The sequence below is a fragment of the Zoogloea sp. genome (genome assembly GCF_030157465.1).
Taxonomy (GTDB): domain Bacteria; phylum Pseudomonadota; class Gammaproteobacteria; order Burkholderiales; family Rhodocyclaceae; genus Zoogloea.
This window is the reverse complement of record NZ_JAOAUU010000135.1, coordinates 1-56891: the sequence shown is the minus strand read 5'-3', so window position 1 is coordinate 56891 and position 56891 is coordinate 1. Positions and strand designations below refer to the sequence as shown.

The 56891-nt window shown below is 63.3% G+C and carries 54 protein-coding genes (1 of these 54 running past the window's edge); 18 read left to right on the top strand and 36 right to left on the bottom strand.

Translation table 11 applies throughout. The features are described 5' to 3' along the window. The 14 genes from Q1W26_RS16300 to Q1W26_RS16235 all read left to right on the top strand — a co-directional run. On the top strand, positions 1-350 hold the 3' portion of the coding sequence (locus Q1W26_RS16300) for a type II secretion system protein N (protein WP_300442389.1). Its footprint begins 268 nt before the window's first position; the window shows 350 of its 618 coding nt (coding positions 269-618); its start codon lies beyond the left edge, outside the window; its stop codon occupies positions 348-350. Then, entirely contained in the window at positions 347-2572 is a 2226-nt protein-coding gene (gene gspD, locus Q1W26_RS16295; protein ID WP_300442387.1) for a type II secretion system secretin GspD, read from the top strand. The genes Q1W26_RS16300 and gspD overlap by 4 nt, the downstream gene beginning before the upstream one ends. Continuing rightward, positions 2569-4035 (top strand): type II secretion system ATPase GspE, encoded by a 1467-nt coding sequence (gspE, locus tag Q1W26_RS16290; RefSeq protein ID WP_300442385.1) that lies wholly within the window; start codon positions 2569-2571, stop codon positions 4033-4035. Before gspD ends, gspE begins: the two co-directional genes overlap by 4 nt. 19 nt (positions 4036-4054) lie before the next feature. Next, positions 4055-5260 carry a type II secretion system inner membrane protein GspF gene (gspF, locus tag Q1W26_RS16285; protein ID WP_300442383.1) on the top strand — a complete coding sequence of 402 codons (1206 nt, stop codon included), beginning with the start codon at positions 4055-4057 and terminating at the stop codon, positions 5258-5260. A 9-nt stretch (positions 5261-5269) separates the two neighbouring features. Then, a complete protein-coding gene (gspG, locus tag Q1W26_RS16280) occupies positions 5270-5698 on the top strand; it encodes a type II secretion system major pseudopilin GspG (protein ID WP_300442381.1) in 429 nt (142 codons plus the stop codon). A gap of 14 nt (positions 5699-5712) precedes the next feature. Next, positions 5713-6273 carry a prepilin-type N-terminal cleavage/methylation domain-containing protein gene (locus Q1W26_RS16275; RefSeq protein ID WP_300442379.1) on the top strand — a complete coding sequence of 187 codons (561 nt, stop codon included), beginning with the start codon at positions 5713-5715 and terminating at the stop codon, positions 6271-6273. Beyond that, positions 6270-6647, top strand: a complete 378-nt coding sequence (gene gspI, locus Q1W26_RS16270; RefSeq protein WP_300442377.1) for a type II secretion system minor pseudopilin GspI — start codon at positions 6270-6272, stop codon at positions 6645-6647. The genes Q1W26_RS16275 and gspI overlap by 4 nt, the downstream gene beginning before the upstream one ends. After that, a complete protein-coding gene (gene gspJ / locus Q1W26_RS16265; RefSeq protein ID WP_300442375.1) occupies positions 6644-7231 on the top strand; it encodes a type II secretion system minor pseudopilin GspJ in 588 nt (195 codons plus the stop codon). Before gspI ends, gspJ begins: the two co-directional genes overlap by 4 nt. After that, the gene (gspK, locus tag Q1W26_RS16260; RefSeq protein ID WP_300442374.1) at positions 7231-8211 is read left to right on the top strand and encodes a type II secretion system minor pseudopilin GspK; all 981 of its coding nucleotides are present in this window, start codon (positions 7231-7233) and stop codon (positions 8209-8211) included. Before gspJ ends, gspK begins: the two co-directional genes overlap by 1 nt. A gap of 7 nt (positions 8212-8218) precedes the next feature. Next, entirely contained in the window at positions 8219-9439 is a 1221-nt protein-coding gene (gspL, locus tag Q1W26_RS16255; RefSeq protein ID WP_300442372.1) for a type II secretion system protein GspL, read from the top strand. After that, positions 9436-9954: a type II secretion system protein GspM gene (gspM, locus tag Q1W26_RS16250; RefSeq protein ID WP_300442370.1), complete on the top strand. Its 519-nt coding sequence runs from the start codon at positions 9436-9438 to the stop codon at positions 9952-9954. Before gspL ends, gspM begins: the two co-directional genes overlap by 4 nt. A gap of 69 nt (positions 9955-10023) precedes the next feature. After that, positions 10024-10773: a type II secretion system protein N gene (gene gspN / locus Q1W26_RS16245; protein ID WP_300442368.1), complete on the top strand. Its 750-nt coding sequence runs from the start codon at positions 10024-10026 to the stop codon at positions 10771-10773. An 82-nt stretch (positions 10774-10855) separates the two neighbouring features. Beyond that, entirely contained in the window at positions 10856-11935 is a 1080-nt protein-coding gene (tal, locus tag Q1W26_RS16240) for a transaldolase (RefSeq protein WP_300442366.1), read from the top strand. A 261-nt stretch (positions 11936-12196) separates the two neighbouring features. Continuing rightward, positions 12197-12814, top strand: a complete 618-nt coding sequence (locus Q1W26_RS16235) for a PEP-CTERM sorting domain-containing protein (protein ID WP_300442364.1) — start codon at positions 12197-12199, stop codon at positions 12812-12814. A 74-nt stretch (positions 12815-12888) separates the two neighbouring features. On the opposite strand, the gene Q1W26_RS16230 is transcribed toward Q1W26_RS16235, so the two are convergent. The 34 genes from Q1W26_RS16230 to Q1W26_RS16065 all read right to left on the bottom strand — a co-directional run bounded on the left by Q1W26_RS16230 (position 12889) and on the right by Q1W26_RS16065 (position 48935). After that, entirely contained in the window at positions 12889-14205 is a 1317-nt protein-coding gene (locus Q1W26_RS16230; protein ID WP_300442362.1) for an NAD(P)/FAD-dependent oxidoreductase, read from the bottom strand. Positions 14206-14393: 188 nt separating this feature from the next. Next, the gene (locus tag Q1W26_RS16225; RefSeq protein ID WP_366143688.1) at positions 14394-14864 is read right to left on the bottom strand and encodes a DUF192 domain-containing protein; all 471 of its coding nucleotides are present in this window, start codon (positions 14862-14864) and stop codon (positions 14394-14396) included. A gap of 107 nt (positions 14865-14971) precedes the next feature. Beyond that, positions 14972-15568: a pseudouridine synthase gene (locus tag Q1W26_RS16220; RefSeq protein WP_366143690.1), complete on the bottom strand. Its 597-nt coding sequence runs from the start codon at positions 15566-15568 to the stop codon at positions 14972-14974. A gap of 18 nt (positions 15569-15586) precedes the next feature. Continuing rightward, positions 15587-16759: a fatty acid desaturase gene (locus Q1W26_RS16215; protein ID WP_300442358.1), complete on the bottom strand. Its 1173-nt coding sequence runs from the start codon at positions 16757-16759 to the stop codon at positions 15587-15589. A gap of 187 nt (positions 16760-16946) precedes the next feature. Further along, positions 16947-18239 carry a mechanosensitive ion channel domain-containing protein gene (locus tag Q1W26_RS16210; protein WP_300442356.1) on the bottom strand — a complete coding sequence of 431 codons (1293 nt, stop codon included), beginning with the start codon at positions 18237-18239 and terminating at the stop codon, positions 16947-16949. After that, entirely contained in the window at positions 18205-18840 is a 636-nt protein-coding gene (locus tag Q1W26_RS16205; protein WP_300442354.1) for a phospholipase D family protein, read from the bottom strand. Before Q1W26_RS16205 ends, Q1W26_RS16210 begins: the two co-directional genes overlap by 35 nt. Then, positions 18840-20111 carry an RsmB/NOP family class I SAM-dependent RNA methyltransferase gene (locus tag Q1W26_RS16200; protein ID WP_300442352.1) on the bottom strand — a complete coding sequence of 424 codons (1272 nt, stop codon included), beginning with the start codon at positions 20109-20111 and terminating at the stop codon, positions 18840-18842. Before Q1W26_RS16200 ends, Q1W26_RS16205 begins: the two co-directional genes overlap by 1 nt. An 80-nt stretch (positions 20112-20191) precedes the next feature. Continuing rightward, on the bottom strand, positions 20192-21301 hold the full coding sequence (locus Q1W26_RS16195; protein WP_300442350.1) for a DUF3108 domain-containing protein: 1110 nt from the start codon (positions 21299-21301) through the stop codon (positions 20192-20194). A 7-nt stretch (positions 21302-21308) separates the two neighbouring features. Continuing rightward, a complete protein-coding gene (purN, locus tag Q1W26_RS16190) occupies positions 21309-21953 on the bottom strand; it encodes a phosphoribosylglycinamide formyltransferase (RefSeq protein ID WP_300442348.1) in 645 nt (214 codons plus the stop codon). Positions 21954-21963: 10 nt separating this feature from the next. Then, complete coding sequence (locus Q1W26_RS16185) at positions 21964-22611, bottom strand: DedA family protein (protein ID WP_300442346.1); 648 nt, start codon at positions 22609-22611, stop codon at positions 21964-21966. A gap of 113 nt (positions 22612-22724) precedes the next feature. Next, positions 22725-25412 (bottom strand): aminopeptidase N, encoded by a 2688-nt coding sequence (pepN, locus tag Q1W26_RS16180; protein WP_300442344.1) that lies wholly within the window; start codon positions 25410-25412, stop codon positions 22725-22727. Between the two features lie 103 nt (positions 25413-25515). Beyond that, the gene (locus Q1W26_RS16175; RefSeq protein ID WP_300442342.1) at positions 25516-26460 is read right to left on the bottom strand and encodes a glycosyltransferase family 2 protein; all 945 of its coding nucleotides are present in this window, start codon (positions 26458-26460) and stop codon (positions 25516-25518) included. A gap of 10 nt (positions 26461-26470) precedes the next feature. After that, the gene (locus Q1W26_RS16170; RefSeq protein ID WP_300442340.1) at positions 26471-26866 is read right to left on the bottom strand and encodes a GtrA family protein; all 396 of its coding nucleotides are present in this window, start codon (positions 26864-26866) and stop codon (positions 26471-26473) included. Beyond that, positions 26863-27813, bottom strand: a complete 951-nt coding sequence (locus Q1W26_RS16165) for an NAD-dependent epimerase/dehydratase family protein (protein ID WP_300442338.1) — start codon at positions 27811-27813, stop codon at positions 26863-26865. Before Q1W26_RS16165 ends, Q1W26_RS16170 begins: the two co-directional genes overlap by 4 nt. Positions 27814-27816: 3 nt before the next feature. After that, entirely contained in the window at positions 27817-28734 is a 918-nt protein-coding gene (locus tag Q1W26_RS16160; protein WP_300442336.1) for a transketolase C-terminal domain-containing protein, read from the bottom strand. Beyond that, on the bottom strand, positions 28734-29552 hold the full coding sequence (locus tag Q1W26_RS16155; protein WP_300442334.1) for a transketolase: 819 nt from the start codon (positions 29550-29552) through the stop codon (positions 28734-28736). Before Q1W26_RS16155 ends, Q1W26_RS16160 begins: the two co-directional genes overlap by 1 nt. Positions 29553-29564: 12 nt before the next feature. Then, entirely contained in the window at positions 29565-30896 is a 1332-nt protein-coding gene (gene rfbH, locus Q1W26_RS16150) for a lipopolysaccharide biosynthesis protein RfbH (protein ID WP_300442332.1), read from the bottom strand. Continuing rightward, on the bottom strand, positions 30896-31972 hold the full coding sequence (rfbG, locus tag Q1W26_RS16145) for a CDP-glucose 4,6-dehydratase (RefSeq protein ID WP_300442330.1): 1077 nt from the start codon (positions 31970-31972) through the stop codon (positions 30896-30898). The genes rfbH and rfbG overlap by 1 nt, the downstream gene beginning before the upstream one ends. Continuing rightward, positions 31969-32745 (bottom strand): glucose-1-phosphate cytidylyltransferase, encoded by a 777-nt coding sequence (gene rfbF / locus Q1W26_RS16140; RefSeq protein ID WP_300442328.1) that lies wholly within the window; start codon positions 32743-32745, stop codon positions 31969-31971. Before rfbF ends, rfbG begins: the two co-directional genes overlap by 4 nt. Before the next feature lie 154 nt (positions 32746-32899). After that, a complete protein-coding gene (locus Q1W26_RS16135; protein ID WP_300442326.1) occupies positions 32900-34234 on the bottom strand; it encodes a hypothetical protein in 1335 nt (444 codons plus the stop codon). Positions 34235-34327: 93 nt separating this feature from the next. Next, on the bottom strand, positions 34328-35782 hold the full coding sequence (locus Q1W26_RS16130) for a hypothetical protein (RefSeq protein ID WP_300442325.1): 1455 nt from the start codon (positions 35780-35782) through the stop codon (positions 34328-34330). Beyond that, positions 35779-36513: a phosphocholine cytidylyltransferase family protein gene (locus Q1W26_RS16125; protein ID WP_300442324.1), complete on the bottom strand. Its 735-nt coding sequence runs from the start codon at positions 36511-36513 to the stop codon at positions 35779-35781. Before Q1W26_RS16125 ends, Q1W26_RS16130 begins: the two co-directional genes overlap by 4 nt. Beyond that, positions 36510-37079 carry a gamma-glutamyl-gamma-aminobutyrate hydrolase family protein gene (locus tag Q1W26_RS16120; RefSeq protein WP_300442322.1) on the bottom strand — a complete coding sequence of 190 codons (570 nt, stop codon included), beginning with the start codon at positions 37077-37079 and terminating at the stop codon, positions 36510-36512. The genes Q1W26_RS16125 and Q1W26_RS16120 overlap by 4 nt, the downstream gene beginning before the upstream one ends. Before the next feature lie 22 nt (positions 37080-37101). Continuing rightward, positions 37102-39525, bottom strand: a complete 2424-nt coding sequence (locus tag Q1W26_RS16115; protein WP_300442320.1) for a PEP-utilizing enzyme — start codon at positions 39523-39525, stop codon at positions 37102-37104. Next, complete coding sequence (locus Q1W26_RS16110; protein ID WP_300442318.1) at positions 39522-40247, bottom strand: formyltransferase family protein; 726 nt, start codon at positions 40245-40247, stop codon at positions 39522-39524. The genes Q1W26_RS16115 and Q1W26_RS16110 overlap by 4 nt, the downstream gene beginning before the upstream one ends. Further along, the gene (locus Q1W26_RS16105) at positions 40237-40806 is read right to left on the bottom strand and encodes a hypothetical protein (RefSeq protein ID WP_300442316.1); all 570 of its coding nucleotides are present in this window, start codon (positions 40804-40806) and stop codon (positions 40237-40239) included. Before Q1W26_RS16105 ends, Q1W26_RS16110 begins: the two co-directional genes overlap by 11 nt. Further along, positions 40803-41324, bottom strand: a complete 522-nt coding sequence (locus tag Q1W26_RS16100; RefSeq protein WP_300442314.1) for an adenylyl-sulfate kinase — start codon at positions 41322-41324, stop codon at positions 40803-40805. Before Q1W26_RS16100 ends, Q1W26_RS16105 begins: the two co-directional genes overlap by 4 nt. A gap of 47 nt (positions 41325-41371) precedes the next feature. Further along, a complete protein-coding gene (locus tag Q1W26_RS16095) occupies positions 41372-43021 on the bottom strand; it encodes a CDP-glycerol glycerophosphotransferase family protein (RefSeq protein WP_300442312.1) in 1650 nt (549 codons plus the stop codon). Further along, positions 43008-44111 (bottom strand): DegT/DnrJ/EryC1/StrS family aminotransferase, encoded by a 1104-nt coding sequence (locus Q1W26_RS16090; RefSeq protein WP_300442310.1) that lies wholly within the window; start codon positions 44109-44111, stop codon positions 43008-43010. The genes Q1W26_RS16095 and Q1W26_RS16090 overlap by 14 nt, the downstream gene beginning before the upstream one ends. Continuing rightward, positions 44108-44524, bottom strand: coding sequence for an FdtA/QdtA family cupin domain-containing protein (locus Q1W26_RS16085; RefSeq protein ID WP_300442308.1), 417 nt, complete (start codon positions 44522-44524; stop codon positions 44108-44110). The genes Q1W26_RS16090 and Q1W26_RS16085 overlap by 4 nt, the downstream gene beginning before the upstream one ends. 60 nt (positions 44525-44584) lie before the next feature. Further along, positions 44585-45340, bottom strand: coding sequence for a hypothetical protein (locus Q1W26_RS16080; protein WP_300442307.1), 756 nt, complete (start codon positions 45338-45340; stop codon positions 44585-44587). A 69-nt stretch (positions 45341-45409) separates the two neighbouring features. After that, complete coding sequence (locus Q1W26_RS16075; RefSeq protein ID WP_300442306.1) at positions 45410-47404, bottom strand: glycosyltransferase family 61 protein; 1995 nt, start codon at positions 47402-47404, stop codon at positions 45410-45412. Further along, positions 47394-48140: an ABC transporter ATP-binding protein gene (locus Q1W26_RS16070; RefSeq protein WP_300442305.1), complete on the bottom strand. Its 747-nt coding sequence runs from the start codon at positions 48138-48140 to the stop codon at positions 47394-47396. The genes Q1W26_RS16075 and Q1W26_RS16070 overlap by 11 nt, the downstream gene beginning before the upstream one ends. 6 nt (positions 48141-48146) lie before the next feature. Further along, positions 48147-48935, bottom strand: a complete 789-nt coding sequence (locus Q1W26_RS16065) for an ABC transporter permease (protein ID WP_300442303.1) — start codon at positions 48933-48935, stop codon at positions 48147-48149. Between the two features lie 341 nt (positions 48936-49276). Between Q1W26_RS16065 and mnmC the strand changes: the two genes are divergently transcribed. The 3 genes from mnmC (at position 49277) to Q1W26_RS16050 (ending at position 53313) form a co-directional block, all read left to right on the top strand. Further along, positions 49277-50788, top strand: a complete 1512-nt coding sequence (gene mnmC / locus Q1W26_RS16060; protein WP_300442301.1) for an FAD-dependent 5-carboxymethylaminomethyl-2-thiouridine(34) oxidoreductase MnmC — start codon at positions 49277-49279, stop codon at positions 50786-50788. Positions 50789-51072: 284 nt separating this feature from the next. Continuing rightward, on the top strand, positions 51073-51861 hold the full coding sequence (locus Q1W26_RS16055; protein WP_300442300.1) for a glycine zipper 2TM domain-containing protein: 789 nt from the start codon (positions 51073-51075) through the stop codon (positions 51859-51861). Positions 51862-52047: 186 nt separating this feature from the next. Further along, positions 52048-53313, top strand: a complete 1266-nt coding sequence (locus Q1W26_RS16050; protein ID WP_300442298.1) for a hypothetical protein — start codon at positions 52048-52050, stop codon at positions 53311-53313. Positions 53314-53337: 24 nt separating this feature from the next. Here Q1W26_RS16050 and gltX read toward each other — a convergent pair whose 3' ends face one another. After that, a complete protein-coding gene (gltX, locus tag Q1W26_RS16045) occupies positions 53338-54735 on the bottom strand; it encodes a glutamate--tRNA ligase (RefSeq protein WP_300442297.1) in 1398 nt (465 codons plus the stop codon). 495 nt (positions 54736-55230) lie between these two features. Here gltX and Q1W26_RS16040 point away from each other — a divergent pair, with 495 nt between their 5' ends. Further along, positions 55231-56394, top strand: coding sequence for a hypothetical protein (locus Q1W26_RS16040; RefSeq protein ID WP_300442295.1), 1164 nt, complete (start codon positions 55231-55233; stop codon positions 56392-56394). A gap of 155 nt (positions 56395-56549) precedes the next feature. On the opposite strand, the gene Q1W26_RS16035 is transcribed toward Q1W26_RS16040, so the two are convergent. Next, complete coding sequence (locus tag Q1W26_RS16035; RefSeq protein WP_300442452.1) at positions 56550-56888, bottom strand: P-II family nitrogen regulator; 339 nt, start codon at positions 56886-56888, stop codon at positions 56550-56552. Between the last annotated feature and the right edge of the window lie 3 nt (positions 56889-56891).

Sequence of the window (56891 nt, the reverse complement as noted above, 5' to 3'; positions counted from 1 at the left end):
GTTATGCCCTGCAGGCCGTCGTAACCGGCTCGGGCAAACGCCCCGGCTGGGCCGTCATTTCTGTTGACGGCGGCGCCCAGCAAGGCATCGTCGAGGGGCAGGAAGTCCGCCCCGGCGTCACCCTCGCCCTCGTCAAGGGCGACTCGGTCGAACTCTCCATTGGCGGCGCACGCCAGACCATCCGCCTCGCCGAGCGCGCGGGCATCGATGGCAGCGCCCCGACACCCGTCCCGGCCAGCGCGGCCACGACGCAGAATCCGGGCAACGAGCCCGCCCCACATCCGTTTCCTGGTGGCTTCCCGGCGCAGAACCTGCCGGTCCATCCCACTCCAGACCCGTCCAACCAATGAAACCAACCCGCCGCAGCCCCGGGTTCGCCCGCCGCCTTCTCGCCTTCACGCTCGCCGCCAGCCTCGCGCTGCCGCTCACCCCGGCCCTTGCCACCGAGGCCGACAAGCCCGGCAACACCGAGCCGGTGTCGCTGAATTTCGTGAATGCCGACATCGGCGCCGTCATCCAGGCCATCTCCAAGATTTCCGGGCGCAACTTCGTCGTCGACCCGCGGGTCAAGGGCACGCTCAACATCGTCACGGCCCGCCCGGTGGCCCGCAACCTCACCTACTCGATCCTGCTGTCGGCGCTGCGCCTGCAGGGCTATACCGCCATCGAGGGCCAGGGCGTCACCAAGATCGTTCCCGAAGCCGACGCCAAGCTCCACGCGGTGCCGGTGGGCAAAGGCCAGGGGGCCGGCGGCGGCGACCGCCTGACCACCCAGGTCTTCAACCTCAAGCACGAATCGGCCACCCAGCTGGTGCCGGTGATCCGCCCGCTGGTGTCGCCCAACAACACCGTCACGGCCTACTCGGGCAACAACTCGCTGGTGGTAACCGATTACGCCGAGAACATCGGCCGCATCGCCCAGATCATCGACTCCATCGACGTTCCGCAAAGCGGCATGCGGGTCATGCCCCTCAAGCACGCCTCCGCCCTCGACCTCGCCCAAACACTCAACCGCCTGATGAACGACGCCGGCGGCGGTGCAGTCGGTGGCACGCCGGGCGTGGCGGGAGACGCCAGCCAGCGCATTTCGGTGATCGGCGACCCGCGCACCAACAGCCTCTTGGTGCGCTCCGACAACCCCTCAAAGCTCAACAGTGTGCGCCAGCTGGTCGCCAACCTCGACCAGCCCGGCGCCGCCGGCAACATCCACGTCGTTTACCTGAAGAACGCCGAAGCCGTGAAAGTTGCGCAAACCCTGCGCGCCGTGCTGTCCGGCGAAGCCGGCAACGCCGGCCAGACAGGCACCGGCACCGCCGGCAGCAGCAGCAGCACATCCAGCTTCGCCCCCAACACCACCGGCAGCACCGGCCAGAACACCACCACCGGCATGGGCAGCACCCCGTCCTTCGGCAACACCAGCGGCACCAACACCGCCGGCGGCACCGGCAGCGGCATGGTCCAGGCCGACCCGATGACCAACTCGCTGATCGTCACCGCACCGGACGCCATCTACAACAACATCCGCAAGGTCATCGACCAGCTCGACAAGCGCCGCGCTCAGGTTTACGTGGAAGCGCTGATCACCGAAGTCAGCACCGACAAGGCCGCCGAAATCGGCATCCAGTGGCAGGCCGGCAAGCTCGGCAGCACCACCGCCTTCGGCGGCACCAACTTCAGCACCGGCGGCAACAACGTGCTGAACCTGGCGGCGGGTCTGGCCAGCGGCAGTGCCAGCACCCTGCCCGGCAACGGCCTCAACCTGCTGCTTGGCAGCGGCACGATCACCGTCGGCGGCCGCGAGATCGCCAACCTCAACATGCTGGCGCGCCTGCTCGAATCCGACACCAAGGCCAACATCCTGTCCACGCCCAACCTGGTCACCCTCGACAACGAGGAAGCCAAGATCGTCGTCGGCCAGAACCTGCCCTTCGTCACCGGCTCCTACGCCACCACCGGCACGGCCACCACGACCAGCCCCTTCACCACCGTCGAGCGCAAGGACGTGGGCCTGACCCTCAAGGTCAAGCCCCAGATCTCCGAAGGCGGCACCGTGCGCCTGCAGATCTACCAGGAAGCCTCCACGGTCGTCGCCAACAGCGTCGGCAATGCCACCGGCCCCATCACCAACAAGCGCTCCATCGAATCCACCGTGCTGGTGGACGACGGTGCGGTGATCGCCCTTGGCGGCCTCGTCGAGGACACCTACAGCGGCGGCGTCGAAAAGGTGCCCGTCCTCGGCGACATCCCCTACCTCGGCGCCCTCTTCCGCTACGAATCCCGCAAGCGCGGCAAGACCAACCTGATCGTCTTCCTGCGCCCGGTCATCCTGCGCGACGCGGCCAGCGCCGAAAGCATCTCGGCCGACCGCTACAACTACATCATCGGCCAGCAGCGCGAGTTCGATTCGCCCGACCGCCTGATGCGCAAGGAGCCCAACCCGCCCGAACTGCCGCCGCCTGGCAGCCCGCCGCCGGCCGTGCCCTACAACCGCCCGCGGGAAATCCCCGCCGCCCCGGTCATGAGGCCGGCCCCGGCCGCCGCAGCGCCGTCGGCCTCCGCCTACAACCCATGAACGCCCCGGCCCTGCCCTACGCCTTCGCCAAGGCCCACGGCATTCTCGTCGCCGCGCAAGGCGCCGACCACGCCGAGCTGCTGCTGCGCGAAGGCGCCAGCCTCGAAGCCCTCGCCGAAGTCCGGCGCACCCTCGGCCAGCCGCTGCGCATCGAAAACATCAGCCGCGCCGCCTTCGAGGCACGCCTGTCCGAAGCCTATTCCGGCACCGACGGCAACGCCTCCGCCGTTGTCGACGACGTGGGCCAGGAAGTCGACCTCACCCAGCTCATGACCGAGCTGCCCACGGTCGAAGACCTCCTCGAAACCCAGGACGACGCGCCGATCATCCGCATGATCAACGCGCTGCTCACCCAGGCCGTGCGCCAGTCCGCCAGCGACATCCACATCGAACCCTACGAGAAGAACTCCGTCGTGCGCTTTCGCCGCGACGGCGTGCTCGTCGATGTCGCCCAGCCCCACCGCGCGCTGCACGCTGCCATGGCCTCGCGCATCAAGATCATGGCCAGCCTCGACATCGCCGAAAAGCGCCTGCCCCAGGACGGCCGCATTGCCCTGCGCCTCGCCGGCCGGCAGGTGGACGTGCGCGTCTCCACGCTGCCCACCACCCACGGCGAACGCATCGTGCTGCGCCTGCTCGACAAGGGCAGCGGCCAGCGCAGCCTGGACAGCCTCGGCATGGCGCCCGAAACGGTCAAGCCCTTCGCCAGGCTGCTGGAACAGCCCCACGGCATCCTCCTCGTCACCGGCCCCACCGGCTCCGGCAAAAGCACCACGCTCTACGCCGCGCTGCAGGGCATGGACGCCAAGAGCCGCAACATCGTCACCGTCGAAGACCCGGTCGAATACGATCTCCCCGGCGTCGGCCAGATCCCGGTCAATGCCAAGATCGACCTCACCTTCGCCCGGGCGCTCCGCGCCATCCTCCGGCAGGATCCGGACGTCATCATGATCGGCGAAATCCGCGATCTCGAAACCGCCCAGATCGCCGTTCAGGCCAGCCTCACCGGCCACCTCGTGCTGGCCACCCTGCACACCAACGACGCCGCCTCCGCCGTCACCCGCCTTGTAGACATGGGCGTCGAGCCATTCCTGCTCGCCTCCACCCTGCGCGGCGTGCTCGCCCAGCGCCTCGTGCGCCGCCTGTGCCCGGCCTGCCGCAGCGCCCAGCCGGCCACGGATGCCGACCGCCAGCTGCTCGGAGCCGGCACGCCGGCCCAGCTCTGGCACGCCCCCGGCTGCCCCCAGTGCAGCCGTACCGGCTACGCCGGCCGCACCGGCATCTACGAGCTGATGGTCACCGACGACGCCCTCCAGCGCCTCATCCACACCGCCGCCGACGAAGCCGAGCTGCGCGCCCACTCACGCCAGTGCGGCGGCCACAGCCTGCGCGACGACGGCCTGCGCCTCCTGGCCGAAGGCAGCACCTCGGCCGAAGAGCTGCTGCGGGTAACCCGCGACTGAACCGCTCGCCCCCCGCCCCATGACCGCCTTCCGCTACCGCGCCCTCGACACCGCAGGCAAGGAATCCGCCGGAGTCCTCGAAGCCGACACCGGCCGGGCCGCGCGCAGCCTGCTGCGCGAGCGCGGGCTGTTTCCCCTTGAAGTCGTCTCGGTCGCCCAGGGCGCCGGCGGCGGCAAGCCGATGCGCCGCAAGCTGCGCGACGCCGACCTCACCCTGCTCACCCGCCAGTGGGCCACGCTGCTCGCCTCCGGCCTCACCGTGGAGCAGGCGCTGGCCGCGCTCATCGAGCAGGCCGAAACCGAAGCCACCCGCCAGCTGCTGGCCGGCGTGCGCTCCGAAATCCTCTCCGGCTACAGCCTGCGCGCCGCGCTGGACCGCTACCCGCAGGCCTTCACGACGCTCTACCGCGCCTCGGTGGCCGCCGGCGAAAAATCCGGCGAACTGGCCAAGGTGATGACCCAGCTCGCCGACTACCTCGACCGCAGCCAGGCCCTGCGCACCAAAACCCTGCAGGCCCTGCTCTACCCGGCCATTGTCGCCAGCGTGGCCATGATGGTGATCATCGGCCTGATGACCTACGTGGTGCCCCAGGTGGTGTCGGTCTTCCAGCAAGGCAAGCAGACCCTGCCGCTGCTGACCCGCTCGCTCATCGTGGTCAGCGACCTGCTGCGCGCCTGGGGCTGGCTGGCTGCGCTGGCGCTCATCGGCGCGTTTTTTGCTGGCCGCGCGGCGCTCACCGACACCACCGTCAAACGCCGCTGGGATGCCTGGCTGCTCGGCCTGCCCTTTCTGGGCCGCCACCTGCGCACGCTGGATGCCACCCGTTTTGCCAGCACCCTGTCCATCCTTGCCGGCAGCGGCGTGCCGCTGCTCGCGGCGCTCGACGCAGGCCGCCAGGTGATCAGCCGCCTGCCGCTGGCCGACGCCGTCGGCATCGCCGCCGAGCGCGTCCGCGAAGGCCAGCCGCTCTCAAAAGCCCTGGGCGCCAGCCGCCAGTTTCCGCCGCTGCTGATCCACATGATCGCCAACGGCGAAGCCACCGGCCGCGTCGATGAACTCCTCGACCGCGCCGCCCGCCTGCAGCAAGCCGAACTTGAAAACCGCACCGCTACCCTCACCGCGCTGCTCGAACCCGTGCTGCTGCTGCTGATGGGCGGCTTCGTAATGCTGATCGTGATGGCGGTGATGCAGCCGATCATCGAAATCAACACCCTAATGAAATAAGGAAGCCCCATGCTCAAAACGCTCCGCCGCTCCCGCGGCTTCACCCTGATCGAAGTGATGGTGGTCATCGTCATCCTCGGCGTGCTCGCCGCGCTGGTGGTGCCCAAGGTCATGAGCCGCCCGGACGAAGCCCGCGCCGTGGCCGCCCGCCAGGACATCTCGGCGATCATGCAGGCCCTCAAGCTCTACAAGCTCGACAACCGCCGCTACCCCACCGGTGAACAAGGCCTTCAGGCCCTCGTCGCCAAACCCGCCACCGCGCCGGTGCCCGACAACTGGAAGTCCTACCTCGACAAGCTGCCGGTCGACCCGTGGGGCAAGCCCTACCAGTACGTGATGCCCGGCCTCAAGGGCGAAGTGGACGTGATGAGCTTTGGCGCCGACGGCCTGTCGGGCGGCGAAGGCTTCGACGCCGACATCGGCTCCTGGAGCCTGTGACAGCCCCCGCGACCGTGGCTTCGCCCCGGTCACGCCTCCCGCGGGGGGCCGATGCCTCCCCGGGTGTTGCAATCCCAAGACACCGGGCGGCCGAGCGCCCCCGCCATGCCGGCTTCACCCTGATCGAAATCATGGTGGTGCTGGTCATCATGGGCGTCATGGCCACCGGCATCAGCCTTGGCATCGACAGCCTGCGCGGCCGCGATACCGACCGGGCCCTCAAGCGCCTGCGCCTCGTGCTGGAAGCCACCGCCGACCGGGCCATGGTGCGCGGCCGGCCCATGGCCATCCAATTTTTGCCCGACGGCTATCGCTTCGAAGCCCTCGACCCCGACGACAACTGGCGCCCGCTGATCGACCCGCCGGTATTCACCGAACGCACCCTGCCCGGCGAACTCGGCTGGGCCGGCCTGCGCCTCGACGGCCAGCCCGACGCGACCAGCCTGCGCCTGCAGTTCGGCAGCCAGGCGCCCGAATACGAACTGCGCGTCAGCACACCAAGAGGCGAAGCCCGCTTCACGGGCAAGGCCAACGGCGATGTGACCCTTGCCATGCCGGGCCGCACGCGCTCATGAGCCCGCGCAGCAACCGCGGCTTCACGCTGCTCGAAACCCTCGTCGCGCTGGCCATTCTGGCCATTGCGCTGACCGCGGCCTTTCGCGCCATGGGCGTCACCGCACAAACCTCGGCCGACCTGCGCGAACGCCTGATTGGCGACTGGGTTGCCGAAAACCGCCTCGCCGAACTGCGCGCCACCCAGGCCTGGCCCCCCACCGGCACCAACGAAGGCACGGCCGACCAGGCCGGGCGCAGCTACCGCTGGCGCGAAGAAGTGAAATCCACCGCCAACCCGCTGTTCCGGCGGGTGGATGTGAGCGTCTTCGCGCCCGAATCCGGCGATCACGCCATCGCCCGCCTGTCAGGCTACGTGGCGAGGCCGCTGCAATGAAACACGCCGCCGGCCAGCGTGGCCTGACCCTGATCGAGCTGATGGTGGCCCTCGCCATCTTCGCCATCCTCGGCGTGCTCTCTTACCGGGCGCTGGCCGAAGTGGCCACCAGCAACAGCCGCCTCGAAGAAAACTTCGAGCGCTGGCGCACCATCAGCCGCACCCTGCAGCGCATCGACACCGACCTGATCCAGGTGGTCGCCCCGGCCCGCTCGTCCGAAGCCACCCCCGGCACACCCCAGACCGGCGCAGCGATGATCCTCGGCCGCGCCGCCAACGGAGGCGGCCCCGAGCTCCAGTTCCTGCGCCTCGACGACAGCCGCGGCGTGCGCCGGGTGGGTTACCGGCTGGTCGATGGCCGCCTCGACTGGCTGCGCTGGAGCGGCCGCGACGCCGTGGGCGAACCGGCCATCGAACCGCTGCTTGCCAACGTTCGCGGCCTGCGCTGGCGCTTTCTGCTCAACAACAACCGCATCGACGCCTGGCCGCCCGGCAACAACGCCGTCGTGCTGCCCGACGCGATCATCCTCGAACTCGACCTGCCCGACGTGGGCACCCTCACCCGGATGATCTCCCTTCGCTGATGCAGCCGCGCCACCCTCATCCCTTGCTCCATGCCCGCGCACGCGCCCAGCGGGGCGCCGCGGTCATCCTCGCGCTGCTCACCGTGGCGCTGGTGGCGGGCCTTGCCGCCGCGTCGGTGGGCGATCTGGGCGTAGCCATGGATCAGGTCACCGGCCGCCACGACCAGGCCCAGGCGCGCCAGCTGGCCCGCGGCGCCGTGGACTGGGCGCGCAACGTGCTCGCCGAAGACGCCCGCAGCAGCTCGGTCGACCACCTGGGCGAAGCCTGGGCCACCAAGGTGCCGCCCACCCCCGTCGAGGAAGGCGAGGTCAGCGGCGAACTGCAGGAGCTTTCCGGCCGCCTCAACCTCAACAATCTCGTCCGGGCCGACGGCAGCAGCGGCAGCACCAGCGCCGACATCGTCGAAGTGGAGCAGTTCCAGCGCCTGCTTGGCCTGCTCGGCACCGGCCAGAGCGAGGCCGGCAGCCTCACCACCGCCCTCCTCGACTGGCTCGACAGCGACGACACCCCGCGCCTGCCCGGCGGCGCCGAATCCACCTGGTACGGCGCCCAGACCCCGCCCCGCCGCGCCGCCAACGCGCCCCTCGTGGCCGTCAGCGAACTCCTGCAGGTGCGCGGTTTCACGCCCCAGCTCGTCGCCCGCCTCACCCCCTTCGTCGCCACGCTGCCCGTGGGCTCCACGGTCAACGTCAACACCGCCCCTGCCGAAGTGCTCGCCGCCGTCGTGCCCGGGCTGTCCCTGGATGCCGCGCGCGTGCTGGTCGTCCAGCGCAGCCGCGCCTGGTTCAAGGATCTGGCCGACTTCAAGGCCCGCCTGCCCTCCCAGGAGATGCAGCCCGACATCACCCGCCTCGCCACCACCAGCCGCCACTTCCTCGCCACCGGCCGCGCCCGCTTCGGCGTGTCGATGGTGCGCATGGAAGTGCTGCTCGACCGCAGCCAGAACTGGCCCACCGTCGTCTGGCAAAAACTGCTGTGAAACCACTATGAGTACCCGTCTCCTTCTCGCCATCGACGAACACTGGCCCACCCGGCCCGACTGCCCGTGGGTGCTCCTCGGAGACAACGGCCAGCCCGTCTCCGAAGGCCACTCCGAGCCCCGCCACTGGCCTGCCGCCGCCGCATGCGAAATCGTGCTCACCGGGCCGCAATGCCTGTGGCTCGAAGTGCCGCTGCCCCGCGGCGCCCGCCGCGACCTGCCGCGCCTGCTCGCCTACGCCCTCGAAGACCGCCTCCTCAAAGACCCCGACACCCAGCACCTTACCCTGAGCCACCGCCGCCCCGCCGACGACGGCGAGCGCGACCTGGCCGGCGTGATCGTCGTCGCCCGGGACCGCCTGCGCCAGCTGGTCGCCCAGCTGGCCGCCATCGGCCGGCCGCCCCGCCGCGTGCTCGCCGAAGTGCAGACCGCCCCGGCCGGCGGTGACGCCTGGCAGCTCAGCCTGTCCGCCAGCGGCGCCATCCTGCGCACCGGCGCCAGCACCGGCATCGCCATCGACACGGACCTCCTCGCCCCGCTGCTGGCCCAGCAGGCCGCCACCGCCCGCGCCGCCAATGCCGCACCGGCCGGCATCGAGCTGCACCTGGCCGCCGGCAGCAGCGCCCCCGACATCGCCGCGCTGGCCGCCGAAACCGCCATTCCGGTGCACGCCGCCGCGGCCTACCAGTGGTGGCAGGGCGCCGAGCGCAAGGCCGCCAACCTGCTCCACGACGAGTTCGCCTACCGGGAGGGCGGCGCCGGCTGGCTCGGCAAGCTGCGCCCAGCACTCTTTGTCGGCGGCGGCGCACTGGCCATCTGGCTGCTGGCCAGCATCGGCGAAGTGCTGTGGCTCAAGCACAGCCTTGGCCAGGTGGGCGAACGCATGGAGCGGGTCTATCGCACAAGCTTTCCCAACACCCCGGTGGTGGCCCCGGCCGCCCAGATGCGTCAGCAGCTCAACCTGGAGCGCGCCCGCCACGGCCAGCTGCGCGACGACGACGCACTCGCCCTGCTGGCGCTGGCGGCCGAAGCGCTCGGCACCGACGCCGCCGACGGCATTGCCGCGCTGCGCTTCGAGGAAGGCCGCCTCGACCTGACCCTGGGTGGCTCCGCCGCCGCCCGTGCCGAGTCCGTCGTCGGGCTGCTCGCCGGCCGCGGCCTCCTCGCCAACCTGCGCCAGGACGGCACCACCACCCACCTGCTGCTGCGCCGGGAGAACCTGCAATGAGCCCCACCACGCCCCGATCCGCCGCCGGCAGCGGCCCCCTGACCCGGCTCACCGGCGCCTGGCAGGCCGCCAGCCCGCGCGAACGCAAGCTGCTGCTGGCCGCCGCGGCCGTTGTCGGCGTCGCCCTTGTTGTGAGCGCCCTCGACTGGAGCCGCGAGCAGCGCACCCGCCTCGGCCGCAGCCTGCCCCGCGCAGAGGCCCAGCTCGAACAGGTGCAGGAATCCGCCACCGAAATCACCCGCCTGCGTGCCCAGCCCGTGCCCCGGCGCCCCGCCGGCCCCGCACTGCTCGAAACCGTGCAGGCCTCGGCCAAAAGCCGCGGCCTCGGCCTCACCATCCAGGCCTCCGGCGACGGCCTGCAGGTCAAGGGCCAGGGCGGCTTCGACGAACTCGTAACGTGGCTCGCCACCCTCCAGACCGATATCGGCCTGCGCGTCATGCGCATGGAAATCCAGGGTCAGGGCGCCGCGGCCAGCATCGACGTGGTGCTGGTGGCAGGCACCAGCGAGGGCTGAGTCATGACCAAGAAGAGAGCCCGGCCAACCACTGACTGACTCCGGAGAGTCACACGCCCCGCCGCACCCATGCGCAAACTCCTTTTTCTCGCCGCCCTCACCCTTGCCCTGCTGCTCGCCAAGGCGCCCGCCGGGCTCGTGGACGGGCTCGTCAAACGCCTCACCGACGGCGGCCTGCGCCTGCAGCAGGCAGAAGGCAGCCTCTGGCACGGGCGCGGCATCCTCGCCAGCCGCGATGCCGGCGGGCGCAGCCTGACGCCCTGGCTGCCCCTCGCCTGGGATTTCGAGGCTGCGGCGCTGACACGGCTGGCCATCTCATGGTCGTTCAGCAGCAGCGGCAAGCCGGTGGGTGTCATCGAAGCCGGCCCCGGCGGGCTTGGCATCACGCAACTGGCGCTCCACGCCCCCGCCGACGCTGCGCTGTCGCCCATCCCCCACCCGGCAGCGCGGGCCGGCTGGCAGGGCGACCTGACCCTCGAAGCCCCCCGCTGGCACTGCCCGCCGGACGGCCGCTGCAGCGGCGACGCACGCCTGCTGTGGCGCGGCGCCCGCAGCGCGCTGTTTCCCGGCCGCCAGTTCGGCGACTACGAGATCCGCGTCAATGCCCAGGCCGGCAACCTGCACTACACCCTGCAAACCCTCGCCGGCGCCGTCATCGCCAACGGCCAGGGCGAGGCCCCCTTCGGCCAGATGCCGCGCTTCGACGGCACCCTCAGCGGCGACCCGGAATTCCTCGGCCGCCTGCCCGCCATTGCCGGCGGCGCCGCCCGCCCCGCCGGCCCGCCCGGACACTTCGAGATCCACTGGCCGCCACGGTGAAATCCGTCGCTTTCATAGTGTGGAATATTCCCGCAAACTACCCGATCAATTCCGAACCCAACGCCGCCCGACGCCCGAACCCATGAACCCCATCCAAGCCGCCCGTGCCGCAGGCCAGCAAATCTGGCTCGACAACCTGTCCCGCTCCCTGATCAACAAAGGCCTGCTCGCCCGCCACATTGAAAACGGCGTCGCCGGCGTCACCACCAACCCGGCGATCTTCCACAAGGCCATCGCCGAGGGGCAGGACTACCGGCCGGCCCTGGATGCCATGCGCAGTGAAAACCTCACCGCCGAGCAGCGCTACGAGCGCCTCGTGATCGAAGACGTGCAACGCGCCTGCGACGCCATGCGTCCGGTCTTCGACGCCAGCCAGGGCGACGCCGGCTACGTGAGCCTGGAAGTTTCGCCCGCGCTGGCCGACGACGAAGCCGGCACCGTGGCCGCCGCCCGCCGCCTCGCCGCCGCCGTTGCCCGCGACAACCTGCTGGTCAAGATTCCCGCCACCGCCGCCGGTGTGCGCGCCATCGAAACCCTCATCGGCGAAGGCCTCAAGCTCAACGTCACGCTGATGTTCTCGCTCGCCCACGTGGATGCGGTGGCCGGCGCCTACCAGCGCGGCCTCGAAAGACTCGCCGCAAGCGGCGCCAACATCTCCCACGTGCGCTCGGTGGCCAGCGTCTTCCTGTCGCGCTGGGACAGCCTTGTCGACACACTGCTCGACGACATCGGCACCCCCGAAGCCCTCGCCCTGCGCGGCAAGGCCGGCGTGGCCCTGGCCCGCCAGGCCTACCAGCGCTACCTCGCCCGCTTCCACGGCGCCGGCTTCGCGGCCCTCGCCGCCAGGGGCGGCCGCCCGCAAAGCATGCTGTGGGCCAGCACCGGCACCAAGAACGCGGCCTATTCCGACCTGATGTACGTCGAACCGCTGGTCGGCCCGGAAACCGTCAACACCCTTCCCGACGCCACCCTCGCAGCCTTCGCCGACCACGGCAAGGTAAGCGGCAACCAGGTTGCCCAGGATGCCGAAGCCGCCGCCGCCCACATCGCCGCCTTGGCAGCGCTCGGGCTCGACATGAACGCGCTCGGCGAGCGCCTGCAATCGGAAGGCCTCGCCCAGTTCGCCACCGCCTTTGGCAAGCTGCTCGAACTGACCGCCTGACATTCGGCGGCCAGGCGCCGCACCCCGGCAAAGACAAACGGCGCGAAGCAATTCGCGCCGTTTGTCTTTGCCAGGCCCTGCATGTGCCTTGCTGAATACAGCGGGTCGGGAGATATGTCGGATTTTTTTACAACCCACACCTCAGACAATCAGTCCACGCCCGCAAACCATTGATAACAAAATATTTCACGAATGGGCGCAGTTTATGCGTACCCCGAACACGCATACCCAATTCAGGCAGTCCACTCGAAGGAGACCATCGTGAAAAAATTTCTTGCAGGCATCGGCTGCGGAATCGCGGCACTTTTCTCGGCGCCGGCATCGGCCCTGGTTGGATATGCCGACGAAGTCACCGCCTACTTCGACTCGGGAGCCGGGCCGATGGTCGGGCCCTACGGTGGCCTGAATGGCATCAGCGGACTCTTCCCGGTGAGCGTGCCGACCAGCGTGGTGCTCGGCAGCGACACGCCGGGCGACGAAACCTTCCTGTCCCTGCCCACCAATTCGTTCGTCACCGTCCGCTTCACGGATGAAGTCATTCTTGATGGCGCGGGCAACGACATCTTCATCCAGGAAATCGGCGCAAACGGCGAAAGGGCAAACGTGTTCGTCAGCACCGACGGCATCCTCTTCACTTTTCTCGGCCTCGCCCAGGACGACGTGACCACCGCCTTCGATCTGTCCAGCATTGGTTTCACCGACCCAGTCAGCTACGTCAAGATCCTCGGCCTCGACAGCCTGGGGGGCTCGCCCGGCTTCGACGTGGTGAACGTCCAGGGGCTGCCGGGCAGCGTCAAACCGATTCCTGAACCAGGCATGGTGCTTCTGCTGACGCTCGGACTGTTCGGCCTCGCCGCACTGCGCCGAAGCCGTGACTGAAGGCTGCTCAGCGCTGTTCGCGCATAAATACGGCGCCCGATCGGCGCCGTTTTTCATTGAGGCAAGGCCACCCGTCAATGCAGCTTGACGTGGGGCTTGGTGCGCCGGGTGATCATCCGCGCGATGGTGTCGAGGGCCACCTTGACCCAGCCGTGCAGCGCCAGTTCGTGCAGCTTGTAGAGCGAGGTGTACATGATCTTGGCGAACCAGCCTTCGATGAACAGGCTGCCGCCGGTGAGGCCGCCCATCATGTTGCCGACGGTGCTGTACTCGCCGAGGGACACCAGCGAACCGTGGTCGTGGTAGTGATAGTCCTCGAGCGGCTGGCCCTTGAGACGACGCTCCAGCTGCTTGAGCAGGTGTGAAGCCTGCTGATGGGCGGCCTGGGCGCGGGGCGGCACGAAGGCGTTTTTCTCAGGCCACGGACAGGCCGCGCAGTCGCCGAGCGCAAAAATGTTGTCATCGTTGGTCGTTTGCAGGGTCTGGCGAACCACCAGCTGGTTGATGCGGTTGGTTTCCAGCCCGTCGAGACCAGCAAGAAAATCGGGGCCTTTTACGCCGGCGGCCCACACCACCATTTCGGCCGGCAGAAAACGTCCGTCTGCAAGGGTTACGCCCTGCGGCGCCACTTCTGCCACCTTGGCGTTGGTGTAGACCTCGATGCCGAGCTTCTTCAGCAAGGCCTCGGTGGCCTTGGAGAGCCGCTCCGGCAGGGCCGGCAACACGCGCGGGGCGGCTTCGATGACCGAAACCTTGATGTCCTTGTTGGCATCGACGCCATCGAGACCATAGGCCACCACTTCGCGGGTGGTGTAGCGCAATTCGGCCGAGAGTTCGACACCGGTGGCACCCGCACCGATGATCGCCACGTGCAGCTGCTCGGGCCGCAGCGGTGTTTTCTGGGCATGGGCCCGCACGCAGGCGTTGAACATGCGCAGGTGAAAGCGCTTGGCATCCGCCGCGCTCTCGAGCTTGAGGGCGTGCTCACGCACGCCCGGAGTGCCGAAATCGTTGGAAAGACTGCCGACAGCCATGATCAGGGTGTCGTAGCCGAAGGTGCGCGCGTCGGTGACGGTCTCGCCGCTGTCATCCACGAAGGGGGCGACATGGACTTCCTGCCTGACCCGGTCCAGCCCGGTCATCTCGCCGATGCGAAAGTGAAAGTGGTGCCAGTGGGAATGCGCCACATAGACCACTTCGTGGTCGCTCATGTCCATGCTGCCCGCGGCGATCTCGTGGAGCTTGGGCTTCCAGACGTGGGTGCGCTTCCTGTCGATCAGGGTAATGTCGGCCAAGCCCTTGCGTCCGAAGCTTTCCCCGAGGCGGGTGGCCAGTTCCAGGCCGCCGGCGCCCCCGCCGACGATGACGATGCGGTGGGGAGCAGAATCCATGCGCTTATTCATGTGCAGATCTTTCTTTCGCAGCAAGGCGAAATTCCGGGAGTCGGGCGCAGCAGCACCTTGCGGGCCGGTCTGCGATTCGCTTTCATGCTCCCAAAAATCTCGAGATTTTGCAAACTAAAAATGCTGCGCTGCAACATAAATACCACCAGCGCGCCAAGGCGCTGGCTTGAAACGGGCTAGCGGACTTGCACGGCGAGGCGGTCGATACCCCCAACCTTGGTGCCCGCGCTCAGGCCCTTTTCGCGGAACCAGCCCAGGTTCATCTCCAGCGCGAAGCGCGCCGGACGGGCCGCGCAGTGGCTGTCTTCGGTCTGGGGCTGCATGTCCTCGACGTTGAGGATGCGCCCGCTCTCGTCCATGAAGGCCACCGACAGGGGCAGCAGGGTGTTCTTCATCCACATGCAATGACGCTGCTGCTCGGTGAACACGAAGAGCATGCCGCGGCTCGGGGGCATGCTCTTTCTCTGCATCAGGCCGCGCATGCGGTCTTCCTGGGTGGCGGCGACTTCGGCAACGATGCGATACATGCCGATGGTGAGTTCGGCCTGCGGCATTCCGGCATCAGAAAAAGCGGGCTGGGCAAGGCCTGCAAGGAGCCCGCCAAAACACAGGGCGACAGCAGACAGACGGGACGAAAAGGGAGTCATGGCGAAAACCGGGTTTGCAACGAACAGGCCGATTACGTTAACACGCGGGATCGGGATCGCGGAAATCGGGATGGCTTCGGCCGGGCACCAGGGCGGGCAAGCCGCTTTCAATGCCGCCGGAAAGATCGGGCGCCCCGGGAACGCGCCGGACTCGGCGGAGCGCTTTGCACCACGGGCGCCGCCGCTTCCGTCCACGCCCCCGGCGCCAACCCGTCCAGCGTCCAGTCGCCGATACGCACGCGGATCAGCCGCAAGGTCGGAAAACCGACCTTGGCCGTCATGCGCCGCACCTGGCGATTCTTGCCTTCACGCAGCACGATCTCGACCCAGCTCACAGGAATCGACTTGCGCTCGCGGATCGGCGGGTTGCGTGGCCACAGCCAGGCGGGCTCGGCAACCAGGCGTGCGTCGCAGGGCTGGGTGACGAAATCACCCAGATCCACGCCGGCTCGCAAGCGGGCCAGCGCAGCTTCATCCGGGCAACCCTCGACCTGCACGAGGTAGGTCTTGGGCAGTTTGTGGCGGGGATCGGCGATGCGCTTTTGCAGCGCACCGTCGTCGGTCAGCACCAGCAAGCCCTCGCTGTCGGCATCCAGGCGCCCCGCGGCATACACGCCCGGCACCTGGATGAAGCCGGCAAGTGTCTCTTTGCCGGGCTCGCCGGTGAACTGGCAGAGCACGTTGAAGGGCTTGTTGAAGAGGATCAGCAAGGCGGACCGACCTCAGACCGCGTAACGGCGCAGGCGCAAGGAAAACTCTTCGAGCTGGCGGATGCCGCTTTGCTCGGCCCGGGCGATCCAGTCCTGCAATTGCTGCAACAGTTGCTCGCGGGTGGCGCTGGAGCGGGCCCACAGCGCGGTAAGCTCGTCGCGCATCGCCACCACGGTTTCGAGGCGCTTGTTGTCCTGCAGCAGCGTGGCGAGGCGCTTTTGCTCTTCGGCGCAGAGCTGGCCCTTTTCGGCCGCCAGCCAGCGGCGCAGTTCGTGCACGGTGATCTTGCCGCCGGACTGGGCCTTGAGTGCCGCGAATTCTTCGTGGGCAATGGCCTTGAGCGAGTTCACGTAGCGGGTCATCACGTCGTAACGGTGGGTGATGACGGCCTGCAGGGTATCGAAGTCGGCCCGCGTCTTGGCCGCGCCGAAACGCGGCGTCGGGATGGTTTTCTTGACCTTGGCGAGGCCGAGGATTTCGAGCATGCGGATGTACATCCAGCCGATGTCGAACTCGTACCAGCGCGCCGACAGCTTGGCCGAGGTGGCGAAGGAGTGGTGGTTGTTATGAAGTTCTTCGCCGCCGATCAGGATGCCCCACGGAATGAGATTGGTGGAGGCATCGGCGCAGTTGTAATTGCGGTAGCCCCAGAAATGCCCCAGGCCATTGATGACGCCGGCAGCCCAGAAGGGAATCCACACCATCTGGATGCCCCAGATCAGCACGCCGGGCCAGGCACCGAAAAGAAGCAGGTCGGCGGCCAGCATGACCACGATGCCCGACTTCGGAAAACGCGACAGCAGCTTGCGCTCGAGGGCGTCGTCCGGCGTGCCGTGGCCGTAGCGCTGAATGGTTTCGGCGTTGCGCGCTTCCTTCACGTACAGGAAAACACCCGTCCACAACACCTTGTTGATGCCGTGGATACGGGGGCTGTGGGGATCTTCCGGGGTCTCGCACTTGGCGTGGTGCTTGCGATGGATGGCCGCCCACTCCTTGGTGACCATGCCGGTGGTCAGCCACAGCCAGATGCGGAAGAAGGTCGAGGGCAGCGCATGCAGGTCGAGGGAACGGTGCGCCTGGTGACGGTGCAGAAAAATGGTGACGGACGCGATGGTCACGTGGGTCATGGCCAGCGTGACGGCGACATAGCCCCACCAGGGCAGATCGATTAATCCGGAAAGCATCGGGCGTGTGGTCTTTCGTAATGAGTAAAGGCGGCGCGATTCTAGTTGAGGCGCCAGGGCAAACCAAGGACAAACGGCAATAACACCGGCAAAAGCCCAGCTGGTGTTGGACTTCCGCCCGGAGTCATCGGTTCAAGCCTTCGAGGCGCAACAGGGCAGGCGCGGCGGCGGCCGGGCCCCAAGCCCTTTACGGCCCGATCGGCGCCGGATTGAGAATTCTCACTTCCCGCTGCGGGAAGGGGAATTCGATGCCTTCCTGCTGGAAGCGCGCCAGGATCTCGAGGTTGATGGCCGAGCGGATGCCGAGGGTGCCTTCGGCCGGATCGCGAATCCAGAATCCAAGCTGCAGGTTGATGCCATTGTCGGCAAAGGCTTCGACGAAAGCGCCCGGGGCCGGGTCGTCCATCACCCGCGGCTGATGCCTGGCGGCCTCGACGAGAATGGCCATGGCCTTTTGCAGGTCGCTGGCGTAGCTCACCTGAACCGGCAGCGCGATGCGCACCTTGGGATCGGTGAAGGTTTCGTTCTGCACCACCGAGCCCACCAGGGTTTCGTTGGGCACGATGGATTCGATGCCGGTCATGCCCTTGAGCACGGTGTAGCGGGTGGTGATCTGGCTGACGATGCCGCGCTCGTTGCCCACCGAGATCAGGTTGCCCATGCGGATCGAGCGATCGAGCAGCAGGATGAAACCCGACACGTAGTTGGCGGCGATCTTCTGCATGCCGAAACCGAGGCCCACGCCCAGCGCACCGCCAAACACCGACAGCGCGGTGAGGTCGATGCCCACCAGCGGCAGGCCGATGGCCACCGCCACCACGATCAGCAGGGCCTTGGAGAGCCGCGCAAAAACCAGCTTGAAATTGGGATCGAGGCCGTCGGTGCGCATCAGACGGCTTTCGATGACACCGGCGATCCACAACGCGACGAGCACCGTGACCAGCACCGTCAGCACGCCCTGGATCAACATCCACAGGTTGACCTTGGCCTTGCCGATGGTGAAGGCCACCTGCTCGAGGCCATCGATGACCTCGGGCAGCACGCCGACAATCTGCATGGCGACCACGGCCCAGGCGCCAAAGGCAAAGAAGCGCTCGAAGCTGGCAAGCCAGCCGGCACTGGGAAAGGCCCGCTTGAGGGCATGCACGGTGAGGCGGATCACCGCCATCGCCAGCAGCAGCGGCACCGCCAGCTTGAAGAGGTTGACGTGATGCCAGTTGCTCAGCACCACGCGGGCAATCAGCACCAAGCCGAGCGCGGTGAGCGGAAAGATCACCCGGCGCAAGCCTTCCTCGCCGGCTCCGCGCTGCAATTCGGGGTTGGCCGCGCGGCGGCGGCGCAGCACGTTTCGCACCTGGCGCGACACCAGCCCGGCCACGATCAGGCACAGCGCCAGCACGCCCACCTGCCAGAAAATGGCCGGCTGCTGGATGTCGCGCCACAGCTCAATCAGCAGTTCGGCGATCTGATTCTCTTCCATCCTGTTTCCCTTTTTTCTCCGGCATGTCACCGAGGCTGCGCACGACCAGGGCCTCGGCCCGGTGGCGCTGCCAGTTTTCGGCATAGGCCCGGACCACCGGCGGGTTGTCGCGCAAGATCAGCACGTTCTCCGCATTGGCGACGCGCGCCGAGCGGGTGAAGTTGTATGAGCCGGTGGCCACCGCCCCGTGCGTCGTCGCCGGGTCGAAGATCATCAGCTTGTTGTGGGCAATGTTGTAGCGGGTTTCGACCGCCACCGGAATGCCGGCGGCAAGCAACACGGGCATCACGCTGAAGGTGGACGGCCGGTTGGATTCGGCGTCCAGCAGCACCTCGACACGCACGCCGCGGCGGTGGGCCTCCACGAGACCACGGGCCAGCGGTTTGCTGGTGAACAGGTAAGCCTGAACGAGGATCACCTGCCGCGCCTCGTCGATGGCCTTGAGCAGAGCCGCCTCCGGATCGTTCCACGGCGAGAAGGCCAGTTCGACCCGGCCCTTGCCGGAGAACGTGGCGGTCGGCTCCCGCGGCGCCTCCGCCGCTCCGGCCGCTGCCGACAGGGCCAGCAGCAGCCCGGCCAGCAGCCGGCGCGCACCCCGCATCAGGCCTGGCGCTCCATCACGGCAGCAAAGAAGCCGTCGGTGTCGTGGGCCGCCGGGGTGAGATGCAACTGTTCGCCGCAGGCCACCACGATGCCCTGCTTGGCCAGCACGTCCTGGGCATTGAGCTGCACGAAGGCCGGGTTCGCGGCCAGAAAGGCGGCGACGATGGCTTCGTTTTCTTCGGGCAGCAGGCTGCAGGTAGCGTAGACGAGACGGCCGCCCACCTTCACGAGGCGCGCCGCGCTGCCCAGGATGGCTGCCTGCTTGGCCGTGAGTTCGGCCAGTGCCTCGGGGCTCTGGCGCCATTTGAGATCGGGGTTGCGGCGCAGGGTGCCGAGGCCGCTGCACGGGGCATCCACCAGCACGCGGTCGATCTTGCCGGCGAGACGCTTCACGCGCGGGTCGTTTTCGCTGGCGATGACCACCGGGTGAATGTTCGACAGGCCGGAGCGGGCCATGCGCGGCTTGAGCTTGGAGAGACGCTTGTCGGACACGTCAAACGCATACAGGCGGCCGGAGTTGCGCATCAGCGCGCCGAGCAGCAGGGTTTTGCCGCCGGCACCGGCGCAGAAATCGACCACCATCTCGCCGCGCTTGGGCTGAACCAGGAAACCGAGAAGCTGGCTGCCTTCGTCCTGCACCTCGAAGCTGCCGTCGAGAAAGAGCGGGTGCTTCTGCAGCGCCGGCTTGCCTTCGAGGCGCACGGCCAGCGGCGAGTAGCGCCCCGGCGCACAGGGCACACCGTCGGCACGCAGCTTTTCGACGAGTGCGTCGCGGTCGATCTTGGCCGGGTTGACACGCAGGTCGAGGGGCGCCGGGCGATTGAGGCTCTGGGCCAGGGCGGTGACTTCTTCGGGGCTGCGGAAGGCCAGCAGGCGCTCGGCCAGCCACTCGGGCAGGTCGGTGGCTTCGGCCAGGCTGATGTCCTCGCCCACCTTGCCCAGGTCACGGCCCTTCACTTCGGTAAAGAAATCGGTGTCGCGGCCATGCAGGCCTTCGCCAAGCTGGCGCAGCGTGGCGCCTTCGACGCGGGCCAGCCAGGCCAGCACCAGCTTGCGGGTCGAGACATCGACGCCGCACAGGCGCTCGAGGGTGCGCTTGCGGCGCAGCACGCCATACACGGCCTCGGCCACGAAAGCCCGGTCACGCGCGCCCAGCTCGCGAAAATCGCGGAAGTAACGGGACAGCACCGAGTCGGCGGGATAGTCGAAGCGCAGGACGGAACGGAGTACATCGCTGGCGGTATTGATCTGGGCTACGGTAATGGTCATTGAAAATCCGATACTTGAATGGCAGCCGGACGCACGCTGCGTCCGGTGGAATGCGGTTGAAATGCGGCAGATACAGAAAATTATGGTGCGGCGGGGCGTGCTCCCAGGTCGACGCCGGTAGCGACCTGGTCGAGCACCTCGCCGTTCTTGTCGGTGATTTTGAGGCGCACCGGCAGGTTGGCGTAATCACGCGCGAGCCAGATGTCGATCTTGAGCTCGCCGCGGTGTCCGCTGCTGCCGAGATGGTAGGCCGAAACCTTGCCGGCCGGCACGTCCAGCTCCTCGATGCCGAGGTTTTCGATCACCGAGCGCACCGCGCTCTTGCCGGTCACCACCAGCAGTTCGGCGCGCAGGGGCCCTTCGGGCTGCAGCGCCAGATGGTGCATCAGCGAAAGCACGTCCTGGTCGCCCTCGGCAATCGAGAACTCCCTGCGCCGCTCGCCGGCCACCAGCACGACCTTGGCCGATGACCAGTCGAAATCGGCCCGCTCCTTCACCTGGCCGTCACGCTCGACGGTAAATTTATCGGGCAGCAAGCCTTTCGGGCCAATCCGCCCCTCGCTGCGCTGGACCATCCGGAACGGCTTGACGAGACCGATGAGACCCGAGGTTTCGATCACGGTTTCCATCGAGTAGCGCTCTTCGTCGTGGGTCCAGGCGTGCGTCGTGCGCCCGATGATGAAGTTGCGCTCGCCGCGGATCACGTTGTACTGGACCTTGCCCGAGGCCGCCCACAGCTCGCCGAAGCTCGGGGCCGACTTGCCCGTCTTGCCGCTACCGCCCTGCCCTGCTTCGGCCACCGGTTCGGGGGGCGCTTCGCTGGCAGCCTGCCCGGCGGGCGCCTCGGTAGCAGCCTTGCCGTCCTCGGCGTTACCGGCCCCGATTTGCGGGTCGGCCACGGGCTCCAGCGGGCCGCTGGCGAGCTGCGGTTCGGCCGGGCGGGCGGGCTTCTTGGGTTTGGGGCGCGGTCGCGGCGGCGGTGCGTCGCCAAGGACAACGCGTTTTTCGTCGTCGGGCTGGCGCACGCTGGGCTTGGGCAATGGCGTGAGCAGCACGTCGAGGGGCGGCAGCACGCTGGCTTCGTCGGACGGCAGACGCCAGGCCGGGGCCATCAGCACGAAAAAATGCACCATTGCCGAAAGCGCAATGGCGACGAACAGGCTACGGTTCTTCGCGCGGCCCGTCGCCATCGACGTGTCAGGCCTCGACAGGCGGCACCGTCCAGCCGGCCGGGCTCGCTGTCTCGCTGCTTACCTGCACCCGGCCGTCGGCGCCAAGGCTCAGGCGACCGTCCACGAACCAGCGCACGGCCTGGGGATAGATGCGGTGCTCCTGCTCCAGCACCCGGGCGGCAAGCGCGGCCTCGTCGTCGCCCGGCAGCACGGGCACCACGGCCTGGATGACGATCGGCCCGCAATCGAGGGTCGGCGTGACGAAATGCACCGTCGTGCCATGCACCCGCACGCCCGCCTCCAGCGCCCGCCGATGAGTATGCAGACCGGGAAAGGACGGCAGCAGGCTGGGGTGGATGTTGAGCAGACGCCCGGCGTAATGGCTCACGAAACCGTCGGTGAGCACGCGCATGAAGCCGGCCAGCACGACGAGATCGGGCTCATGGGCGTCGATGGTGGCGGCAAGCGCGGCATCGAAGGCTTCGCGGCTCGGGTAATCCTTGTGATCGACAATCTGCGCGGCAATGCCATGCGCGGCAGCAAAGCCCAGGCCGGCGGCATCGGGCCGGTTTGAGATCACGGCGGCAATCTGCGCACCGGCAATCTGCGCCCGGACGATGGCCTCCATGTTGGAGCCGCGTCCGGAAATCAGGATGACGACTTTCTTCATGCCCGGCACCTCAACCCGCAGCCGGCGCGCGGCGGCTCTTGAGCCAGCCGATGGCCACCGGCAGCAGCGAGATGGCGATGATCCCGAGGATCACCACAGAGAGGTTTTTCTTGACCACCGGCATGTTGCCAAAACCGTAGCCGAGCCAGGTCAGGGAGAAGATCCAGATGCAGCCACCCAGAAAATCCAGCGCCACGAAACGCGCGTAGGTCATGCGCGCCACGCCGGCGACGAAGGGGGCGAAGGTGCGCAGCAGCGGCAGGAAGCGGGCAATGATGATCGTCTTGCCGCCGTGGGATTCAAAATACGAGTGGGTCTTGTTGAAGGCCGCACGGTTGAAGAGGCGGGAGTTTTCCCAGCGGAACACCTTGGGACCGATGCTGTGGCCGATCCAGTAATTGACGTTGTCGCCAAGCACCGCGGCAGTCAACAACACGGCGCACAACACGTAGATGTCCATGCCGCCGGTGGCGGCCAGCGCGCCTGCCACAAAAAGCAGCGAGTCTCCCGGCAGGAAGGGGAAGACCACCAGCCCCGTCTCGCAGAAGATGATCAGGAAAAGGATCGCGTAGATCCAGGTGCCGTATTGAGCCGTGAGCGCCGCCAGATGCACATCGAGGTGCAGGACGATGTCGATGAAATAGGTGAGGAGTTCCATTGCCGCAGTGCAATAAGTGAGGCCGCCATGATACCGGAGCGACGCCCGCGATGCTCGCGGGCGAAGCAGCCGGGCGTGCGGCATGGCACCCGGCTTCACTGATTTTCGGCGCCCTAGGCCAGCGCCTTGCCGATGATCTCGGTCACGTCCGGCGACAGATCCTGGGCCGCCGCAACCTTCTCGAGCGCAAGCCGGATGCGGGCCTGGATCTCCGGCGTGAACTTGCGCCAGCCTTCCAGGGCGCGCGCCATGCGCGAGGCGACCTGCGGATTGCTCTTGTCGAGGGCAACGACCTGCTCTGCCCAGAAGGCATAGCCGGCACCGTCCGGGCGATGGAACTCGGCGGCGTTGGCCTTGAAGTAGGTGCCGAGCAGCGAATACACCTTGTTGGGGTTGGACAAGCTGAACGCCGGGTTGGCCATCAGCCCACGCACCTGGTCGAGGCTTGCCGGCGCCGAATCCGACCAGCGCCAGGCACCGGCCTGAAGCTGGAACCACTTGTCGAGCACCAGCGCGTCGTCCTTGTAACGCTCGTGGAAGGCGGCCAGTGCGTCGATGCGCCGCGATGCGTCGCTCTGCACCAGTGCAACCAGCGCACCGTAACGTTCGGTCATGTTGCCGGCGTGTTCGAACTGCTTGCCGGCCAAGTCGATGGCCGTCGGGCCGCCCCAGGCGGCGAGGTAACGCAGACACAGGTTGCGCAGCGCGCGCTTGCCGGCGTCAAGAGGGTGGTAGCGGTAGTCGCCTTCCACTTCGAGGTCGAGGTAGCGGGCCAGGAAATCCGCCTGCATGGCCTGGCCGAGTTCGCGGGTGAGGTGGATCAGCCCGGCACGCAGCGGCGCCGGGTCGGCCGGCTGCATGCGTTCGAGCAGGTAGGTTTCGGACGGCAGCGCGAGGGTTTCGGCGACGAAGGCGGGATCGAGGGTTTCGCTCACCAGCAGCGCCCGGAAGGCGTGGCCGAAGGCCTGCGGCACTTCCATCGGACGGCCGGCGGCGGCGTCGCTGGCCATCGCCAGCACCACCCGCTCCATGAAGCGCTGGGAGGCGTCCCAGCGATTGAAGGGGTCGGCATCATGTGCCATGCGGAAGGCCAGGCGGGCATTGTCTTCGGTGATATCGAGAATCACCGGCGCCGAGAAGCCGCGCAGGATCGACGGCACCGGCTCGGCATCGATACCGGTAAAGCACCAGCTGCGGCTCGCCTCCTTGAGGTTGAGCACCCGGGTCGTGTCGCTAGGCCGGACTTCGCCTTCGAGTTGCAGCGGCAAATCGGCACCGTCCGGCCCGATCAGGCCGACGGCCACCGGAATGTGCAGCGGGAGTTTCTCCGGCTGGCCGGCCGTGGGCGGCGTGTGCTGGGACAGCGTGAGGGTGTAGCTGCGGCTGGCCGCGTCATAAACGCCTTCGGCCTTGAGATGCGGCGTGCCGGCCTGGCTGTACCAGCGCATGAACTGGTCGAGATCGGCGCCGTTGGCCTCGGCCATGCAGCCGACGAAATCGTCGCAGGTTACGGCCTGGCCGTCATGGTAGGAAAAGTACAGATCCATGCCGTTGCGAAAGCCTTCCCGCCCGAGCAAGGTCAGCAGCATGCGGATGACTTCGGCACCCTTCTGATACACCGTGGCGGTGTAGAAGTTGTTGATTTCCTGATAACTATCCGGACGAATCGGGTGCGCCATCGGGCCGGCATCTTCCGGAAACTGGCCGCTGCGCAAGCCGCGCACGTTGGCGATGCGCGTCACGGCGCGGGCGGATTCGGCCGCCGCCGGCGAATCCGAAGCGCGGGCCAGCATGTCGGCGGTGAATTGCTGGTCGCGGAAAACCGTGAGGCCTTCCTTCAAGGTGAGCTGGAACCAGTCGCGGCAGGTAACCCGGTTGCCCGTCCAGTTGTGGAAGTATTCGTGGGCGACAACGCTCTCGACGTTCTCGAAATCCAGATCGGTGCCGGTTTCCGGGTTGGCCAGCACGTACTTGGTGTTGAAGATGTTGAGGCCCTTGTTCTCCATCGCGCCCATGTTGAAATCCGACACGGCGACGATCATGAAACGGTCCAGGTCCAGCTCGAGACCAAACACCTCCTCGTCCCAGCGCATCGAATGCACCAGCGAATCCATCGCGTGCCCGGTGCGATCCAGATCGCGGGCCTCGACCCACACCTGCAGCAGCACCTCGCGGCCCGACATCGTGTCGACACGACGCTCCAGCGCTTTAAGATCAGCCGCCACCAGCGCAAAAAGGTAAGACGGCTTGAGGAAGGGGTCTTCCCAGCGGGCGAAGTGACGCCCGCCCGGCAACTCGCCGGTTTCGAGCAGATTGCCATTGGACAGCAGCACCGGGCAGGTGGCGGCATCCGCCTCGAGCCGCACGGTGAAGCGCGCCATCACGTCGGGACGATCCGGGAAATAGGTGATCCGCCGGAAACCTTCGGCCTCGCACTGGGTGTAATAACCACCGCGGGACTGGTAGAGACCGGACAACGTGAGGTTGGCGGAGGGATTGATGCGGGTGACGATCTCGAGCATGACCTCGTCGGCCGAGACATCGATCTCGAGGCCGGACTCCGTCTCCCTCACCTGCCCCGCTGCCGGCGCTGCGCCATCGATGGTCAGCGACACAAGCTCCAGCGCGTCCCCGAACAGCACGATCGGGCCGGCGGGGGCATCCTCGTTGCGCACACACTGCAGGCGGCTGGTGACCAGGGTGGCCTGCGGGTCGAGACTGAAGTCGAGATCGACGGTGGAGACCGTGTAGGCGAGGGGCTGGTAGGCGGAACGGAGGACGGGGGTGCCGTGGGGGGGCATTGGGGAATTCCTTGTGATTTCTTCGCGTAAGACAGGATTCTAACCGTTCAGGAGAGCCGGCAGAGCCGGTTCAAAAACGGCCGCAACTCGCCCCCCATTGCGTCTATTTGTCGAAATTTATTCTCTCAAGTTCAATCACGTGCGGCATGTTCCGGACTTGGGTATGTATGGCACCAATGTACTCACCCAAAAGCCCGATAAAAAACATCTGAACCGCCCCAAAGAAGAACAGACCGATCAAAACAGGAGCAATCCCCAGTTCAAAGGAATTCCAAAAGAGCAACTTTGCAACAAAAAAACCAAAGGTCAAAAACAGACTCACGATAGCCAGCCCAAACCCGGCCATGGTCATCAATCGCAGCGGCACCTTGGAATGGTTGGTAATGCCAAGCATCGCGATGTCGTAAAGCGTGTAGAAATTATTCTTCGTCACACCTCGCGCCCGACGCGGTTGCTTGAAAGGCACCGTTGCTATCGGAAAACCGATCTCGCAGACAAGACCGCGAAAGTAAGGATAGGGATCCTTCAGGTTGCGCAGTACATCCAGCACAGCACGATCAAAAAGCCCCGCCCCGGTAGCATTCTGAACCAGGGGCACCTCGGAAATACGGGTGACAGTCTTGTAATAAAGTTTGCGGATCCGGAACATCAGCGCCGACTCTTCGCTTTCCGGCTTCACTGCCATCACGGTCTTGTAACCGGCCTCCCATTTCTCGACGAACTCGCGAATCATCTCGGGAGGATCCTGCAAGTCCGCTGCAATCAGGACGGCCGCATCGCCATTAGCCTGCAGGAGCGCATGATAAGGTGAGCGGATATGGCCAAAATTCCGCGCATTGACGATGATCTTGACGTTATTGTCCCGTGCTGCAATCGCCTTCAGCTTCTCGACGGTGCCATCCGTAGAATGGTTGTCGATACAGATATGCTCATAACGATACGGCAGAGTCGCCATCACTTCCGATACGCGCTGACAAAGCTCATCGACGTTATCTTCCTCGTTATAACAAGGCGTCACAATACTGATCAGTTTTTTTTCCGAAGTCACAACAACAATCCTATTTTTTAAAAACCAGAAAATTCATCAAAACCCAGCTCAGCAAGACACTCGGAGGAACGCAAAGCCCCTGAGCATAATAAGGATTAAGGCCAGACTCCCGGATCAGCCACCCGAGAAAAAAAACATTGACGGCATAAACAAAGCAATAAGCCAGAACAAACTTTGCAAACACGAACAACCCGGACTCACCACGAAACACAAGCCGGTTGAAACTGAAATAGTTAAAAACCACCCCCATGACGGTGGCAATCAACAGCGCTCGGGAATACCCTGCCCCAAAATACACTGCAGCGACATAAACCAGATATCCAAAAGCCGTATTAAGTACACCCGTGCTCAAAAACCGGATCACTCTGGAGTCAATAAGCCCCACCCAACCAGCCTGGACTTTCATCGAGCCAAACCACCTGATGCATCTTTACAGAGCAAAGCTCGTGCCTCACGCAGCACCCCCTCCAAAGAGGTCAGAGCAGGCACATAACCAAAATCGGCAGCCCGGGTATTTTTCGAATAATAACAAGGCTTGCTACCCGTGGCATTAAGCCCGGAGCCGGCCTCGGCAATCTCGAAACTCAAGCCAAACTCCTGTTGCATCGCTGCCAGCAAGGTTGGCTTATCCACTGGCGCCAGGCTGTAACAATCGACGGCCACATTCACAGCAGGCGAACAAAGCATCGCCTGAACCAGTGCGTAAAAATCGTCGGGGTGCAAGAAATCCCGAACGATGTAATCAGCAGATGTTTGCAGCACAGCCTTGTCACGAATGGCCCGCACGATATCCGAAATCAAAAATCGTGCGGACACATCCTGCGTTCTGCTGAAATAATTAAACACCCGCAAATCAACAACGGGCAATTCAGGCAGGGACCGATGGCGACATTCAGCATGCAGCTTGGCAACGGCATACCAGTCCTGGGGCTGGAGATCATTGATCGCCACCACTGCGCGGCTAGCCCTGTCCACAGGCTTGTCGAAGCTGGCTCCGTAGGCTGCCCCGCTGCTTAAAAAGATATATCGGCAGGCGGGATGCACTCGGACATAGTCCAGAGCCATATCGTCGTATTTGAGCGTGACATCGAATATCGACGCCCCCATTGCCGCCGCCTGGGCCGGATTTCCCACACCAACGAAATTCAGGATGGCATCGAAGTGGAGGCCGGTGCTAAATGCCTCAAAACCCGCTACATCCATCTGGCCTGACAAGCCATTCAGCCCCAGCCACTCGGCAACGACATCTGGACGACGCGCGAAAAGCATCAACTGGTGATTGCTCTGTGTGCTGAAAGATAAAATAAGGTCTTTGGCGATCTGGCTGGTCGCACCAAGTATGGCTATGCGCATGACTCAATTTGCAGGCAGAAAAGCACGAATATCTTTCTCGATCGATGCCCGATCCAGACCGTGCTCCTTGAGCAAATATTCGTAGGTTCCACAATAATGGGAGAAGCGGTCACGGACACCCACCCGGAGAATCCGAACAGGTGCGTGCTCAGAGGCGATTTCGGCAATCATGGAGCCCAAGCCTCCCAGTATCGAGTGCTCCTCAAAAACGACAAGCGCCTTGACTTTCCTGCAAATATTCACCACTTGCTCACTATCAACCGGCTTTATAAATGGGACGCTCCATACAGCCGAATCGGGATAAAGCTCGGATGCAATATTCAGGGCAGTACGCACCAGCGCCCCTGTGGCGATGAACGCCACATCGCCATTCGTGCCAGACCGGGCCTCCAGCAACTCGCCAATCTTCGGCTGATCCAAAGCAGAATGGACATCACCACGATCCGATTTCCCCATCCGCAAATACACCGCAGATTTTGACTGATAAGCCAACTCCATGCAGGCCTTGACTTCGAAGCGATCCGCCGGCGAAAAGACCGACAAGTTGGGGATTGCACGTGTGCACGCGATATCTTCAGTCGATTGATGACTTGTGCCGAGGTGGCTATAAACAAAACCCGCCCCGTCGCCAATAAAAACCACCGGCAGTTGATCATGGGCTACATCAAGCTTTATCTGCTCGACAACTCGCACTGGCACGAAAGCGCTCAAGCCATAAACAAAGGGTCTGAAACCGATACGTGCCAGCCCGGCTGCCATGCCAACCATGTTCTGCTCGGCGATACCCGCATTGATGTACTGCGCCGGGCACTCCTTGCGAAACTCGTCAAACAAGGCATATCCATGATCCCCGGTGAGAAGCAGTACATTGGGATCCGCCTTGGCCAGTCGAACGAGTGCTTCTGAAAACGCGTCTCTCATCATTCGCTCCCGGCTACAGCAGACAGCGCACGTGCATAGGTCTCGGCATCGAGGCGAGTGTAGTGCCAGATATTATTGTTTTCCATAAACGGTACACCTTTCCCTTTTACGGTTCTGGCAACAAGCGCTTTCGGCGAAGCGGATGGGCTTTCCCAAAGCCGATTTATTGCATCATTGATCGCCATTTCATCATGACCATCAACGGTAAGCGCTTCAAAACCGAAACTCTCGAATTTCGACTGCACCGACCCCAATCCCAAAACATCCGCAGTGCGCCCCATCGCCTGATAGCCGTTTTCATCCACGATGACCATGAAGTTGTTCAGGCAATGATGTGCCGCAAAGAGCGCGCCCTCCCAGACGGGTCCTTCGTTGATCTCGCCATCACCCACAAGGGCATAGACTTTTTGATCGGCACCACGCAGCGAGGCTCCCTTGGCCAGTCCCACGCCAACGGAAAATCCATGCCCAAGGGATCCGGACGTTACTTCCAGGCCGGGAATGCGCGAATCGGACAAGCCCTTGAGATCGCTGCCGTCGGCAAAATAACCTGAAAAAGCTTCATCCTTCAGCCACCCCAGCTCACGCATGCACGCATACTGAGCCATGACACCGTGGCCCTTGCTGAGCACAAGGTAATCACGGCCCTGCGCGAGCGGATCGTTGCCGGGGTAGCGCAAATGACTCCGATACAACACGGCAAGCAGTTCAATAATCGAGAATGCACAACCGATATGGACGGTAGAGCCGGCGTAAGCCATGTCCAGAACTGTCTTGCGAAGAGCCTTGGCATCAAATGCCCTGGGCGTGGAATTCATCGCTATTCCTGTTTAGAAATTGACACCCAAAAAGGTCTCGATCTTGCTCGCCGTGAAATCCAGCATTTCATTGGTCAGCGCCGGCTGCACCCCGACCCAGAAAGTGTTTTTCATGACCGTATCCGTATTGGTCAATTCACCACTCACCCTGAAGTTCTGACCGATCATGTAAGGCTGACGTGTGAGGTTGCCCGCAAACAGCAGACGGGTACCGACCTTGTTCTGATCAAGATACTGCAGCAGATCGACACGCGTGACGGGAGCATTATCCCTGAGGGTGATCGGAAAGCCGAACCACGACGGATCAGCACCCGGAGTGGCTTCGGGAAGAATCAGGAATTCTTCGCAGGTGGCCAGGCGATCCTTGAGGAAGGCAAAATTATCTTTGCGCCGCTGAATGAAAGCAGGCGCTTTATCGAGCTGGGCCAGACCGCACGCAGCCTGCATGTCGGTGATTTTAAGATTGTAGCCAAGATGGCTGTAGGTGTACTTGTGATCGTAGCCTTCAGGCAAGTTTCCCAATTTCTGGCAAAAGCGACGGCCGCAAGTATTGTCTTTTCCCGGCGGGCAGTAGCAGTCACGCCCCCAATCCCGGAAACTTTCCGCAATCTGCTTCAGCTCAGAGTTATTGGTGAATACCGCCCCACCCTCGCCCATCGTAATGTGGTGCGCGGGATAAAAACTCAGCGTGCCGATATCTCCGAAGGTGCCGACGAGTTGACCATTGTAAGTAGAGCCCAAAGCATCACAGCAATCCTCAACCAGCCACAAATTGTGCTTCTTGCACAATGCAACGATGACATCCAGGTTGTAAGGATTCCCCAGCGTGTGGGCAAGCATGATCGCCTTGGTCTTCGGGCCAATGGCAGCTTCAATCTTGCTGGCGTCGATATTGTAGGTTCCGAGTTCGACGTCAACAAAAACCGGAACGGCACCGAACTGGAGAATGGGATTGACCGTCGTGGGAAAGCCGGCGGCAACACCGATCACTTCATCCCCCGGCTTGATGGCCCGATCACCGAGTTTGGGCGAAGTGAGCGCCGAGAACGCGACCAGATTGGCAGACGAACCGGAATTAACGGTAATCAGGTATTTGACGCCGATGAATTGCGCGAGGCGCTGCTCGAACTCGTCATTGAAACGACCGGTCGTCAGCCAACCATCCAGCGACGCCTCAACCATGTTCTTGAGTTCTTCGGCGCCGATAACCTTGCCAGACGGGGGAACAACCGAAACACCGGGAAAAAACGATTGCGGAGCCAGAGCAATCGAGGCGTATTCATCGACAAGCTTGGCAATTTGTTCCCGAATTTCTTGAGTTTTAGCGTTTTGCATAATGGCCATCAGTTTCTGATAAGTGATTCATAAGCATTGATCTGAGCCAGCGTCAGCGCATGGACATCCGCACCCGCCTGACGCCCCTTGCTCCAGGCAACAATATATCTCAGAGCATCCTCCAGACGCAGTGCCGGATGCCAGTCGAGGCGGCTACGAACCTTTGAAATATCCAATTTGAGATAGGACGCTTCGTGGGGATGCTCGCCCGTATCGATCTGCCAGCTGGCGCCGTCCCCCCACATTTCAGCCATCTGCTCCACGATCCAGCCCACCGGCTTGGCATCTTCGTCATTGGGTCCGAAATTCCAGCCCTCGCCATAACCAGTACCATCGTGGTAAAGGCGTTCGGCCAGGGTCAGATAGCCGCGCAACGGCTCCAGGACGTGCTGCCAGGGACGAATGGCATGCGGATTGCGGATGTTGACTGTCCGGCCATTGAGAAAAGCGTTCAGGAGATCGGGCACGAGACGATCCATTGCCCAGTCCCCTCCCCCGATGACATTACCGGCCCGAACGGTCGCAATTGCCACACCGTGCCGCGCGTAATCATCAGGGTTAAAAAAGGATGAACGGTAAGCGGCACTTACGAGTTCTGCACATCCCTTGCTGTTGCTGTAGGGATCATACCCGCCCATAGGCTCGTTTTCACGATAGCCCCAAACCCACTCGCGGTTCTCATAGCACTTGTCTGTCGTTATATTGACGACAGCCTTGACGCCGGCAGTGTTACGCACCGCCTCCAGCAAGTGGACCGTGCCCATCACGTTGGTCTGATAGGTCTCGATCGGGTTAACGTACGAATACCGCACCAATGGCTGAGCCGCCATGTGAATGACGATCTCGGGCCTGGCTGCCTGCATGGCCTGCTGAAGAACAAGAGGGTCGCGTATATCGCCAATGATCGAGCGCATGCCGGCCCCAACGTTCCCCTCCTCGAAAAGACTAGGCTCCGTGGGCGGCGCAAGCGCAAAGCCGGTCAATTCCACCCCAAGGCTTTGAAGCCACAATGACAACCAGCTGCCTTTGAAGCCGGTATGGCCAGTCAGAAAAACCCGCTTGCCTCGCCAGAAATCGGGATTCATTCCCAAACCTTCCACGGCGCCTTGCCGCTGGCCCACAGCTCTTCCAGATGGTGCTTGTCACGCAAAGTATCCATCGGCTGCCAGAACCCCTGGTGCTGGAAAGCCGACAATTGCCCGCTTTCGGCCAGAGCCTCAAGAGGCTCGCGCTCCCAGATCGATGAATCGTCCTTGACAAGATCGATCACCTTGGGAGAAAGCACGAAGAAACCGCCATTGATCATGCCGCCGTCGCCCTTGGGCTTTTCCTTGAAGGAACTGACACGATTTTCGGAGTTGATATCCAGGGCGCCGAAACGGCCCGGAGGGTATGTCGCGGTCAGGGTTGCCAGCGTCTTCTGCTCACGATGGAAAGCGATCAACTCGGCGATATTGACGTCGCTCACACCATCACCGTAGGTAAAGCAGAAAGCCTCCTCGTCCTTGAGATAGGGGGCAACACGCTTCAAACGCCCGCCAGTCATCGTTTCCTCACCCGTATCAATCAGCGTAACCCTCCACGGTTCGGCGAACTGCTGACGCACCTCCATCTGATTGTTGGCCATATCGAAGGTAACATCGGACATATGAAGGAAGTAATTGGCAAAATACTCCTTGATGATGTACCCCTTGTAGCCACAGCAAATGATGAAATCATTGATCCCGTACCGGGAATATATTTTCATTATGTGCCAGAGAATCGGCTTGCCACCGATTTCTATCATTGGTTTCGGCTTCAGATGAGTCTCTTCGGAAATACGGGTTCCGAGACCGCCTGCCAGAATTACAGCTTTCATAAAATTTCTCTCCCCTACAGCCTTTATCCAGTTCAACGAAAACAACAATTCGATACGCTCATCCAGGTTGACGAGCAAAACATTTATTGCATGACTGGCAGGTCCTGGTCACGTTAAAAAAAGACCTGACCCAGCTTCAAAAAATCCGCATCACTTACCTGCTCAGACGGCGCTTGGCAAGCACCTCCTTCCAGGCCAGGGAAAAAATTGCGATGAAAGAAAAGACCGAAAATATCTTCACTGCAAAAAAATACCGCGCTTCATAGTGTGCAAAGGTGAAGACAACAAAAAAGCACGCGTAGAACGATACGGACTGCCAAAGGTAAACATAAAAACTCGGACTCCGGCGCGCAAGCCACAACACCGGAAAGGTAGCCAGCACGAAAAACAGGAACAGGAAATTCGCGACGTCATTTACAGAACTCGAACTCTCTGCCGGAGAAGTATAGGCAGGAAGATCGGAAAACCAGTAATCATCCAGAATACCCAGTTTAATCGCGTACCAATCACTTACGTTGTTGACAAAAGCCCGATAAAAACCTTCCTTTTCCGATGTTCCGCAATAGCTGGGATCGACTCTGCACGCTGCGTTACCGCCACCACGAACGATCCAGCCGCCCCCTACATCCAGGAGCTCCTTGTCTGTCATGCTCGCATTCTTGTAAATCAGCTGCGCGGTCTGAACCCATGAGAAATTCTTGGTGTCAGTAAAACTGTAAATGCGCCACGGCGCCATTGCAACGTTGGCGACCACGACGGCAACTGCAACGAACTTCAAGGCAGAAGAAAAGTTCGATTGACTTTGCTCTGAAGCCTTTCGACGAATGACCAAGAAATAAGCTACAAAAGAGACGATGGCAGTCAGCGTCAAAAACGTGACTATCAGTTCAAATTGCGATCTGAAATACGCAGAAAGGGCCAGCATCAAGCCGGCAAAAACCGCGCTGACCCACGACCTATCCCTCACAGCGACGGGAACAAGAAACAAAAACGTCAAAAAGAATGCAATCGAAAACCCTTCACCAAGGATTATCCCACCGGGCTGCAGTACAAAAAATCGGGTTACAGGAAAAAGCAAAGGCACCAATGGGAGAGTCGAAGCGACACCTTCCGGTAGAACACCTCGAAGAAAGCCCCGAAAAACCGAGAGCATGAGAGCGAAGCAGGCAGCGTTAATCAACACCAGAACAAGAATAAACGGCGCATCGATGCCAAAAACCTTAAGAACCATCCCCTCAAGAAACATGAACCCCGGCGGCCAAAGCCTGATCAACCAGGCATTCTCGGCCTTGATCCAGCCGTGAGTGAAAACATCCCGGGCGCCAATCGCAAAGGAGCCAGGATCACCAAGCTTCGTGACGTCATCCGGCGTCATGAAATTGCTGATGGTCGACAACAGATAAGGCTGCCCGGGAATGTCACGGACAAAAAGGCCGACAAGAGCCGACACAATAAAATATAAAAAAAAGTAATTTATGTTTTTACTCATATTTAACGCCTTCAAAATTCAAAACATCAGCCCGTTAAACGGATCTTAAAAAATCGCCGGGACATCGCAAAGCCGTTTCGCACATTCAGGCTTTCAGGCCAGGCGGGCCCGAAGCTTTCGGGCAAAGCGATAAATGGCCTGCCCGACGAAACGGGACAATACAAACTGGTTCTGCACCCAGCAGGCCCATTCGTCGGACTGCCGCTCGAAGGATGTCACCATCCTGGGCACCTCGAAAAGTGCTGAAGTATAGTGCGCGAAATATGCACTCAGCACCTCGGGACGGTGAAAAGCCTCATAACGGGCCCTGGCCAGGCGGCTTTCCCCGGGCAAAGCATCGAGCTTGATACTCGCGAAATGCGCCAATAACTCGGCAGGCGTTCTCCAACTGAAGGCTTCCGGGTAAGCCAGTTCGAGACAACTCAATATCCGGGAGTAGAGATGCCTGTGCAGGACAACGGGTACCCCAGCCCCCATGGCCTCAATGAGGGTGATCCCGCCCCCGTATGGAAAAGACGCGATATAGACATCCACGCCATGCTCCTGCAGCGCCTTCCAGACACTCGGAACCCACTCGATATAAATGAATTTGTCAGCGGGAATCCCCTCCTTGCGCAGGCCGCGACGCAACCTGAATAAAGCCCAAGGACTCAGCCGGCCAATGTGGATGTGCCGCCCCCCTGTCACTTTGAGCAGCTTCGGGACAAGATCAAGATAGCTGACAAAATACGGAATCTCTATCTTGTTGGAGCGCGCCGCTGTTGCAGTAGTCAGATGCCCTTCCGGAGCAAAGGGGCGCTCATCCGGACGCCCGCCCTTGTCCTCGAAAGTAAAAGGCAGATAGACATTCTCGACGCCCAGCATTTCACGGCAGTGGTGATAGCCCATGGGGTGAGGATCTATATGCACCAGGTGATCCAGATACACGCCGAGACACAGATGGTGATCTCCATGATGATAGAAGCTGGCGTCAAACCCCATCTCCGGCTGGATGGCCGCCACTGCAACGCTGTCCTGGTGATGATTGAAAAGGTAGACATGCTCGGGATTGCAGCTGACCAGCGCCCCTTGCAGCCAGTCCAGACGGGCGCCAAAGTCGCCGCGGGGAGCCGACAGAAAGCGCACATTCGACTGCCCTGCGAAAACCTGGGTCAGATGCGCCCAGTCGGAAGGGCCGCCAATCCCAGTGGCCAGGATCAAGTGGTCTTTCTCCGGCCTCGCCCGGATAAAATCCTCGACGAGTCGCGAATGCCCGCCAGACTTCTGCAGGCGGCTGAGCACGTAGATCACCAGGGGCCGCGCTCCGCGGCCAGGCCAGGAATAGACCGCCGGCGAACTGCCACGCGCCAAATTGTGCCGACCGATGCGCTGGCACAGGGCATCCAGCTCACGGGATGCAAACACCTGGGCCGTGCACAAGGGCTCGGTGATGACGCGCTCGACAAAGTCATGGACCAGACGCAGGGCACGGTCGAGCAGGCCCTGCGCAAGCGCCCGTTCAGCGGACTCGACCAGGGACAGGACCGATGGCGCAAATCCCATCGTCACGCACCGCCTCGTTGCGGATCGACGTAGGCGCGCAGGTCGTCCGCTGAATCCACCTCACCCCAATCGCCCTCGTAGGGCACCGCCACAACAGGGACGCGTCCCGCATCGATCACTTTCTGCAAGGTTCCCGTCATGTGCATCCGGTCGCACTCTGCAGGCGTGAGGAAACCGCGCAGGCGCAGGACCTCCTGCCAGGCCTCGGGCGTGAAGCGCAGGAGCCCCATGTACTGCCCCTGCACCTGATCCACCGAAGTGGGCTTGTTACCGATTTCTGTCAGACGACCATCGCGCCCAAGGCGGAAGGTTTCCGCGTCGAGCAGTGGATCGCCGAAGCGTCGGGTCCAGAGCGCCAACCAGTGCGGATCGTAGGTAAGTGCCAGGCTGGCCGGACAGTCCATCAGGGAGCGAACGGCAGTCGGCGCGTAGAAAATGTCCGAATAGCTGACAATGCAGGGCTCCGCGGCCAGCCAGGCACGCGCGCAATCCAGCGACGAAACCATGTTGGTATCGGCCCACCGGGGATTGTGAAACGTAACCAGCCCCCGCCCTTCGAGGGCCTCGCGGCGGTAGCCGGTGACGATGGCAATCTCGCTGATCCCTGCGCTGCGCAGGGCCTCCAGTTGCAGATCGAGCAGCGCCTGCCCACGCAGCTCGACAAGGCACTTGGGTCGTTCATCGGTCAGATTTTTCATGCGGCTACCCCGCCCGGCGGCAAGAATGATGGCCTTCATGCAAACACACTCCTTATTGCGTCGATATCCTGCCGGCGGGGAACGGCCTCCCGCTCGGGATGCCACATCCAGCCCTCCCACGGGAGGCTCAGGTGACGGATGGCTTCTATCGTGCCGTCGGCGGCGCGCGCCAGTACCCGGTAACCGGGAGGGCAGCCGGTCAGCGCCAGCGCATGGAAGCTGTTGACGCTCTCGTTGGGGTCAGCCTCCAGGGGGTGCCGCGTCGCGACGTGACCGGTCACCGGCTGCAGTGCCGCGCCAGCCCGGCATCCCATCAACTGCATGCCGCGGCAGATGCCGAGCACAGGAAGCTGCAGCGCTTCGGCCCAGGCGAGCAGGCTCAGTTCGCTTTCATCCCGCCGCGGCACCGTCCCGATATCCTCGCCACCACTGAGAATCAGCCGATCAATGCCCCAGCCTGCGCAGAAATCCGTCACCTGCGCCGCCCCAAGGTTGGGCACCGGTAGCCACAAGGCCCCCGGCAAAGCAACCGCCAGGAAGGGCGCCCAGATCTGGGCCAGGGCATCCCGGTCTTCTGAATAACCGGCCGCGGCCATCACGCGCATGCTTACGCCGATCCGCATTCGCTCACTCACCCCCGAGACACTTGAGGATACGCTGGGCGCAATCCAGCTCAACCTGCCCAGCAGCAAGGATCCGCTCATAGACCTGCTGACCGCAACCGATGGCCGCCGGCAGCCCCAGTTCCGCACAGCGGATCGCCATGTGGGAATTTGCGCCTCCAAACTTGGTAATCAGGGCGCTCGGACTCTTGGTGAAGATCCAGTCAAAACCGGGGTCGGCGCTCTCGATGCAGACGATGCGATTTCTGATGAGGAGATTGGCGGAGGTGTCGGCGTTGAGCTCCATGATCGGCCCGGACGCCTTGCCGCTGCCCACAAAGTTGGGAGCACTGCGGCTGTGAGTGGCAATGTAAAGATCTTCAACACCGAAGATGATGTGACTGAAGCGGAAGGCATGGGCGGCCGCCAGGGTCCGTCGCCCCTCCTCGGCCAACACGAGGAAATGGCGGTCCACGTAGTCCATGCCTGGCTCTACCAGACAATCAGCGAGGCGCGGCCAAGGCAAATGAGACAGGTCGTCCCTCGACAAACCGTGCAGGGCACCCCAACGCCCCAGCGCGCACAAGGCATCCGACAACATCCGTGTAAACAGGAACTTCACGTGCTCCCGACCGGCAATCGCCTTGCGAACGTAGTCCAGTAGCTGCTCGGCACCAAGAACATCCAGCCCGGCTTCGGCCAGCAAAGCGTCAAGCCCGTCCCGCTCGATATCGGTGAGTACGAAATCGAGCGCGCGGGCATGGAACAACAAATCCTGCTCGGTATCGAACAGGTCGTCACGCTCATCGTAACGCAAGGATGTGATCTCGTAGGTGCCCGGGCGAAGGTGGCCGTATTCCCGCAGGAAATCGGCGCGGGACACTTCACTACGGCACGCCTGTGCGTAAGCCATGACCATTTCACCGGTGACCGTGCGGATGCTGCGCCGCAGTTCGGCAACGCGCTCCTCGGTCAGCACACCACGGCGCCGTGCCGAACGCAGCAGGTTCTCGGCGATAAAGGCGTGTCGGGCCACGACGGCGAAGGACAGGGCTCCGTGCTCACGGCACTGTCGGATCAGGAAGGCAGCCCGGGCCAACCAGGCATTTCCTCCGTCATCAACCGGATCGGAAAGCACGGCCTTGTGCACCTCGGCAGTGCCGAGCAGAGCCCGCTCAAGGGTGCTGTCGGGGCCGGCCTTCAGGCTGCTGCGGGTCAGATCACGCAGGGCGCTACGGTAGGTCTGCAATTGGGCGTCATCCAGCAGCGCCGGGTAACGCGCAGAAAAATCCTCATCAAAGCAGAAGTCGAGACAGGTCTGCACAAGCTCGAACTCGACCTTGTCGTGAAGTTCAGGCAAGGCCTGCAGACGATCGAGCCAGGCATTGACCAGCCGCTCGCCGATGGCGTCCGGCAGACCTGCCGGCAGGAAGGAGTTGAAACTTTGCCGAACGTCGATGTAGGGGTGGCCGCTCACCGAGACCATCAACACGGTATGCGGCAAATCCCTGTAGCCCATCATCGCCCGCGCCTTGCACCAAACCCCGTCCGTGATGAGTTCGCGATACAGGGAAACGGCCAGCGGGCGGGGTGTGGTACCAATGATCTCGGCCGGATTCCAGTCTGGCATCACGGCCAGTATCGTCCGTGCGCCGAGAATACCGTCGCGTCGGCGGGAACAGTCACGCACAAAGCTCTTTACATGCACCAGCTGTCGCCGCACCCGGATTTCAGTGACCGGGTGCCAGCTATGGGCCAGGGCGATCCTGCGCACCTGGAAGAGAATCAGCGCCCCGCTCTTGCCCATGCCAAACTCGATGTCGAGTGACGCACACGCGCACAGCGTCTCCAGTTCGCGGGCCAGCCCCAGAAAGGCCGCCACCCGCGGGGAGCGAATCAGCGCCGGATTCGCGTCCCGATAGACGTAAAGCCCCTTGTGGATACCCGCGCCGCTGGTGACCATGTCGGTGCGCCCGGTTTCGTCCTCGTACTCGATGCAGTAATAAGGCGCGCCATGAACCATATCGAAGGTCATGATCACCCCACTGAGGGCAATGTCCTCGGCCATCGACTGGACCAGAACCTGATCGCGGGAATGGCCGGTCATGGAGGCCACCACGTTATCGATGGCGGCGGCCAGCTCATCGCGATCCGAGCAACGAACTTTCAGGCGGCTCAGGAAGGCGCCGGCGTTGGACGACTTCGCACCGTCCTCGACCAGCGCGCTGCTGCGAACAGCCAGCAGGACGCTCTCGAACTGTTGCTGGATAGCGTCGAGCAGTTCATCCCTCTGCGCCAGCCACTGGCCCGCCGAAAAGTGGCAAGACTCCGGAATCTGCGCACCGACAAGACGAGGCTTCAGGCGAAGCAGTGTCTCGGCCTTGGTGCCGAAAGCAAATACGCTCTCTCCGCTGGCAAGGGCCGCGGCATCGAGTCCGGTCTGTTTCATTGCTCCGAAGCTGACGTCAGTGAAAGGATGCTCAGATGTTTGAGCACCGGATGGATGACGTAATAGCTTACGCCGACAGCAGGATCCTGCATCTCGATGGGCTCCAGCGCCCCCCGTCGGGAGAAATCAGCGACCACATGAACGAGCAGATCAGCCCGGATAGCCGGGTCGAACACCTGATCGATGTCCATGCCCTGCGGTGGGCGGGGATACATGCGCCGGGCAATCACCGGGCCGGTGTCGATGGTCCGGTCGAGCACGATGGCGGTCACACCGGGAGCATCCCCGTTCAAAAGCGCGTAGTACAGGGTCGTACTGCCCCGGTAGTCGGGCAAATAGCCTGAATGCACATGCAGGAAGGGAAATCCCAACCCTAGCACCGAGGCGGACACGATCTGTCCGCCGGCCCCGGAATAAATGAGCACCCGCGGAGCGAGGGCCCGGAGGATGCCGACGACCTCCTCCTCGTTCACGCTGCCGGCCGCGCAGGCCTGCACAGGAATCCCGGCACGGCCACAGGTGGCCGCGATCGACTCGCCGTGATCCGGCAGAACCAGACCTTGCCATTGCCTGACAGCATGCAGGGCCGGGCCAGGCGGCTCAGACTCCTCGCCAAGCAGCACGACCCGTTCCGGCAGTAAACCTGCGGCAACCAGGGCCTGAATGTAGGCACGCGAGCGCGCCGTCGGCGCCGCCAGCAGGATCAGGCCGTCAATCATCATGACGGATCTCCTTGAGCCCGACACGTTTCGCCAAGGCGGCCACATGCATTTCTTCCCGCCCGATCAGGCTTTCCAGGCGCACGCGCTGCCCGACATCGAGTCGCCCCGCCAGCGCGGTAAGGGTGTCCAGGCATTTCAGCAAGGCGTTGAGATAGGGCAACGCCGCCCACGTGGTCCAGGCCAGCTCGAGTACTTCGCCAAAGCAGAGGTAGCGTTCCAGAGTGTGATAGTCGGCAGGATCCACCGGACGCCAGTCTGCGCTGTACTCCCCGTGCAGGCGCTTGCTGACCTCGAAACGCTGGACCAGCCGGTCAAGGGTCTGGCGCCCACCGGCATCGGCCAGCCGCGCAGAGATCTCCACCCGCAGGTCGTCGAGAAGCCTGTCCGTCGGACGGGATCGTGCGGCAGCCTCATCAGGCGCGCCCCCGCCCGGCAGCGCCGCCACACCTGCACGCTGTCGGCACCAGGCTGCGAGAAAGGCACGCCCCTCGTAGCGGGAATAAAAATAAGTATTACGCTGCTCAAGGAGATCCCCGACCGCGTAGGGGTACTTCATCATCCTTGCAGCCCCGTCTGGGTGAGAATCCGGGCAGCCACATGTTCCAGTCCGTCGGGATTGCCCGAGCTGTCAATGACCATGTCAGCGGCCACCGGACGCGGGAAGGGAATATCGACCCCGACCACGTTGCTCACCTCGCCCCTGCCGGCTGCCGCATACAGACCTTTCACATCACGCGCCTGCAGTACAGCCAGCGGCGCATCCATGAAAACCTCGAAATAGGAGCTGAAGCGGCGGCGATTCTCCTCTCGCATGTCAGGAAAAATGGACAACACGCAGCACACCACGTGGACACCCTGCCGATCCAGCATCGCACACAAGGCCGTGAGCCTCTCCGCATTGAGGCGGCGCCCCTCGATCGAGTAAGGCGCATCGCCCCGGTCATGGGCAAAAACCTCCCGCAACTCATCCCCGTCGAGCAATACCGTATTGGGAGCCAGCGTCCTTAACTGGCGGGCGATCTCCCGCCCCAGCGTGGTCTTGCCCGATCCGGACATACCAATCAACCAGATGACCATCTCAAAGCCCTCCGGCCACATCGCCGATCGTCGGCACCGCGGCCCGGTCAGTCACGATTATCAAGAATAAGCTCCAGACGCAGCAATGCGTCCGCCGCCACATTTGCCGAAAACCCGAAATGGGGAGCGAAATAAGTCTTACGGAGCATCTTGCGAACGGGCGCCTGAGCCACCCAATGGGCAGAGTCCGCCAGCAGGCCGGCGATCGCACCTTCCCCAGAGCGCACCTCGCCCAGATATTGCCGAATATGGAGATCAGGTGACTCCGGCCCCGTCAGTGGATCGCTCTCGGCTCCGGGCACGTCCAGAAGAATGAGACGTTTGTCGGCATAAATGCCGGCGAGGGGCGGCCCGCCGTAGTCGAAAAGCATGTAATCGGCCAGTTGATAAAGCCCCAGGTTGTCGCTCGAATCGCAGATCAGGTGAGTGAAACGGTGCTTTCGCAACGCACTCACCCGCTCCGGCTCGCTTTCGGACATGAGCGGGTGAAGCTTGACGACCACGTTGTAATGCTCGGTCAGTGCACTGATTTCCGTGTCGAACAAACCGACGGACGACAGGCTCTTCCAAGTGGGAAGCCAGACTACAGTCTCGCGCGACAGGTCGCAGTCAAAACGGGTATACAGCTCGGAGGCCGTGATCTGCTCGTTGAAAAAGCGGTCAAACCGCGGATAGCCCATCTGCAGCACAACTGCATCGGTGCTCGCGGTAAAGGCAGCCGCATGGTGCGGGCCAAAACACAGAATCAGATCGTAGAGGGAATTCCAGGCGGACAGGTTCCAGCCCGATTTTCCCGCTGCATACATGAAACGAACGTTTTGCCGGGCCAGGCGCTGGATCAACGGGGGCTCTCCGCCCTCGACCGGGTGGTTGGACACCAGGTAGTGGTAACGCCGGCGCTCCCGCAGCACGTCCTCACTGCAACTCACGCCGCAATGCCAGCGTTTGAGGGCCTCACGCCCCAGCGCTTCTGAAACGCCGTGCAACACCACGTCGAAACTCCCGCCGGGCAGTTGATCCCACACCGGGGCGAAATGGTTGATCAACTCCAGGCTCTGCAACAGGAAGGCCAAGCGGTGCACCGCACCGCCAGCCCGCCGCCCTGCCGTCGGCTCACATGCCAGCGGCGGCCTTTCGACAGCAGATGACGGCCCCACCACGGACACCCCCCGCAGCGATCGGACAGTCAACTGGGCCGTGCTCAATACCGTGTCGAGTTGCTTCTGGGCTTGCGCAAGACCGGCAGACAACACAGTCAGATCCGAGCGGAGCGGCAGCGCAGCGAGACTCTCGTCGAGAGCATCGATACGTCCATCAACGCGCCCGAGAGCCTGCCCAAGTCCCTCCAGGGACGTCCCGACGTCATTCAGGCGCTCGCCATGAGCCTCAAGCTGCGTCGCCAGAACCGTCCGTAGCGCGCGCTCGTCAGCATTCTCTTCGTCAAGCCTCCGGACAGCCTCGCCGACGATCGCCGGAAGCACCTGCAGCTTTTCCAGTTCGTGCGCCAACCCCAGCACTTCAACGCTGGAAGCGCGGGATGTAATCTCCGCGCGCACTTGCACAAGGTCTTCGTCCAGCTCGCGTCGGGCCACCGCGAGGGCATCGAGCTGATTCTGCAGCAGGTCGAACCGGGCCGAAACGGCATTCAGCCCGGTCAACACCCCCCGCAGCCGACGAAAACGTTCACGCAGCCCCATCAAAGCTCAGCAGCGCGCTCACCACCTGATCCACCTCGTCGTCCCCCAGTACCGGCGACATCGGCAAGCTGATGACTTCGCCGGCCAGCTGGTCTGCGAGGGGCAGATGGGCGCCGGCAAACGCCTGGTAGCAGGCCTGGCGGTGGGGCGGGATCGGGTAATGAATGACAGTGGCGATGCGCATCCGGTCCAGGTGGGCACGCAAGGCATCCCGGTTGCGGCTGCGGATCACATACAGGTGCCACACCGGATCAGCGTACTCCGGAACAAAGGGAAGCTCGACCCCGGAGCCGGCCAGCATCCGGTCATAGCGTGCCGCAATTGCCTTGCGGCGTCCGTTCCACTGGTCGAGCACGCCCAGCTTGACCCTCAACAGCGCAGCCTGAACCTCGTCGAGGCGGCTGTTGTATCCGGCCACATCGTGCTGATACTTGACCTGGGAACCGTAGTTGCGCAGCCGCTTCACTTTTTCCGCGATGGCGTCATCGCTGGTCAGCACGGCACCACCGTCGCCGAGGGCTCCGAGGTTCTTGCCCGGATAGAAGCTGGTCCCGGCCGCATGACCGAGAGAGCCGGCGCGGCGCCCCTTGTAAAGGGCACCCTGGGCCTGGGCCGCATCCTCGATCACGACGAGGCCATGCTTGCGGGCCAGTTCGTTGATCGGGTCCATGTCAGCCGTCTGACCGTACAGGTGCACCGGCATGATGGCCTTCGTGCGGCTGGTAATGGCCGCGGCAATGGCAGGCGCCTCGATATTGTGAGTCAGCGGGTTGGGCTCGACTGGAACCGGCGTGGCGCCACATTCGGAAACCGCCAGCCAGGTCGCGATGAACGTGTTGGAAGGCACGATAACCTCGTCGCCCGGCCCCACGTCGTAGGCGCGCAGCAGAAGGTGAAGGGCCTCCAGGCCGTTGCCGACTCCGATGCAGTGCTTGACGCCACAGTACGCAGCAAACTCGGCCTCGAAGGCCTCGAGCTCCGGCCCCATGATGAACCAGCCGGAATCGAGAACGCGCTTGAATGCCTCGTCGAGCGCCCCCCTGATCTCCCGATGCACCAGCCCGAGGTCCAGAAAGGGAACAGATTTCATTTGATCACCTTCAATGCGTCAGCAACAAACTCGGCATGCTGGCGGTAGTAGTCGAGTTCGTCGTAATAGTCGGACGCGAGCACCATGCAGACGGCCCCGGAAGAGAAGTTGTCGATCTCCCGCCAGATCATCGGGCACACGTAGAGGCCGTAGTAACTGCGGTTCATGTGAACGGTCTTCTTCGACTGCCCGTCGTCGAGGTGGATGTCGAAGGAGCCGGACATCGCGATGATCAGCTGATGGAGCGCCTTGTGGGCGTGCCCGCCCCGCTCGGCGCCACCCGGAACATCGTAAAGGTAATAGACCCGGTTGATGCCGAAGGGAATATGGCGATTCGCTTCAACAAAGGTCAGGTTCCCGCGCGGGTCGTTAATGCGGGGAAGTTCAAGAATGGTGCAGTCGTGAACGCTCATGGAAACTCCAGATTGCGCCCCGGCCGGAAAGCCGGATCCGGGCGCGTCGAAAAATAGGGCTTATTCCTGCCCGGATGCGGGAATGCGGCTCAGCCACTCCTTGACCACATCCTCGGGGTAGCCCCTTGAAAAATGAGTTGTCCAGGGATATGCGCTACGCCCGGAACCATCCTTGAGCTTGATCTTGTCGGTTGGGCACAAAAACCTGGCAGGGCTGCCGCCAACCACTGTGTGCGCCTCCACGTCACGGCTCACGGAGCTGTGGGCGGCGACAAGGGAATGCTCGCCGACCTGCACACCGGGCAGGATGATGGACATGGTCGCAATCACCGCATGATCATGGATCTCACATCCCACGCAGGTATCGCTGGGAGGATGGGGATCATTGGTCAGCACGACGTACGGAAAGATCCAGACGAAGTTGTGGATCTTCGATTCGTGTCCGATATGCACATTGCTGTGGGTGCGGACATAATCGCCGATCTCGCAATGCCCCTGGATGTCTCCCAGCGTACCGATCTGAAGGTTCTTGCCCGCGGTGGTGAGCTCCCGCACGGTGACCCGGTGGCCAGTGGTCAGGCGCTCGCCGAAAGTGGAACCCTCGTAAAAAACGCTGTGGGAGCGGATCAGGGAGCCCCGACCGATCACCAGGGCACGCCCACCGGCAAGAGCGCTCGGATGTCCGATCTCGCAGTGGCTTTCGATCACCGTATCGGCCCCGATGACCACATTGTCGTGAATGATGGAGAATGGGCCGACCCTGACATTGACGCCAATTTGCGCCAGAGGCGAAACGATTGCGGTGGGATGAATCATTCTTTCAACTCCATTCAAAAGCTTGCTTGGTGACGCGCCCCCACGCCGAACAGCGGGGCTTGAAGATCGTCACAGGGACTTGAGGACGTCGTCGACCGAAACCCGGAAATCACTGTGAATCCCGTGAGTGCTCCCCGGATCGGCCTCTCCCAGTACGTAGCGGACAACATTACCCGAAGCCGCGGCGATATTCTGCCAATACCAATAGCTGGTATCCGCATAGCGGGAAATGAAGATGCTGATGCGCGCACCCGGAGGACAGAAAATGATGTTCGCCACGGCTGCGCCGGTTGAGGCAACGACCACCTTCGCTCCGGAAAAAAGCTGGACCTGCTGCAGGAAGGACAGCTTTTCCGGCTCGATCACGGAAAATCCGCGCGCGACCATTGCCCGTTCGATCTCACCGGAGTTGATGACCTTTCTGACACCCGAATTGCGCCTCAGATAGATTTTCTCGGGCCATTTCGGCGACGGGAAAGTCGCCGCAACATCAACCAGCATCTGCCGCATCCGCCCCATTGCCACCGGACTGAATAGACCGTGAGAGTGCCCGGAAAGGCGCGTGGTCCGTCGCTCGAAAGGCACGTAGCCTGCGTTCGAGGTAAGGTACAACTCGTCGACGGTAATTGCCCGGCCAATGGGCAATGTGATGATTCGCCGCTCTCCCCGGGTAATCAGCAGCAGGGACTCCATCAGGTTGCGATGCAGTCCGTCATTGACGATCAGCGGAACATCGGCAAAGCGCTCATCGCTGCAGAACATGACCACTCGGGAGAAAACCTCGGTCAGCCAGTGGGCGTAATTGGGCGCACAGGCATCCACAAACACGCCGGCACGGGGCAGGTGCTCCGGATCATTGTCATGGGACAACCAGCGCACCCGACGATTCTTCGGGTCGATCGAGGTCCGGCCGTGCAGTTCCTCCGACGTGTAATCGCGCTCGAAATTGTAGAGGTTGTGACAAATCACCTCCCCATTGACCAGAACCAGGTTGGTGCCACCGTAAACCGTGGCATCAGGCACCGTGGTGACGAATATCTCGGGAAACACGTAGCTGTCGTGGGGTGAGACGAGTACGGCACGGCTCTTCTCAGGAAACGCCACCGGAATCGGGGTCTCCACCTTCGACGGCGCGGCCAGCACAACTTTTTGCCCGGCCTCAGACCTTGCAGAGTACTCCACGATATCCGTGAGGGGACGCCAGCGCTGGGCCTCGCGACGGAACACCAGAGGCGCGACGCGATTTGCATAGACCGGATACCCCCGCTGCCACAACCAGATGGCAGCCGAGCGAACTGGCGGATAGTGCTTGAGACGCTCCACGTAGAACTTCCCGAGCGAGGATCTGCGCAGGTCGCTCAATGTCCCCTGCCCCCTGCCCTCGGAGGCGCGCACCGTCAGGACATACGCCGGATCCTGAACTGCCAGCGCCTCCCCAATCCCGATATCCGACTGCCACGCCACAACATCAAGGGAAAAGTCCTGCTCGATCTTCGCGGACAACAGCGACGGCTCGATCTCGGGCCCGACGACATCCACATAGCGCACGAATGCCTTCACGGCATCCCAGGCCCGCCGCGCAAGCAGGCTTAGAAGATATTCACGCAGCGCCTCGCGCTCTCCGCACAGACGATCGAAAAAAGCCGTCTCGAGTTTGCCGGCAATGGCGTGGCGATCCTGGAACGATTTCGTCTCGACCATTTCGACCACAAAGCTCTCTGCCATCGTCTCCGACAGAGCCGCCAGGCGGTCACACAGCCCGGCGAGATCGCCATATAGCTGGCAGGCAATACTCCAGCGCTCGGCCAGCGCTGCGCGTGCCTTGGCCCGCGCCTTGGATTTGGATTTGGTCTTGGATCTGGCCCTGGCGCCCGCGTCAGAAGCCTCCCTGCTTGCAGCGCTCATGGCGGTCATGGAGAGAGAGAGCTCCTCCAGCGATCGCGCTTCTGCAACCAGCTGTTGCCCCAGGCCGCGCATCCGGGCATTCAGCTCTTCGAGCCGTTGCTGCACAGCGTCGGCCGCGTCGGCATGGCCCGACGACTTCAGCGGACGATCATCCTGCATGGGTATTCAATCCGAGGTATTGGTCAATCACAACGTCCGGCGCCCCATCCAGGACAACCCGCCCGTGATCCATCCAGACGACCCGATTACAAAGGGATTTGACGAGATGATGATCATGGGAAACCATGATCATGATGTTGGCCCTGTCGATCATCTCGAACATGCGGGTGGTCGCTCGCGCCATGAAGGCGGCATCTCCACCAGCAAAGATCTCGTCGAGAACGAGGATGTCGGGATGCACCGCGGTGGCCAGGGAAAAAGCCAGGCGCATGTACATCCCGGTCGAATAGTATTTGACCGGTGTATCGATGAACTCTTCGAGTTCGGCAAATGCAATCACCTCCGGCTCGATCGCTCGCAACTGCAGATCGGTATAGCCAAGGATCGCGCCGTTCAGATAGATATTTTCCCGCCCGGTGAATTCGGGATGAAAGCCCGCTCCGATCTCCAGCAACGGAGCAAGGCGGCCGTCCACAGTCACCCGACCGTCGGACGACTCATAGACTCGACACAAAGCCTTCAGCAAAGTGCTCTTGCCGGCCCCGTTGTGTCCGACGATGCCGACCCGGTCACCCGAATTGAACTCCAGGGAAACATCCTTTACCGCCCAGAAATCCGAATAGGCCGACTGCCGGTTACCGCGAAAAAGGTTGGCGACGTAATCCTTTAATGAAGGAGACCTGTCGTGATAGATGCGGAACTTGATGGACAGCTTATCAACAATGATTTTCGACATGAGGGGTCAAAGCCGGAAAACGACTTTCTTCTCCTGTCCAAGGAGCACAACCAGCCCCAGAATGATGGAAACGATGGAGATCAGCGACGCATGAAGAATCACATCATCCGAAGGCATCTTCGCCTGGAAAAGCGGAGCCCGGAAAAGCTCGATAAAGGGCACGACCGGATTCAACGCCACCAGGTTTGAAACCCCGCCGGAAAGAACGTCTTTTTTATAGAGAACCGGCGTCAGGAAAAAGAGTCCCTGCATGGCAATCTGGATCACGTACTGCAAATCACGGAAAAAGACCGTAGCCACCGAGAAGACCAAACCGACTCCAAACGAAAATAGAAAGAGCAGGATATAGGCAACAGGCACAAAAAACAGCGCCGTGCTGACCTTGCCTCCCACCGCCAGAATAATTGCGAAAAGAGCAAAAAACGACAGGATGCTGTCGATGAAAACCCCAAGCGAAACGCTGAGCGGAAACAGTATTTTGGGAATGTATATCTTCTTTATCAAGCCTTCATTGTTTATGAAGGCCCCGCCGGACTGGACGACAATCGAATTGAAGCAGTTCCAGGGAATCATCCCGGCAAAAAGGAAGATGGCGAAGACTTTCACGTCTTCCTTGAAGATGGTGGCAAAGACCATCGCCATCACCGACATCATCAACAATGGGTTGACGAGGGTCCACAGGTACCCGAGAACGGTTCGCCTGTAACGCAGTATCAACTGCTGCCGGACCAGCCGCCCGAGAACAGACCGACTGGCATAAACCTCTGCTGCAAGTCTTGTCAGCTTACTAATCATTCAGCGGTACGTAGCACTTGTCTGAAAAACCGGAAACCGTGATGAAAACACGGGGAAACGACACATTTTAAGCAATAATATTTGCTGGATGATTTCGGACTGCTGTTGCAGCCTCAGGGCGAAATAGGGTGGAAAGTCTATCCCATGCAGAGCAACTCAGTCCAGCCGGCTGACCTCCTCAGCACGGCAGCCATATTCACTCGGAATACCCAAAGGCTTCACTCTGCAAGGAATTGCAGCACCGGCCTCGGCAGGGCAAACTGCCAATCGCCGCGCCAGATAAGCCGCTACGACACATCGATCAGGTACCCAGCCCTCGTCCCACCCCTGCTCTCAGCCAAATGTCTCCCCAACCCGTCATGACCCCGCCCGCGCCCTGCGTGGCAAGCAGATCCTCATGCGACGCCATCCTTCCACCGGCTGGCGGTGGCGGCAAGCATTCAGCTGACGTTGCGCAATATCGGAAAAACCCTGTTTTTCTTGAGCGTTGCCTCGCCCGGAGACTCGCCGCGCCTGATCTCAAGCCACTCGACACGCTCCTGAGCATCCAGAAAAACGATTCGTCGCACCGGGCACAGTCGCACGCAATCCCGCCCGTCCCGTCCCCGTACCGCACCGACGAGCTTCCCGACGATTTAGCCGGCAAGGTCCGGCCGGCCACACGCCCCCCCACCGCCCTCGTCATCGGCGCCGGCGTCGCCGGCACCTCCGTCGCCGAGCGGCTCGCCGCCCGTGGCTGGCAGATCACCGTGATCGACGAGGCGCCCGGCCCCGGCCACGGCGCGTCCGGCAACAAGGCCGGCGTGTTCCGCCCGCTGCCCAGTCTCGACGACAACCGGCTCGCCCGCATCACCCGGGCGGGCTTTCTTTACGGGCTTCGGCACTTCGAAGCACTGGCCGCCGCCGGGCACCCGGTGCGCTGGTCGCAATGCGGCGTGCTGCACCTTGGCCGCGACGCCAGGCAGGAGGGCAAGATGCGCGCAGTCGTCGACGCCCACCAGCCGCCTGAAGACTATCTGCGTTTCGTGACCAAGGATGAAGCGACAACAATCTGTGGCTGGCCGGTTGAAACGGGAGGCTGGTGGTTCCCGAGCGGTGGCTGGATCCAGCCGCCGAGCCTGTGCGCTGCCAATCTGGCCGCCGGCGGGGCCGCCATCACGACCCGTTTCGACACCAAGCTCGACCGGCTGGAGCGCATTGGCGCCGAGTGGGTCGCTTTCGCCCCGGACGACACCGAGATCGCCCGTGCGGCGGTGGCGATCCTCGCCAACGGCGTCGGCATCCGCGCCCTGCCGCTGGCTGCGGCCTTGCCGGTGCGTCCGGCACGCGGCCAGGTCTCGCACCTGCCAGCCACGCCCGGCAGCGCGCCGAAGGTGGTGGTGTGCCGCCTGGGCTACGTGAGCCCCGAGGTGGACGGCATGCGCTGCGCCGGCGCCACCTTCATCGCCGACGACGACGGTACCGAACTGCGCGTAGAGGAACACCGCGAAAACCTCGCCAAGCTCGATTTCATCCTGCCCGGCTACGCTGCGCCCTATGATCCGGCCCATCTCGAAGGCCGGGTCGGCTTCCGCCCGGCCTCGCCCGACCGCCTGCCGATGATCGGCGCCGTGCCGGCCGTCGCCCAGACCGAAAAGACCACGCCGCTCGCCGATATCCCGCGCCAGCCGGGCCTTTACGCGGTGTCCGGTTTTGGCGCCCGCGGCCTGGTGTGGGCCAGCCTGGCAGGCGAGCTGCTGGCCAGCCAGATCAACGGCGATCCGCTGCCCCTCGAGTCTGAGCTGGTGGATGCCATGGACCCGGCCCGCTACCTGCTCAAACCGCCCCGCCCCAGCGCAGGCAGCGAGGAATAAACGCCGCCACTCGGCCATTGTGTGATGGGCATTCACCGTTGCGTCGGTTGCAGGCGCATTGTTGTGGCTTTAGTGGGGGCGACTTCATCGCCCATCCGCACGTTGAATCACAGGCAAGCCGTTGATCAAAGTCCGCGGGCGACTGAAGTCGCCCCTACAGGGCCCCTTCATCACACAGGGTGCATCGTCGGGTTCGCTGAGAGAGCCTTTTGTAAGGGGCGATTGCAGGCGTCTCCCTGGAGCGACCTGGCGCGTTAAGCTTTTCACCCTTCAAGGAGAAAAGCATGAGCACCACCCCCAGCCGTACTGCCCTGCACCCCATGCTCTGGGTTGCAGCCGCATCCGTAACCGCGCTCAGCCTGGCCGGTGTGGCAAAGCTCACCGGCCTGCTGCCCGAATCCGGCAGCGCTGCGCCGCAGAGTTCAGCCGTCACTGGCACCGCGGCCCCCGAACCCGTTGCGCCGACCAGACTGGCCGCCGCCGAACCGGCCGAGCCCGGGGCCCCGGCCCTCAAGGCCGAACACCACGAACCGGCCCCGGCGGCAAAGCACACACCGGTCCGCCCCAAACCTGCCGCAACCCCCGCCGTGGCGAAGGGCAACCCGCCGCCGGTCGATGCCGTGCCCGCCCCACGGGATGCGCAGCCGCCCACCGACCACACCGCCCGCCGCGTTGCCGATGCCCCGCCCGCAGCGCCCATCTGCCGTGACTGCGGCGTGATCGAGAACATCGAGGCCATCCAGCAGAAGGGCGAAGGCTCAGGCCTCGGCGCCGTGGGTGGCGCCATCCTCGGCGGCGTGCTCGGCCATCAGGTCGGCGAAGGCTCGGGCAAGCAGATCGCCCGGATCGGCGGCGCCGTGCTCGGCGGTTTTGCCGGCAACGAAGCCGAACGCCGTTACCGCACGATCAGCCACTACCGGATTACCGTGCGCCTCGACGACGGCACCCGCCGGGTCGTCGAACAACAAAGCGCACCGGCCTGGCACGAGGGTGATGCGGTGCGGATTCGCAACGGCGAGATCGTGCCCCGCCAGGCCCAGGGCTCAGGCAGCCAGCAGCCGGCAAACTTCTAACGCCGGCGCGTATTGCGCCTCCTGAACACCGGACAAGGAGCTTGTTGCACGCTCAAGGCGCAGCAAGCCCCTTGCGCTGCCGGATGGCAGCTTTGCGTAACTGAGGCGCCTGTCTATTCTTGAAAGTGAGCCGGGCGGGGTCGGTCGATTCCCCTGCTCCAACGCACCTTTCAGGAAGACACCTTGATGACTTCGTTTCTGCCGCTTCTCGAGGCGTTTCTGGCGCTCGCACTGACGATGCTCGTCCTGACCACTGGCGTATCGTCCCTGTCGGGCACTTGGCAGCGCGCCCTGCGCGCCCGGGCACGGGGTTTGCGGGACTTGCTGCAAAGCCTGTTTACGCTGGCGCTGAAGGAAAGACTGAGCGCGCAAAACCTGCCGGCAGACGCGGACGCGCTGCGCCGCTTTGTGGGCGAAATGAGCCTGCAGCCGGCCAGGCTCGCGGAGATCGCTGCCAAGCCGGACGATGCACAGGCCGCCGCGTACCGTGCGCGGCTTCCCGACCAGGGAATCGTGGCCGCCCCACACGCCGCGGCCACCAGCTGGCTCGCCGGGCTGTGGCCGCGGCTGTCTTACGAATGGAAAGTCTGGTCGTCCCTGAGCGACACCCTCGACACCCTGAGCGAGGATGAATTCAAGACCCGCTTCAGCGCATCCAGCGCCGGAAGATCCCTGGCAGCCAAAATGGAAAACGCAGTGGATGCCGCGGGCTTCGAGGCCAGCCTGCAAAAACTGTACGAGCAGTTCATCGCCTACGGTCACGCCGCGACCGAAGATTTTTCACGCATCGCCCGGCGGCACAGCCTGGTGTTTGCCGCCATGCTGGCCTTCGGCGCCAACATCGACGCCTTCAACCTGCTTGAAACCTATCTCGCCCAGCCGGCCCTGCGGGGCGCGATCATCGCCAAATACGAGAGCTCGGCCAAGACCGGGGCTGCCGATCCGCAAACGGCCGACGCCCCCGCCACCAACGCGTCCCCTTCCCGGAAGATCGACGAGCTGGAAAAACTCCTGCTCAGCGCGGCGCCGGGCAAAAAAGATGAAATCGAAGCCAAGGCCCGCGAGGCGAGGGACGCCATCCAGGCCACCGAAAGCGCCTACGCCGACACCCGCCAGGTGCTCACCCACGCCACCACCACTTTCCCGGCCGGGTGGGATCGCTACCCCGGCTGCGACACCGGCAACACGGATCCGCGCTGCAGCGCATTGCTGGCGCTGGCGCCCGGGCACCCAGAAGCGTCATGGGCCGGCGGCAGCGCCTTGAGTGCGCTCGGCAACGACACCAGCCGCGCCCTGCGCTGGCTGTTCGGCGTGATCCTGAGCGTCGTGATGCTCGGGCTCGGCGCGCCGTTCTGGATTCAGACCATCAACGGCCTGCTCCGCGCGCGGGATCTGGTGCGCGGCGGCAACCAGGCCGGCGACGGAACCCGCCCGCCGGCCACAACCAACTGAAGCGCCCCGGCCGCGCTCAGAAACTTACAGCGCGCGGTCGATGCGGCCGAGCACCAGTTCGCGGCCCATCGTTTCCAGCACGGCGTCGATGGCCGGCGTTTGCGGCTGGCCAAGCAGAACCACGCGCAGCGGAATCGCCACCTGCGGCATCTTCATGCCGTGGGCGGTGCAGGTTTCCTTGATCGCCGCCGACAGCGCAGCCTTCTCCCACGCCACCTCGGCCAGCTTGCCGCGCAGGCTTGCCAGCGCCGTGCGGGCCGCGTCGGTGAGATGCTGGGCGATGACTTCCGGCGCCGGGTGAAGATCGATATAGAACGGCTCGGCGGCGTCGGCCAGCTCGTTCAGCGTCGCAACGCGGTCCTTGTACAGCGCGATGATCGTTTCAAGCCGGGGGCCGGCTTCCGGGTCCACCTCGCGGCGGGCCAGCCGGCGCGACACATCGGCGGCCAGCCGGGCGTTGTCGGTCTGCTTGATGTAGTGGGCGTTGAGCCAGTTGAGCTTTTCGGTGTTGAACTGGGCGGCCGACGGGGTGATGTGATCCAGGTCGAACCATTCAACCAGCTGCGCACGGGTAAAGATTTCGTCATCGCCGTGGCTCCAGCCCAGGCGCGCCAGGTAGTTGATGACGGCCTCCGGCAGGTAACCGTCGTCATCGTACTGGGTGACGCTCACCGCGCCGTGGCGCTTGGAAAGCTTCTGGCCGTCGTCGCCAAGGATCATCGACAGGTGGGCGTATTGCGGCACCACGGCCCCCAGCGCCTTGAGGATGTTGATCTGGCGCGGGGTGTTGTTCACGTGGTCGTCGCCGCGGATCACCTGGGTGATGCCCATGTCCCAGTCATCCACGCACACGCAGAAGTTGTAGGTGGGCGTGCCGTCGGCGCGGGCGATGATCAGATCATCCATCTCGGCGTTGGCGATCTCGATGCGGCCTTTCACCAGGTCGTCCCACGCCACCACGCCCTCAAGCGGGTTCTTGAAGCGGATCACCGGCGAAACGCCAGCCGGCGGCGCGGGCAGCACCTTGCCCGCCTCGGGGCGCCAGCGGCCGTCGTAGCGGGGTTTTTCACCGCGGGCGCGCTGGGCTTCGCGCAGCGCGTCGAGCTCGTCCGGCGGCATGTAGCACGGGTAGGCCGTGCCGGCGGCCAGCATTTCCTGGATCACCGCCTTGTAACGGTCCATGCGCTGCATCTGGTAGAACGGGCCTTCGTCCCAGTTCAGGTCGAGCCAGTTCATGCCGTCGAGAATCGCCTGCACGGCCTCGGGCGTGGAACGGGCCACATCGGTGTCCTCGATGCGCAGGATGAACTGGCCGCCATGGCGCCGGGCGTAGGCCCACGAGAACAGCGCCGTGCGCGCCCCCCCGATGTGCAGGTAGCCGGTGGGGCTGGGGGCGAAACGGGTGCGGACGATAGAGGCCATGGCGAAAATCCGGAAAAGCGTAAAACCCGGCATTTTACGCAAACGCAGCCCTCCCCGCCTGTTCGCAACGCCCCGCCGCCTACCGGGCGCGATCGCCCTTGAAGTTGTCCTGCCCCTCGACTAGCATGCAGTACATGCCCTGCGAATATCCGCGAGCACTGAAGCCTGCACAGCCGACCCAAAAAAGGATTCGAATGAATGCCCGTCAGGCGCTCCACCTGTGCATGAATGTCACCGCGGGCCTGTGCGCGCTGGCCCTTGCCGCCTGCGCAAGCGTGCGTATCGAATCCGGGCCAGACCAGGTCAGGGTAGAGCAGCACTGGGGCGTGCTGGCCATAACCGTCGATGACCCGGCGAAATCCTACGTTGCCAAGGTCGAATCGCTTGGCGTCGTGAGTACGCCCTTCGGCTGGAGCGCCGGACTTTCCCGGCAAAGCTGGGCCGCCCTGGGCCCGGAATGCCGGCTGGTCATCTGGGTCAGCCAGCCGGAACACCTTGAAACCGCCCGCCGACTGGCCGATCCAAAAGGCGGCATCTGCATCGCAGCGCCCCAACAGCCCCCGAGAGGAGAAAAACACCATGAAACCCAGCCCGAATCTCCTGCTGCTCTTCCCGGTACTCGGCCTTAGCGCCTGCGCCACCTCGGGCAGCCCGCTGATCTTCGGCGAGGCGGTGAACTTCGGCGTTACGGCCAACGTTGGCGCAGACAGCCAGGGCTTCGACTTCACGCTGGGCTATAAGGACAAAAACCTCGCCATCGTGCCGGTGGCGATCGTTACCGACGACAAGGTGAGCAGAATTCAGTCCTACCACACCAAATGCACCAAGCGACACGACGCCCTGTCGGTGTTCGGGCAATTCACCAGCCAGGGAAACTGGCCCATGCTGAGCACCGAGCCGGAAAAAAGGGGCGCCATCAAGCTGGACCGTTTTTTTGCCACCGGGCTGGCTGCCGCGAATCTGGCCGATGGCTACCGAAAAGGCATGCAGGCTGAACCGTGCACGCCAAAGGCCGGCTCGACGAGCTGTGCGGACAAGGATGCCAGCGAGAAAGACTGCGAAAAAGACAACACCAGAGACAACACCAGACTTGCCGCAACATCGTCCGCCGCGCCGACGACGGCCGGGCCTGCCACCTCGGCCAAGGCACCCGCAGCAAGCGCCCCGGACGCCGGGCCGCCGGCGAGCGAGCCCGAGAGAAAAGTCATCCGCATGTACTTCGGCCAGAGCAACACCATAGGGATCGGCATCAGCGTGCAGACGGCCGTAGCCGAACAGGGGCCGAGCTTTACCCTGGGCTACTCCGGTCGCAGCATTGCCTACATTCCCACCCAGGCGCCCAGCAAGGGGGGCAAGGCCAGGCTGATCAACGGGGGCGGAAGCGAGGACAACAACGATAACGCGGAAAAAGATGCCCTGTCGGTCTTCGGTCAGTTCAAGGCCCAGACCGGGACCAACTCCATCGATTTCGGCCTGGGTCGCTTCTTCAGCACCGGGCTCGCCGCGCGCAACCTGGCGGATGGCTTTGGAAGCCTCGCGACCAGGCAGATCAGGGACGAGATCGCCGACCAGAACGAAAAACGCGTTGCCGCAAAAGCCGGGGCGCCCGCCAGACCCGACAAGGCGAACGAAGCAGCCGCTGGCAACAAGCGGGAGTAGACCGGTGCGGCGGGCAACCCGCGGCAGCCTGAGCACCATCAGGACCGCACTCAAACTCCCGGTGAAAGCCATAAAAAAATCCGGAACCTGATTGGGGTTCCGGATTTTTAATGGTGCATCTTCAAGGATGCAACGAGGTCAAAAACCTCGCGAACTCAAACCGCTGATTCGTTGGTCTCGCCGGTGCGGATGCGAACGACCTGTTCGACGTCCATCACGAAAATCTTGCCGTCGCCGATCTTGCCAGTGCGGGCAGCCTTGATGATGGCCTCGACGGCCTGCTCGACCACGTCACCGTTCACCACGACTTCGATCTTGATCTTGGGCAGGAAGTCCACGACGTATTCGGCGCCGCGGTACAGCTCGGTGTGGCCTTTTTGACGGCCAAACCCCTTCACTTCCGTCACCGTCAGGCCGGTGATACCGACTTCGGACAGGGCCTCGCGCACTTCGTCCAGCTTGAAGGGCTTGATCACGGCTTCGATTTTCTTCATCTG

What these genes read in the sequence shown, in the direction of transcription:
- Q1W26_RS16110 (WP_300442318.1), bottom strand. Translation starts at nt 40,247, where the DNA reads ATGATGATTGACGGCCTGATCCTGCTGGCGGCGCCGACGGCGCGCTCG.
- Q1W26_RS16100 (WP_300442314.1), bottom strand. Translation starts at nt 41,324, where the DNA reads ATGGTCATCTGGTTGATTGGTATGTCCGGATCGGGCAAGACCACGCTG.
- Q1W26_RS16065 (WP_300442303.1), bottom strand. Translation starts at nt 48,935, where the DNA reads ATGATTAGTAAGCTGACAAGACTTGCAGCAGAGGTTTATGCCAGTCGG.
- rfbG (WP_300442330.1), bottom strand. Translation starts at nt 31,972, where the DNA reads ATGAATCCCGATTTCTGGCGAGGCAAGCGGGTTTTTCTGACTGGCCAT.
- purN (WP_300442348.1), bottom strand. Translation starts at nt 21,953, where the DNA reads ATGAAGAAAGTCGTCATCCTGATTTCCGGACGCGGCTCCAACATGGAG.
- Q1W26_RS16080 (WP_300442307.1), bottom strand. Translation starts at nt 45,340, where the DNA reads ATGATTCATCCCACCGCAATCGTTTCGCCTCTGGCGCAAATTGGCGTC.
- gspD (WP_300442387.1), top strand. Translation starts at nt 347, where the DNA reads ATGAAACCAACCCGCCGCAGCCCCGGGTTCGCCCGCCGCCTTCTCGCC.
- gspK (WP_300442374.1), top strand. Translation starts at nt 7,231, where the DNA reads ATGCAGCCGCGCCACCCTCATCCCTTGCTCCATGCCCGCGCACGCGCC.
- Q1W26_RS16050 (WP_300442298.1), top strand. Translation starts at nt 52,048, where the DNA reads ATGACTTCGTTTCTGCCGCTTCTCGAGGCGTTTCTGGCGCTCGCACTG.
- Q1W26_RS16200 (WP_300442352.1), bottom strand. Translation starts at nt 20,111, where the DNA reads ATGACCATTACCGTAGCCCAGATCAATACCGCCAGCGATGTACTCCGT.
- Q1W26_RS16195 (WP_300442350.1), bottom strand. Translation starts at nt 21,301, where the DNA reads ATGGCGACGGGCCGCGCGAAGAACCGTAGCCTGTTCGTCGCCATTGCG.
- Q1W26_RS16115 (WP_300442320.1), bottom strand. Translation starts at nt 39,525, where the DNA reads ATGAAACAGACCGGACTCGATGCCGCGGCCCTTGCCAGCGGAGAGAGC.
- Q1W26_RS16090 (WP_300442310.1), bottom strand. Translation starts at nt 44,111, where the DNA reads ATGAAATCTGTTCCCTTTCTGGACCTCGGGCTGGTGCATCGGGAGATC.
- gspN (WP_300442368.1), top strand. Translation starts at nt 10,024, where the DNA reads ATGCGCAAACTCCTTTTTCTCGCCGCCCTCACCCTTGCCCTGCTGCTC.
- gspM (WP_300442370.1), top strand. Translation starts at nt 9,436, where the DNA reads ATGAGCCCCACCACGCCCCGATCCGCCGCCGGCAGCGGCCCCCTGACC.
- rfbF (WP_300442328.1), bottom strand. Translation starts at nt 32,745, where the DNA reads ATGAAAGCTGTAATTCTGGCAGGCGGTCTCGGAACCCGTATTTCCGAA.
- gspI (WP_300442377.1), top strand. Translation starts at nt 6,270, where the DNA reads ATGAGCCCGCGCAGCAACCGCGGCTTCACGCTGCTCGAAACCCTCGTC.
- Q1W26_RS16120 (WP_300442322.1), bottom strand. Translation starts at nt 37,079, where the DNA reads ATGCGCGTGATGGCCGCGGCCGGTTATTCAGAAGACCGGGATGCCCTG.
- Q1W26_RS16105 (WP_300442316.1), bottom strand. Translation starts at nt 40,806, where the DNA reads ATGATGAAGTACCCCTACGCGGTCGGGGATCTCCTTGAGCAGCGTAAT.
- tal (WP_300442366.1), top strand. Translation starts at nt 10,856, where the DNA reads ATGAACCCCATCCAAGCCGCCCGTGCCGCAGGCCAGCAAATCTGGCTC.
- Q1W26_RS16055 (WP_300442300.1), top strand. Translation starts at nt 51,073, where the DNA reads ATGAGCACCACCCCCAGCCGTACTGCCCTGCACCCCATGCTCTGGGTT.
- Q1W26_RS16230 (WP_300442362.1), bottom strand. Translation starts at nt 14,205, where the DNA reads ATGGATTCTGCTCCCCACCGCATCGTCATCGTCGGCGGGGGCGCCGGC.
- Q1W26_RS16135 (WP_300442326.1), bottom strand. Translation starts at nt 34,234, where the DNA reads ATGAGTAAAAACATAAATTACTTTTTTTTATATTTTATTGTGTCGGCT.
- gspJ (WP_300442375.1), top strand. Translation starts at nt 6,644, where the DNA reads ATGAAACACGCCGCCGGCCAGCGTGGCCTGACCCTGATCGAGCTGATG.
- gspL (WP_300442372.1), top strand. Translation starts at nt 8,219, where the DNA reads ATGAGTACCCGTCTCCTTCTCGCCATCGACGAACACTGGCCCACCCGG.
- Q1W26_RS16170 (WP_300442340.1), bottom strand. Translation starts at nt 26,866, where the DNA reads ATGAAAGTCCAGGCTGGTTGGGTGGGGCTTATTGACTCCAGAGTGATC.
- gspE (WP_300442385.1), top strand. Translation starts at nt 2,569, where the DNA reads ATGAACGCCCCGGCCCTGCCCTACGCCTTCGCCAAGGCCCACGGCATT.
- Q1W26_RS16155 (WP_300442334.1), bottom strand. Translation starts at nt 29,552, where the DNA reads ATGAATTCCACGCCCAGGGCATTTGATGCCAAGGCTCTTCGCAAGACA.
- Q1W26_RS16125 (WP_300442324.1), bottom strand. Translation starts at nt 36,513, where the DNA reads ATGAAGGCCATCATTCTTGCCGCCGGGCGGGGTAGCCGCATGAAAAAT.
- gspG (WP_300442381.1), top strand. Translation starts at nt 5,270, where the DNA reads ATGCTCAAAACGCTCCGCCGCTCCCGCGGCTTCACCCTGATCGAAGTG.
- mnmC (WP_300442301.1), top strand. Translation starts at nt 49,277, where the DNA reads ATGTCTCCCCAACCCGTCATGACCCCGCCCGCGCCCTGCGTGGCAAGC.
- Q1W26_RS16095 (WP_300442312.1), bottom strand. Translation starts at nt 43,021, where the DNA reads ATGGGGCTGCGTGAACGTTTTCGTCGGCTGCGGGGGGTGTTGACCGGG.
- gspF (WP_300442383.1), top strand. Translation starts at nt 4,055, where the DNA reads ATGACCGCCTTCCGCTACCGCGCCCTCGACACCGCAGGCAAGGAATCC.
- Q1W26_RS16210 (WP_300442356.1), bottom strand. Translation starts at nt 18,239, where the DNA reads ATGGAAGAGAATCAGATCGCCGAACTGCTGATTGAGCTGTGGCGCGAC.
- gltX (WP_300442297.1), bottom strand. Translation starts at nt 54,735, where the DNA reads ATGGCCTCTATCGTCCGCACCCGTTTCGCCCCCAGCCCCACCGGCTAC.
- Q1W26_RS16205 (WP_300442354.1), bottom strand. Translation starts at nt 18,840, where the DNA reads ATGCGGGGTGCGCGCCGGCTGCTGGCCGGGCTGCTGCTGGCCCTGTCG.
- Q1W26_RS16160 (WP_300442336.1), bottom strand. Translation starts at nt 28,734, where the DNA reads ATGAGAGACGCGTTTTCAGAAGCACTCGTTCGACTGGCCAAGGCGGAT.
- pepN (WP_300442344.1), bottom strand. Translation starts at nt 25,412, where the DNA reads ATGCCCCCCCACGGCACCCCCGTCCTCCGTTCCGCCTACCAGCCCCTC.
- Q1W26_RS16035 (WP_300442452.1), bottom strand. Translation starts at nt 56,888, where the DNA reads ATGAAGAAAATCGAAGCCGTGATCAAGCCCTTCAAGCTGGACGAAGTG.
- Q1W26_RS16215 (WP_300442358.1), bottom strand. Translation starts at nt 16,759, where the DNA reads ATGCTTTCCGGATTAATCGATCTGCCCTGGTGGGGCTATGTCGCCGTC.
- Q1W26_RS16185 (WP_300442346.1), bottom strand. Translation starts at nt 22,611, where the DNA reads ATGGAACTCCTCACCTATTTCATCGACATCGTCCTGCACCTCGATGTG.
- Q1W26_RS16070 (WP_300442305.1), bottom strand. Translation starts at nt 48,140, where the DNA reads ATGTCGAAAATCATTGTTGATAAGCTGTCCATCAAGTTCCGCATCTAT.
- Q1W26_RS16225 (WP_366143688.1), bottom strand. Translation starts at nt 14,864, where the DNA reads ATGACTCCCTTTTCGTCCCGTCTGTCTGCTGTCGCCCTGTGTTTTGGC.
- Q1W26_RS16075 (WP_300442306.1), bottom strand. Translation starts at nt 47,404, where the DNA reads ATGCAGGATGATCGTCCGCTGAAGTCGTCGGGCCATGCCGACGCGGCC.
- rfbH (WP_300442332.1), bottom strand. Translation starts at nt 30,896, where the DNA reads ATGGCCATTATGCAAAACGCTAAAACTCAAGAAATTCGGGAACAAATT.
- Q1W26_RS16085 (WP_300442308.1), bottom strand. Translation starts at nt 44,524, where the DNA reads ATGAGCGTTCACGACTGCACCATTCTTGAACTTCCCCGCATTAACGAC.
- Q1W26_RS16165 (WP_300442338.1), bottom strand. Translation starts at nt 27,813, where the DNA reads ATGCGCATAGCCATACTTGGTGCGACCAGCCAGATCGCCAAAGACCTT.